The sequence below is a fragment of the Sporosarcina sp. P13 genome, from assembly GCF_002743055.1.
Lineage (GTDB): Bacteria > Bacillota > Bacilli > Bacillales_A > Planococcaceae > Sporosarcina.
In genome coordinates, this window is sequence record NZ_PDYM01000019.1 from 1 (window position 1) to 54,636 (window position 54,636).

Here is a 54,636-nt window from a genome sequence, read left to right on the forward strand (position 1 = left end):
GGTCTCAACACGGGTTGGCGCGGTTCTAACTCAGTTTGGCGCGGTCTCAACACGGGTTGGCGCGGTTCTAACTCAGTTTGGCGCGGTCCCAACACGGGTTCGCGCGGTTCTAACTCAGTTTGGCGCGGTCTCAACACGGGTTGGCGCGGTTCTAACTCAGTTTGGCGCGGTCCCAACACGGGTTCGCGCGGTTCTAACTCAGTTTGGCGCGGTTCTAACTCGGGTTGGCGCGGTCCCAACACGGGTTCGCGCGGTTCTAACTCAGTTTGGCGCGGTTCCAACACGGGTTCGCGCGGTTCTAACTCGGTTTGGCGCACCCCCCCCCCCTAAAATAAAGCAAAAAACACTTCCACGACTGATTCAGTCTGTAGAAGTGTCTTTTTCTATTTCACAATTCAAAAATACATAGCCATCTTTTTCAACCGTTTCGCCCATTCTCACAGCAATTCGTTCCTTAAATATAGGACCATCAACAACTACGGTATGGAACTCACCGGATTCCCCACAACTATCGATGCCAAGGGCTTCAAGCTCGTCCATCAGCTCAATGGTGAAACGCCTTCCGATAAATTCGGCTGGCATCATCTTTGTATTAACAACGACGATATACGCTTCGAATCCTTCATTGATGAATTCCTCTAACAATGTACGCCTCGGTTCTTCCCATAGGGGGTGAACAGCTTCCATACCGACTTTCGCACACATTGACTGTACCCACAGAAGATGATCTTCCAAATCAATATCACCGAAAACTGCTTGCGGAATTCCGTGCGCTTTACAAACACGCATCGCATCTAGGAATTGCATCTCATAGCCTGCCCAATCTGCTTTTCGAATCATTAATGGCGCGCCAATTTGCTTAGCTTGCGCTTGAATGATCTCGAGCGGCAATGCATGTGATTTGGAATGGGACTGGTCTTGTTCGAACATCGTCCACAACATCGCTGGTGTATCGCCCGCTTTTATCGCCCGGTAAGTAGCAAGTGCAGAGTCTTTGCCGCCACTCCACGAAGCAACAAACTTCGCGCCGGTCATTGTCCGTCCGCCCATGCAATTCGTGCATCTACTGTACGTGCCATTCGGATTATATAGGAACGGAAACCAAGCTTCGGCCAGAAGTAGGAAGCGAGATGATTCGCGGTATACCAGTCTGTCATGATATATTCATGTCCGGCATTTTTCATTTGTGTGAAACTATGGTTAGCAATCGATTTTCCGATGCCTTGCCCGCGCAGTTCAACATTCGTAGCTGCTTGCACAAGTATCGCTGCTTGATCGGGCGTCGTCATCGCATGTCTTGCATCAGCTGGCGTATATAAATGAAACGCAACGGGCACGCCATCCTGTTCAGCGACAAAGCTACGCGTACCTTCTTTTCCTTCATAGGCGCTTAACATATCACGTTCCGCATCCAAAGCTTCTTGTGTAATCGGCTTCCAAGCAGGTGCTTTCGCTTGGTGTAAACTATTCCAAGGCGCCATCTTTTGCAAAGCCGCTTGCTCATCCGACGGCAATTCATTTACTTTCACGAGGCTATTCTCCCCAGGTTGCGCGCGGTAAAGCCCTAAAGGTAAGGCCGCAAAGCGCTGTTCGAAATGGAATGATTGCTCCAACAATTCAAGAATTAATTCATCATTGCCAACAGGTACATCCATCACATGCTCAAAATACCCATTACGGATCCACTCTGCCCCGGCTTCGGTATACATTAAACGTGCCAGTCGCGGATGCTCGTCCTCATGAATCACAAATGACGGATAGCCAACATACACCGTACGGCCACGCGTAGAATCATGACGATATTCGTATAATAAATAGCCGATGACATCATCATCACGTAACGTAACCAATCCACCCACATACGCTTTATTCATTTCCTCACGCAAGCGCTCTTCCGCTTGCTCTACTTCTTCAAAACGTTGCTGCAAAAACGGAAATCGTTGACGCTCCTCTTGATGTCTAGTTGCCAGTAACGAGGCCATCTGCGGTATATATTGCTCTTCAAATTCAACAAATCGTATCATCTGAATCCCCTCCTGCCCAATTTAACTAAATTATACCATACCCTTATAACTTTCCAATGAAACGAATGAACCTAATCACTTTAACATGTGAAGATCAGAAATTCTTTCGGAACTTATAACTTTTCGCGAAACTCACACTCGGCAACCCGCGAATTTCAGCACAATAAAACCCCTTTCCAATTCAGAAAGGGGTTCTAATCAATAAATCAAGCCGGCATCGGGGTATCCGTTGGCTTGGCATAGTTTCCATTACCATACTCCGCATCTATTGCATCACGGATTTCTTTCATGGACTTGCCGTCTTGCTTCATTTGCACTGACTTCACTGCGATTTCCAAACAAACTAGGCAACGTGTGCCGTGATCATCCCAGACGACCGAGCCGTCTTCGCGTACTTCGTCAAGGAAGCAGTTCATATTACTTTTATGACCTGCGCTATCGCCACATCCGCAGTAGCAAGGCATATATTCCAAAATATCCGTAGCTTTGCCCGCTACTTGATAAACCATCCGCATGTCTTCTGGCTTGTCGTCTAAGAATGAAGGCAAAATATCCGCAGAAGCCGTGACTTCTTGTAAGTCTCCATTTGGCATATGTACTGCATGGTCATGCCCTGCTTCCGCTTGTACATCCTGATCAACTTCAGCCGGTTTTTCAGTCGCACCGTTTCCACAAGCCGCTAGCGCCAAAGTCAGCGCAGCCAATCCTGCAAGTAACTTCTTTTTCATATCTAGTTGTAACTCCTTCATGTAAACGTAATGTCTTCATTATACAAGGTTCACTACGAAAACGCGCGTACAAACTAGTGACAATTACTGACTTCCTGTCATCTTGCTAGGATCAACATATTCGTCAAACTGTTCTTCCGTTAATAAACCTGTAGAAAGTGCCGCTTCTTTTAGCGTCGTACCTTCTTTATGCGCCTTCTTCGCAATCTTCGCCGCATTTTCATAGCCGATATACGGATTCAATGCCGTCACTAACATTAAGGAATTCTTCACTTTATTATCAATCTCTTCACGATTTGGTTCGATACCGACTGCGCAATTATCGTTGAAGCTAATCATGCCGTCAGCTAATAATTTCGCTGATTGCAGGAAATTGTAAATGATCACAGGCTTAAAGACGTTCAATTCAAAGTTCCCCTGGCTTGCTGCGAAACCAATTGTCGCGTCGTTCCCCATGACTTGCGCAACGACCATCGTCAATGCTTCACTTTGTGTCGGGTTCACTTTACCCGGCATAATCGAGCTACCTGGTTCGTTTTCCGGAATCGTAATTTCACCAATTCCTGAACGTGGCCCACTCGCTAGCCAACGTACGTCATTGGCTACCTTCATCAAATCTGCTGCCAATGCTTTTAACGCGCCATGCGTATAAACTACTTCATCATAGCTTGTTAACGCGTGGAATTTATTTTTAGCCGATGTGAATTCAATCCCAACAGACTTTGAAATTTCTTCTGCTACTTTATCACCGAAGCCAGCCGGTGCGTTCAATCCAGTTCCGACTGCCGTACCACCGATTGCGAGTTCCTTCATAGACTCCACACTGATTTCTAGCATACTATGTGTTTTCTCTAACATTCGATGCCAGCCGCTAATTTCCTGACCTAATGTTAATGGAGTCGCGTCTTGCAAGTGCGTCCGTCCGATTTTGATGATGTCCATGAAGTCTTCCGATTTCTGTTGCAACGTCTCTTTTAATTTATCAATTGCCGGTAGCACTTCACGTTCCACCGCAATGACGCCCGCCACATGCAGCGCTGTCGGGAATGTATCGTTCGAGCTTTGAGATTTATTGACGTCGTCGTTCGGATGCAAGCGCTCTTCCTCGCCCCACTCCTCTAACAGCTGGTTGCCGCGATTCGCGAGCACTTCGTTCATGTTCATGTTGGACTGCGTACCGCTTCCTGTTTGCCAAACGACTAAAGGGAAATGCTCGTCCCACTTACCTTCAATCACTTCTTCAGCTGCTGTCTTAATCGCTTTCATTTTCATTTCAGATAAATTGCCAAATGAATGACTGGCGATTGCTGTTGATTTCTTTAAATGAGCAAATGCTTGGATGACGCCAAGCGGAATACGTTCTCCACCAATCTTGAAGTTCTGCTTACTACGTTGTGTTTGTGCACCCCATAGCTTGTCTGCGGGTACTTGTATTTCACCAAATGTGTCGTGCTCAATACGATATTCCATTTTCCATCCACCTCTCGAAGTTATAATCAGACTCTCTCTCTATCATGCCTTATTTATTGGAAAATTTGAATTAAAAAGCGTTAGACGCCTTCCTAACGACCGCGAAAAACAACAGAACGGCACAACTGCTACATATCAAAACGATGATTGCTAACGGCCAAGCTGATTGATCGCCAGCCAGTCCTACTAATGGTGATACGATTGCACCACCTACGAATGGCAACAGTCCAAGAAATGCCGCAGCGCTTCCTGCTGAGTTGCCTTGACTTTGCATCGCCAACGAAAAGGAAGCTGTACCAACCATTCCGACGCTTGAGACGATAAGGAATAGCGCGATGGCTATCACCGTAAGTGGCCATTGATTCCAGACGACTAGTAATAACAGAATACTTCCCGTAAAGGAGATAAGTACACCGGTTCTTAGAAATTTCACTTCGTCTATTCTGCCTGCAAGACGCCCCGTTAGTTGGGCTGCGATAATGATACCGACACCATTTAACGCAAAGAATAAGGAGAATTGCTGTGCGTTGACGCCATAAATATTTTGCAAGACGAATGGGGAACCTGCGATATACGCAAACATACTTGACATAATCAAGCCCGAAGTTAAGGCGATGCTCATGAACCACTTATCTTTCAACAAGCCTCCAAACGTCTTGACGACCGCAAGTATGCCCCCTTTTGTACGTCGTTCGACTGGCAAGGTGTCTGGTAAAAAGAAAGCAGTAGACAAAAACATCAACAAGCCAATGCCTCCGAGAATGAAGAACACCACTTGCCACGATGCGAAGCTCAACACAACGCCACCCGCAATCGGTGCAAGTATCGGTGCAGCACCGCTAACGATAGATAAAAGCGCCATGAACTTCGTCAATTCTTTCCCTACATATAAGTCACGCGCACAGGCCCTTGCAATGACGATTCCTGCAGCACCCGTCATACCTTGGATGAAACGCAAGAAGACAAAAACCCAAATATTTGGGCTAAATGCGCATAGTACTGAAGCTACCGCGTAGACAATTAATGTGAACACAAGCGGCTTTCTTCTACCATACATATCACTCATCGGACCAAAAACGAGTTGTCCTGCGCCTAAACCGACCAAACATGCAGTCAAACTTAATTGGACTAATGAAGTTGAAGCTTGTAAATCATCCGCTACGATTGGCAGTCCGGGTAAATACATATCCATCGACAAGGGACCAAATGCAGTCAATGAACCGAGTAATAAAACGAGCCAAACTGTCGGTAATGGTATTCTCTGTTGCAATCGATTTTCCATATGTACAAAACCCTTTTCTAAGTATAATTCATTCATTCTAACATGAATTAAATTCCGCATCCAAAAAACCTCTTTTGGGAAACCTACTCGCCGCAATCGTTGCAACAATCGTTTTTAAAGCGCTTGCATATTTCTTGTAAGTTAACTTTTAACTTGCAATGTTTAACATTACTTGCTATGATAAAGAAGAATTATTTTTGTTCGACGCAAGGTCTACGATATTATCTCGACCATTTTCAGGAATTGAGCAAGGATAGTAATACAATGTGTACACACGTGTGCACGAGGAGGAAACAAACATGGAACAAGGTAAAGTAAAATGGTTTAACGCAGAAAAAGGTTATGGCTTCATCGAACGTGAAGATGGCGACGATGTATTCGTACACTTCTCAGCTATCCAAGGCGACGGGTTCAAAACTCTTGAAGAAGGCCAAGACGTATCTTTCGAAATCGAACAAGGTCAGCGCGGACTTCAAGCTACTAACGTTACTAAAAACTAATTTAACCTCACAAACCACTTCCATTTAGGAAGTGGTTTTTTCGTGCGTTCTTTTATGTAATTCAGCAAGACTTCCCACTATTTTTTCGTTATGATGAGCGTAGAACATCTATTACATACATGTATTGACTATAAATTTTTAGAAACAGAACGGAGGAATCACCTTGACACACTTTGCAAAGTTCGTAACGAAGTCCTATAAATGGATTCTCGCCTTTTGGATTATACTGTTTGGTATCATGACCTACTTCGCGATTCAACTTCCCAGCTTACTTGCAGGAGACGGATTCAGGGTCGATGGTGAACATGAAAAAGTCATGAAGATTGTATCGGAAGACTTCGGTTTACCAGCAGAATCGTTATTTATTGTATTTGACGGAAAATCGGATAAAGAAATTAAATCTACTCTAGCCGATCTAGATACACTCGGTGTCGTGTCAGAAATCGTTTCTCCAATAACAGAACAAGACCAATACACAGACGACCTTTCCTATGCAATACTCCAATTCAACAAAGGGCCGGACAATATGCCACAAGTAGTCGAAGACATTCGCGCTACTTTTGAAGGGGCAGAAGGTATCGTACTGACTGGTGGAGGTGCCTTTGAGCACGATATCAATCAAGCGAGTCAACGTGATTTAATGACAGCAGAAGCAATTGGTTTGCCGATTGCGATCATCGTCTTGCTGTTTGCTTTCGGTACGCTTGTTGCTTCTTTCGTTCCTTTAATTGTCGGGATTGGCACCGTCGTCTCTACGCTCGGTGTAATGGCATTGCTTGGTAATCAAGTGGATTTATCTATTTTCGTACTAAACATCGTACCTATGCTCGGACTCGCACTAAGTATCGACTTCGCGTTGCTTTTTATCAGCCGTTATAGAGAAGAACTTCAAAAACAACATGTGGTAGATTCTATCATTCTAACGATTCGAACAGCGGGGCGTTCAATTATTTTCTCCGCTGTTTGTGTGTTTATTGGACTCGGTGCGATGTTGCTCATCAAAGTTGATATCTTCATGAATATTGCACTTGGCGGCATGATCGTCGTCGGCATGGCAGTTATTTCATCGCTTACTTTACTGCCTGCTGTTCTGATGGTGCTTGGTGAACGAATTCATAAAGGACGGTTGCTTAAAGAACGCGGGGAAGATGCAAATGGTTGGCGTAAGTTTGCCAATGGTGTCATTAAGCGCCCTGTGAGGATTGCGCTTGTCGCTATTGTGCTGCTAGCAATTGCAGTCATTCCTGTACGCAATATGGAACTAACCATTCCTCAAATCGATTCCTTACCGGAGTCATTTGATACACGAACAGCATTTGAACAAATGCAAGACACATTCGGTTTGGATAATAAAAGCACCGCCTTCCTACTAGCCGAGCGTAACGGTGGGTGGAAAACGACAGAAGGCCTCGCTGAGATGAAAATGCTTCAAGATCAGTTATTGGATGATTCATTAGTACAGGATGTCTCCACGATTTTCACGTTAAGCGGTATCGAAACGCCTACTCAATGGGAAAACAGACTGAAGATCCCACAAATGTACGATCAGCTAAATCCTATCTTGAAAGACTTAACCGACGACAACCGATTGCTCATCCCTGTCACACTAGGCGCAGCCGGCAACTCCAATGAAGCGCAAGACTGGGTTCGTGACTGGTCCGCTAAACAAACAGACTGGAATTTATTAATCGGCGGCGAACCGCGTTTCAACCAAGAAATCTTCGATGAAATCGCGGATCACATCGTCTATGTATTACTAATTATCGTCATCTCTACATTTTTCATATTAATGTTCGCGTTCCGATCCTTAATCATCCCGATCAAAGCGATTTTGATGAATATTCTCGGATTATCCGCAACGTTCGGGATCTTAGTGTACATTTTCCAATACAGCCATTTCGGTTTGCATCCAGGAACTGTAGCACTTATCATCCCAGTCATCGTCTTCAGCTTAGTCTTCGGACTCAGCATGGACTATGAAGTATTCTTAATCTCACGGATGCAGGAGGAGTTCTCGTATTCGTTCGATAATGATAAGTCTACTGTAGAGGGGCTCGCAACAACGAGCAAAGTTATTACGTCCGCAGCTCTAATCATGATTGTCCTAACCGGCGCATTTGCCTTCACTGACGTCATGCCCGTCAAACAAATCGGCGTAGGTATTGCCGTCGCAGTTGCAATTGACGCAACAATCATCCGGCTACTGCTCGTCCCTAGCCTAATGAAGCTATTCGGCAAGTGGAACTGGTGGCTGCCTTTTGGCAAGGGATTGTATCGGTCTACTAGTCTGTTTTCTAAGGATAGGCCTAGGGATTAGAAGTGGGAAGGCTACCGTTTCGCTGCGCTCCAGGCGGACGCGTTCCCGAGGGCCCGCGGTGAGCCAACCGGTCGCAAGCTCCCCTGGTCGTCTCACCTGTCGGGCTGATCCTCCGGGAGTCGCCGCCTTGCGCTACGCTTCACTAGTGTCTTCTCCTGAAGATAGCAAGTGAATATTCAGCTTTGTACTAAGTCTTTTCAGTTGAATTTAAAAAAGCAAAGGGTAGGCACTAAGTCACTTTATAACAACAGTGAAGTCTCAAATTATTTGTTGTATCGGTATAGGATTGAAGCGAAGGAAGCGACTCCCCAGAGGATCAGCGAGCGCCTTGAGATCCTAGACAGAGCGAAAGCCGTTGCGAAGGACGGCTTTTGCGAGTAAAAGCGTAGCGTTAGGAGCACGTCTTTGCTTTAAATCCCGGACCACTATCAAAAGTAAAAGCAGTTACTCAGATATAAACGAGTAACTGCTTTTCTTTATTGCCAGCCAAATGTGCCTAGCTCACTATACGACTGGTCTTCGATTGACTGGTGATTCTTTTGTGTAGGATTGTTCTTAAAGGTAGCCTGTACCATAAAATAGATCGCTGCCACCGCGACAATGACGCAAATGACTAAGCCGATTGCGACTGTTTTGCCCTTCATTCGAGTTCACCCCTATTGCCTTTATTTCGTCTTAACTGAAAATCCTTCTTCTTTCAAATAACTTGCTGCTTCGCTGTAATCCCCGAAGCCCTCTTCAAGATTCGGACCGTGGTAGACGTTAAAGAAACCATCTTCCTCAAGAAGCGTCACCATTGAACCTTCGGGGTGCTGCCATGTTTCACTAACCGTTTCTTCTTCGGTTGCTTCTGTTGCAAGTGCTTCGACGGCTGCGCGGATCACTTTACGTAATTCATCGGCCGAAAATTCACGTACGTTAACTAGACCGCGCTCATCCGGCTCGTAGCCATCGACATTCGCCACATAAACAAACGCGTTACCGTTTGGATGCAAATGCTGTACGACGACTGTCTTTTCGAACAAGGACTCTTCATAATGATAGTTCAAGCGTTTCATAGACACTTCTTTTTTCACAAGCTCCGGGAATTCTTCTATAATCTGTTGTTTCTCTTCAAATGTTAACATGATCTTCCTTCTTTCTAATGAAATTATACTATTATCTCGTTTTCCACTCTATAAACAAGACAAGCAATATGATAACTGCAATTGCGACGATATAGAACCAGGAAGGTACACTGCTCACACCACCGAACATGCCATCCACTCCCTCCAGACTTTCCATTCTTTTTTTAGTATACCCTTTTTCCTTCATCTAAGGACGATAATTTTCAACAATTCGGTAGCTTCCACTGTATTGATACGATAGAAAAAGAGTATAATACGGTAGAGGAGTGGGTGTCACATGATAAAACGCCTTTTTCAGTTGCTCTTTCTCGTTGTGATTATATACGCTGCCAAACCTTGGTGGGAAGGTCCGGTGTCCGAATATGTGGATTTATCGTTCCTAGACCCGCTCGATGCACGTGTAGAATCCGTACTTGATGAGGAAATGATTGAATCTGCGCTTGATTATACAAAACAAACGATTTCGACTATCGTTTCATTCATTTCAGATAAAACCGCAGCCTCGCGCGTGCCAGATCCAGTGGAACAACCTGCGCTCGACGCACCAACGCGAGGTATCATTTCGATTCACAATATCGAAATCGGTATGCCTGAAGCAGAAGTACAAGCGGAACTCGGTGTACCTGTTCGTAAAACAACTAATGAATACGGTACGGAATGGCTGACGTTTCATCAAAACTATCAAAACTTCGTCATGCTTTCGTATGATATAAAACGTAACGTCAATGCAATCTATACGAATGATCGGCTGATTTCTTCATCTATTGGCATTGAGTATGGTATACCAAGAGACGATATTCGTGGAGTCATGGGAGAGCCGATTACAGAAATTCGCAAAGGGACAAATATTTATAAACTACAAGACGATGAAGGAATGGATCTTTTTTATTCGGATGGCATGTATATGTATGTTTTTTATGACTTGCATAAAGATCATACAGTCACTGCTGTTCAATTGATTTCAGATACATTGGAACAAAAGAAAACCGCTCTTTACGCTCCGAAGAATGATGCGATGCGCAAAGGTTTCGAAATTCAGCTATTCGATTTGACCAATGCAGCACGCGTTCGTCACGGACGTTCCATTTTAACATGGGACGAAAAAGCCTCTAGTACCGCGCGCAAGCATAGTCTAGATATGGCGGCACATGATTATTTCAGTCATGAGAATTTACAAGGTGAGTCCCCTTTTGATCGCATGAAAAAAGAAGGCCTGAAATTCGTCAGCGCAGGAGAAAACCTGGCATACGGACAATCTAGTAGCATTTTCGCTCATGAAGGACTGATGAATTCAAAAGGACACCGAGAGAATATTCTAATACGTGATTATCAATTCCTAGGAATCGGTGTAGACTTCAACGAAAAAGAACAGCCATTTTACACAGAAAACTTCTTCTCTAAATAAGGGTTTTTTCTTTCATTACGCAGTGCTATCTAGTAAAATAGATGTAAGGCCTTTCAACAGTAAGGTACCTTCATTACAGCCTCAAAGGAGAATACCAATTGAAAAAACTAGCTGCATTTTTCCTAGCTGCGACGTTAATTTTGTCGCCCATCGGAAACATCATCTTTCAAGATGAAATCACTGCCGAAGCAAAAGGCTATAAGTCTGGTAAAAAGAGCTTCAGTACGCCAAACAAGGTACAACCGAACAAAATTGAGAACAAGCAGGATAATACGAAACAAGATAACGCAAAACAAAACAATGACAAAACGGCTGCCGGCAACACAGCGAAAAAGCCTGGTATGGGTGGCGGCTTGATGAAAGGCTTACTAGTAGGTGGACTTGCGGGTCTATTATTCGGTAGCCTTTTCGCGAACATGGGTATGCTCGGATCAATCCTCGGGTTGATGATCAACGTACTTGCGATTGTCTTCATCATTTTCATGATCCGGAAAATTTTCATGATCTTCAAAGAGAAACAACGTAAAAAAGAAGAGGATATGAATTCATGGAACAACAGATAATTTACGAACAAGATGTAGCGAACGCTGTGTGTGTGTTGATCGCCAAAGAATCGCGCGCCATGCCTGATGATGTGGAAGTTGAGCTAGGTTACGACGACGAGACTGGTTTTTCTGCTGAGGCGGAACTAAACGGCAAGATGCATTATTTAGATACCACTCGTCTAGTAGAAGCTCTTCGCCTGTGGATTGACCAATATCTTGAACTCGATCCGATGGCGGCTGGCATTCAGCTGAAGTTGGATGACGAAGAAGGTATTATAGCGATTGTACGTTAATCATTCGGACGCTCTTTAAATGGAGCGTCTTTTTGTATGTAAAAACGGTCTCTCCTTAGAGAAACCGTTTATTTTTATTTACTACTATTACTAGAAGTGATTTCAGCACATGCAAATGGCGCGCCTGAATTACCTGCTGGGTCAGTTTTGTAGTCATCTGGACCTTCATGGATAATCAACGCCGTACCGTTTTGGTCAAGCAATGAATTATCCTTTCCCATCTCAAGCGTTACAGCGTCTGTTGTAATTTCCACTTTAGCATTTCCGTCCTCATCTGCTACGAGGTTCTCCAAATCACCTGCGTGATGTCCCTTCGGATTATCTAGACCATGCTCTTTACCTGTCGGGTTAAAGTGTCCGCCTGCAGATGCTTTGAAATCCGGTGCTGTACATACACCCGTTTCATGGAAATGCATCCCATGCTCGCCAGGCGTCAAGCCCGTTACATCCACTTTCAACGTTACGCCACTAGGCCCTTGCGTCAAAGTCGCTGTCCCAATACTATCTCCATCTGTGTTATGGACTGGCGCTACTACTTCCGTCGCAGCTACGTCTTGATTGACTCCCGTCTCTTCACCGCCACTGACTGGCAACTTTTCCTTTGCCCCACCACACGCTGCCATTAATAAAACTGATCCTAATACGACACCTGGTAATTTCCACATACTATTTCCTCCTTGTTTTATGCTATGTACATTCTTTCCAACTCACTGCACATTATACAATGAATCCATAGTTTGGCTATACCCACTTTTGTGGATTGTCTAACATATCCGAGTTTTGAATGGTGTACGCGGGAACCAGATTCGTACCGCGCTATTCCTACTCCGAACCGCGCCATTCCTACCCCGAACCGAGCCATTCACACTACAGACCGCGCCATTCACACTACAAACCGCGCCATTCACACTCCAAATCGCGCCATTCACACCCCGAACCGCGCCATTCCTACTCCGAACCGCGCCATTCCTACTCCAAACCGCGCCATTCCTACTCCGAACCGCGCCATTCCTACTCCAAACCGCGCCATTCCTACTCCGAACCGCGCCATTCACACTACAAACCGCGCCATTCACACCCCGAACCGCGCTATTCCTACCCCGAACCGCGCCATTCCTACCCCGAACCGCGCCATTCACACCCCGAACCGCGCCATTCACACTCGAAACCGCGCTATTCCTACTCCAAACCGCGCCATTCCTACTCCGAACCGCGCCAAACCACAAGCCATCAGCGCAAATTACATAAAAAGACTCCAAAGCCTAGGCTTTGGAGCTTCCCTTATTAATCAATTAATCTTCAAGTAACGGATAAACCCCGTTCTCATCATGTGTTTCCGTTCCAACGAGTGGTGGATTAAAGACACAAATCAATCGCATATCTTCTCTGCCCCCACGTAAATAATGCTCATCATGTTCATTCAACGCATACATCGTACCATCTGTAATTGGGTACACTTTACCGTCCGCGATTGTTTCAATTTCCCCGTCTCCTGCCACACAGTATACAGCTTCTAGGTGGTTCTGGTAATGGATATGCGTTTCAGTTCCTGCATAAATAATAGTTTCGTGGAATGAAAAACCCATATTATCTTTCTTCAGCAAAAATCGGCGACTAGCCCATGTTTCCGCTTTTGTTTCATTTTCACTGCCAATAATTTCATCTACTGTACGTACAATCACTTTTTATCTCTCCCCTTAATCCTGAACGACTTCTTCAATCGCTTCTTCTAAAATATCGAAACCTTTTTCAATTCCTTTTTCATCAATGATCAATGAACCAAGGAATTTTACAACTTCCCCTTCAGGTCCTGACGTTTCGATGATTAAGCCCTTTTCAAATGCTTTGGCACAAATTTTATCTGCATAATCTTCCTTACCTTCACCACAGACGATTCCTTGCATAAAGCCTCGACCTCTCGTGGTAGCTTTTAATTGCGGATAGTCCTCGACAATTGTTTCCATGCGTTCTGTAATAAGCTTGGATTTTTCTTGTACCGATTTAGCGAATTCATCTGTTTCCCAATACGATAAGGCTTCTGTCGCTGTCAAGATTGCCATATTGTTACCCCGGAATGTACCGTTATGTTCAGCAGGGCCAAACTTGTCGTATTCCGGTTTGATGAGCGTCAATGCTAGTGGCAGACCATAGCCACCGATTGATTTGGACAGACAAACGATATCCGGCTTGATGCCCGCAGGTTCGAAACTAAAGAATGTACCCGTTCGACCACAACCTGCTTGCACATCGTCAACAATCAATAATATATCGTACTTGCGGCAGAGATGTTCAATTTCACGCAACCACTTAAAGCTCGCAGGATTAATGCCACCTTCGCCTTGAACTGTTTCCAAGATCATCGCAGCAGGTAGATCTAATCCACTGCTTGCGTTGGCTAAATACTTTTTGAGGAAATTTAATGATTGACCTTCCTCCAAAAACGTATCATACGGCATAGATGTCGTGTGATTTAGCGGTACCCCGGCGCCAGCGCGGTTATATGAATTACCCGTTACAGATAATGCACCTAACGTCATACCGTGGAATCCGTTCGTAAAACTAATAATGTTCTGACGTCCCGTTACTTTGCGGGCGATTTTCAGTGCACTTTCAACTGTATTCGTCCCAGTGGGTCCAGGAAACATCAATTTATAGTTCATGTTCCTCGGTTGCAAGATCACTTCGTTAAAACGTTCAAGAAACTCTTTTCGTACAGTCGTACCCATATCCAAGCTATGTGCAATGCCATCGTCTTGAATATATTCAATTAATTTTTCTTTCATTTTGTCATTGTTATGGCCGTAGTTTAAAGCACCTGCTCCGGCAAAGAAATCGATATATTCCTTACCTTCAGTGTCCCACATCTTATAGCCTTTTGCTTTTTTGAATACTGTTGGGAAACTTCTGCTGTAACTTCTCACTTGCGACTCATGATTTTCGAATACTTCCATTACCTGCTGACTTTTTGTCAGTACCATGGTTAATTAATTCCTCCGTTAGATTTCTGTATTTTCCGTGTCGAATAGCAACGATCGACTGTTAGTTCAGAATGGTCCTATGCGGAATAATTCTTCAGCTTCGTGACCGCCACTTGGGAATAAATCTTCGGTATAGCCGTCCGTAATCGTACATTCCGTCTTTAAATCACGAGCCAATCCCTTAAATAATTTAATAGACGGCATATTAGACGGTGTAACAGTCGCTTCTAGGTACTGAATATTCCGACACACTTCACTCTGCTCTATCGCTAGGATCATACGCGATGCAAGGCGCTTACCGCGTGTAGATTCATCGACCGCCACTTGCCAAATAAACAAAGTATCTTGTGCTTTTGGCTGAATAAAACCTGAGACAAAGCCGACAATCTTCGTGCCTTCCACTACAACAATACTCGTCTCACTGAATTGATCGGCCCACAGCAAATAGCTGTACGATGAATTCAAATCGAGTACTTGAGTATCTTTAATAAGCTGCCAGATTGCTTTCCCATCTTTTACAGTCGGTGTGCGAAAGGTATACGGATCTATAAAATCCACCCCTGCAATCGAAAGTTTATGGTGTTTTTGCAAACAAGTTTCCTCCAAGTCTTATCATGTACGTCTAGACATACATGTTCATTCTCTGTAAGTTTCTGAGATGTACAGTTACTTCTCTACCTGAGAACGTGGTTACGTCAAAAAATAATGAATAGTCAATATCGTGAGGTTTTTTAAGGATTGAGCAAGATTACTCGACAGGCTTCGCGTTAGAAGTCTAACGGAACCTAGCAAAGGATACGTACGTAGAAAAGCCAAATGGAGATTATTACTGGCTACTAGGGTGCTTTGCGGTGCAAATACCCATAAGAGCGCCTATACAAAAGCGGGGAGCTTTTGTTCATGAAAAAACAGCTAATATTTACAAATTCGCTGATATGAAAGACACTTTCATCATCTTAAATTCACTGCCATACGCATTCATCCAACCAACGTCCAACCACTGGTGAAGAAGCAAACGATGTGTCTCCTCTGACACTGATTGCAAGTATAAGAAACTATGAAAACGTTGTCAACAGTAAATATATCATTTTCTATATTTGATTAAAAAGTAAAGTGCCGTCAAGTCAATGAGCGTATAGCCTCAGCACGAATATAAAAAACCGGAAACTTTTTTTAGTTTCCGGTCCCTTTTTATGAAAATAACAACTTTTCTAAATCCATCGGTGCAATATATGTGTCGCCTTCATAAACGCGCATATTACCGCCTGAAACTTCATCAATCAACATAATATTCCCTTCAGAATCACGGCCGAACTCTAACTTAATATCGTATAAATCTAAGCCTTTTTTCGCCATTTCTGCTTTCACTACTTCAGCAATTTCTTGCGTCTGTTGCTTTAACATCGCGTATTCTTCATGTGTCAAAATACCAAGCTGTGCAAGCGCGTCTTCTGAAATTGGTGGATCTTTACGATCGTCGTCTTTCAATGTCACTTCTACAAACGCATTCAATGCTTGTCCTTCTTCACAATACGCTCCGTATCTGCGTAAGAAACTACCCACTGCACGGAAGCGACAAATAACTTCTAGCCCACTACCGAACATCGTAGCTTGCTTCACTGTCATCGTCACTTCATCAAGATCAGCAGCAACATAATGTGTAGGAATCTTTTCTTCTGCTAATTTCTCAAAAAAGTACTGCGTCATACGAAGACCTGATTTTCCTGCGCCTTCTATCGTCAATCCAACCGTATTAGCTCCTGGATCAAATACGCCGTCTTCCCCTGTTACATCATCTTTAAATTTCAATAGCACATGTCCATCCTCTAATTGATAGACGTCTTTCGTTTTACCAGAATAGGTTAATTTCATCCGAACGATTCTCCTCTATTCGTAAATGTCGTACTACCTTCTTAGTATAATGCAATTAAGCAAGAAGAAAAAGTCCTGAATTGCGAAACTTGACTCACATCAAGGTTATTTGTATAAATTCTCCTTATAATTAGTTTAACAAATACAATCAAAAGGATGAGATCAATGAAAAAAGTCGTACTTTTGATGGAACCATTTAGCTGCCCATCATGTGTTAAAAAATTGAAGGTGCTTTGGGACGCGCAAAAGGGGTGCAACAAGTAAAAGTATTATTTCATTCAAATAAAATTCGGGTTCAATTTGACGAATCCATCGTAGTAGACGATGAATTACAACGGCTAGTTGAAAAATTCGGCTACCCTGTACTCAATCAAAAAGTTTCATAACGAGGAGGAAAACGAAGATAAATGCAAAACAAACCGTACGCATTACAGCGACTGCGTTTATACTTTTAACTCTCGCAATCGTTCAGCATTTTCCAGGCTGGCATGACGCACGTCAATTCACGCTGATCACCTCGAAGTTCATTGCCGGAACGCCATTATATCAAGTGCCACTTGATGTTTTTATTGGATGTTAATTCGCTTAAAAAAATCCCGCAGAAGACAATGCTATCTCCTGCAGGATTTCTTAAAACTTAAGCTTCTACTGTTTGTTTTTCAAGTGATTCATTATACATATCCGTATCAAGTTCACCAGTTACGCGGGCTGTTGTGACACCCGCTGTCATCGAACCACTGACGTTTACAGCAGTACGGCCCATATCAATCAGCGGTTCAACAGAAATCAATAACCCTGCGAGTGCGACAGGAAGATTTAGTGCCGACAGGACAAGAATTGCGGCAAATGTCGCACCTCCCCCAACACCAGCTACACCAAATGAGCTAACCGCAACAATCGCAATTACTGTTACTAAAAATGTTGGGTCAAGTGGATTTTGACCCACTGATGGGGCAATCATGATAGCGAGCATCGCTGGGTAAATACCTGCACAGCCATTTTGCCCGATGGATAAACCAAATGAACCAGAAAAGTTTGCGATCCCTTCAGGTACACCTAAGCGGTTTGTTTGCGCATGAATCGTTAACGGTAAAGTGCCTGCACTTGAGCGTGATGTGAACGCAAATATCAACGCTTCTCCCGCTTTTTTCACATACGTCACTGGATTTAATCCCGATAATGTAATAATGAGTAAGTGAATACCGAACATCACCATCAATGCAACATAAGAAGCCAGGACAAACTTCCCGAGACTGTAAATTGCCGCAAAGTCAGACGTCGCTACAGTTCGCGCGATAATCGCTAAAATACCATATGGCGTCAAACGCAGAACGATTCGTACAACACCCATAATCAATGCGTAAATCGCGTCAATTCCTTTTTTCACCGTGACCGCATTTTCTTCATCTCTTCTCGTAATCGCTAAGTAGGCAAATCCAAGGAATGCCGCAAAAATAACGACCCCAATTGTTGAAGTTGGACGTGCCCCCGTGAAATCTAAGAAAGGATTAGCAGGTACTAAATCAATGAGCTTTTCAGGTAACGAAAGATTAGCAACAGTTTCGTAGTTTGCTTCTATAGAAATCCCACGTGCCGCTTCTGCTTCCCCTTGTACAATTTCAGAAGCATCTAATCCAAATAGAAGCGTAACAGAAATCCCTATAATTGCAGCAATCGCGGTTGTACCGACTAGCATACCTAAAATCGTACCCGCCATCCTCCCGAAGTTTTTCCCGATAGTCACTTTCGTAAAAGCCGCTAAGATAGAAATAAATACAAGTGGCATCACAATCATTTGTAGTAATTTAACATAGCCGACCCCGATTAGGTTAAACCACGGTATCGACTGCTTGAGGATCTCAGACTCTGTTCCATATGCAAAATGTAAAATAAGTCCATAGCCAATCCCAAGCCCCAGTCCCGTAAAAACGCGTTTTGAAAATGAAACGTTTTTACGATTCATTCTATATAAGAGACCGACGAGCAACAACAGACCTGCAATGTTAACAATAAGTAAAAAAGTATTCATCATTCTGTCCCCCCTATTTTTATAGTATTGTAGATTATACACTATCCCTTCAATTCCTATTCGTCAAGTATGTTTTTTAATAATGTTACTTTAGTCCGTCTGCTACCTACTCACTTGCAACGTCTTTCTCAACAGTCATCGCAACTAAGCAAAGCGGTTAAAATTATTTGCAAGATGCAATGAAAGCCCTAATAAAAAAAGGGGATACCGACTATGCCAAACAAAGTCGGTATCCCCTTGGAAACTTATATACTTGTTATAAATATCTTTCTACTACGAATACTGAATCATATCCACTACTATCGAGATAGTACCCTTTTCATTTTCCCCAATACATGCTATGCTAGCCTGTGAAAACAAAATATTTTGACCATTAGGGGAATCCTTTACAAGGACTGAGAAAAGAGTGTGGCTCTGAAACCCTTATTACCTGATCAGGTTCGTACCTGCGGAGGGAAGTGGCAAGTCGCTCTGTAGCTATGTATACTTATCGACACATCCACCACTTTCCAATTCAGGGAAGTGGTTTTTTCATTGGAGATGAGTAGTGGAATGAAATTAATCGGTGTTACGGATGATTGTCATTCGGTGGATGAATTGCTACTAAAATTACAGCAAACAGCACCCTTTTTCGATGCGTTCATCTTGCGCGAAAAGTCCAAGACGGATGAACAATTGGTGGATTTAGTGTTACGTCTTATGGATTCTCAATTTCCGCTAGATAAGCTAATCATTCATGCTCGACCAGACGTGGCGAACAAACTGTCTATTAAAAAGGCTCAGCTCACAGGCTACGGCATGTCCGTTACAGACGCACAAACTTCCTTCCCATCATTAAAGTTTGGGTGTTCGGTACATTCATTGAAAGAAGCGCTACAAGCGGAAGAAGACGGCGCAAGTTGGCTACTCTATGGACATGTTTATGCGACCCAGTCGAAGGAAGGATTGACTCCGCGCGGCACGGGTGAACTGTTTGAAATTGCTTCAGCTTGTAAGATTCCCGTCTATGCGATCGGCGGAATACAGCCCGAACATTTAGCTACGCTTGAAGAACATGATGTTGCGGGTGTGGCGATTTTATCCCCGTTAAGTCATCCGAATGCAGTAGATGAAGTGAAAAAGTATAGTAGAAATGGAGAGGTGTTCATTGGAAAAGACAATTGACTTGAATGGGAAATCCTATGCAGTCATTCCTGAAGTAGAAACGGTACAGCAATTGCTTGAACATTTGGAGCTTGGCGATCGAATTTTGATTGTAGAAAAGAATAAAGAAATTTTACAAAAAGAACACTACGATGCACCGATAATGGACAGAGACCAAATTGAAATCATACATTTTGTTGGAGGCGGATGAATATGTTACAAATTGCAGATAAGAAATTCTCATCACGATTATTATTAGGTACGGGTAAATACCCTTCATTTGAAGCGCAAAAGAAAGCAGTTGCTGTGTCTGAAGCTGAAATTCTAACATTCGCAGTACGACGAATGAATATTTTCGAAGCATCGCAACCGAATTTCTTGGAGCAACTGGACTTAGATCGCTATACATTATTACCAAATACAGCAGGTGCGAGCACAGCAGAGGAAGCAGTGCATATTGCAAAGTTAGCAAAAGCTTCGGGATTATGCGACATGGTAAAGGTTGAAATTATTGGCTGCAGCCGTTCGTTGTTGCCCGATCCAGTAGAGACTTTACGCGCTTCCGAAATGTTGCTAGAAGAAGGTTTCATCGTCCTACCTTATACGTCAGATGATGTCGTACTCGCAAGAAAGCTATGTGAATTAGGGGTTCACGCAATCATGCCAGGTGCCGCTCCTATTGGTTCGGGTAAAGGAATTTTGAATCCATTAAATTTATCATTAATTATTGAACAGTCGAAAGTGCCTGTCATTGTTGATGCGGGAATCGGTTCACCAAAAGATGCATCATACGCAATGGAGCTTGGAGCAGATGGCGTTCTACTGAATACAGCCGTATCCGAAGCAGCGAATCCGGTAATGATGGCTGAAGCGATGAAATTAGCAATTGAAGCAGGACGACTCGGTTATAAAGCAGGACGCATGCCTGTTAGAGACTACGCGGTTGCAAGCAGTCCGTTAGAAGGGCTTGTACCAAATTGATAAAAAAATATTCGCGGCAGGAGTTATTTTCGCCAATCGGATTAACCGGGCAGCAACGGATTCGTGACGCTAAAGTCTTCGTACTTGGCGCGGGTGCTCTTGGTTCATCTGGGGCTGAAATGCTTGTTCGTGCAGGTGTCGGTGAATTAACTATTGTCGATCGCGATATTTTGGAGTGGACGAATTTACACAGACAACAACTATATAGTGAGCAAGACGTGGTCGATCAATTACCGAAAGCAATCGCTGCTGAAAAACGTTTGCGGGCAATCAATAGTGATGTGAAAATTCGAGGAATCGTAGCGGATGTGACACCCGAAAATGTCTTGGAATTATTTGAAGGCCATCAGTTTGTGTTGGATGGAACGGATAATATTGAGACGCGACTACTGGCAAATGACGCGGCTCTTCAACTACACATTCCATTTTTCATGGGGGCGTGTGTTGGGAGCTACGGCTTGACGTTCCCTATCGGAGTCGCCGAGGGGCAGCCTTGCCTTCATTGCCTTCTTGAAGTATTACCTCCACAATCGCTTACTTGCGATACGGTCGGTGTCATTAGCCCGATTGTAGTGACTACTGCTGCCCGTCAAGTGGCGGAGTTACTGAAACATATTACAGGCGCGGAGATGCAGCCACGCTTAGAGTCTGTGGATTTGTGGTCGGGCGAACGTGCCGCGATTGATGTGCACAGTATGAAAAAATCAAGCTGCCCAAGTTGTTCCGAAAAGCCGACGTACCCATTTTTATCAGCTAGCGAAGTCGTTCGAACAGCCGTGTTATGTGGACGTGATACTGTACAACTAACATGGCCGAAAAACCGTCAAGTCGAGCTAGCACCATTTGCCGATTCAATCCGGGGTACCGTTACGAACTTAGTACACAATCCATATTTGGTGTCCTGCGAATATCACGATCACCGATTAGTGTTGTTCCGGGATGGCCGAATGCTCGTGCACGGAACGAAAGATGTTTCGCAAGCCCGGAAAATTGTGGCTGGCTTGCTTGGATGATTGATGTTGTATGAGCGTGGGGAGTAAGTCTATGAGCGCAAGGATGCTTTCTATGAGCGCGGCGACGCTTTCTATGAGCGCGGAGACACTTTCTATGAGCGCGAGACTGCTTTCTATGAGCGCGGAGACACTTTCTATGAGCGCGGAGACGCTTTCTATGAGCGCGAAACTGCTTTCTATGAGCGCGGGGACGCTTTCTATGAGCGCGAAACTGCTTTCTATGAGCGCGGGGACACTTTCTATGAGCGCGAGACTGCTTTCTATGAGCGCGGGGACTCTTTCTATGAGCGCGAGACTCCTTTCTATGAGCGCGAGACTCCTTTCTATGAGCGCGAAACTGCTTTCTATGAGCGCGGGGACTCTTTCTATGAGCGCGAAACTGCTTTCTATGAGCGCGAAACTGCTTTCTATGAGCGCGGGGACGCTTTCTATGAGCGCGAGACTGCTTTCTATGAGCGCGAGACTGCTTTCTATGAGCGCACACACCCAAATTTATGAGTACAAAAAGAACGATCCGGAGAGACATGATTCACACCTCTCTAGATCGTTCTTTGTTATTCGTAAATCGTTGTATCGAGTGTCAATACACCATCCGTCATTTTATACACTTTATCAAAATACTTTATCAATCGAGTATCATGCGTCACGACAATCGTTGCTGTCTGCTTCGATTTGGTTTCGTGTTGCAACAACTCCATAACTTCAAACGCACGATCCGAGTCGAGTGAAGCAGTTGGTTCATCAGCTAAGATGATGGAAGGATTACTGAAGAGCGCTTTAGCAATTGCCACACGTTGACGCTCACCTCCCGACAAATCGGACGGATATTTCTTATGCAACTTCGTAATCCCGAGATCCTCGTAAAGTTGCTTCTTTTCAACTCGTGATATATTGTTTTTCTTTACTTTATTGAGCAATTCTAGTTGCTGATCGACTGACAAGAACGGCACGAGGTTCGATGCCTGCAAAATGAAGCCAATTTCCTGCAAACGAATTTTTGAACGTTGCTTTTCATTGAGTTGCGACAATTCATTGCCATTGATAATAACTTGACCTTCACTCGGTGACTGCAAACCGCCTGCGACTGTCAAGAACGTACTTTTTCCTGAGCCAGAAGGTCCGATGACTGCAACCAATTCGCCTCGTTCAACTAAAAAGTTCGTCTCTTTCAACGCTTCAACTAATGTATTGCCTTCTCCGAAAGTCTTTTTCGCATTGCGTAGTTCCAGTACCATCGTTTACCCTCCTATCGCTTTTAGCGGATCGATACGAATGATTGTCCAGACCGAAATAACTGCACCGGCAATTGACACCGCGATTAACACAAGCCCATAACTAAGCATAGCCGGCAAATCAAATTGTACAGGTACTGCACTTGGCAAGAAGCTACCTGCAAGCAACGTCAATCCAAAACCTAGCACTACACCAATCAACGCCAGGATAAATGTTTGCGCTACAACCGATTTAGCTAAGTAACTGCTAGAAATCCCTTGCGCTTTCATTAATCCGAACATGCTGATTTTCTGTACAGTCAAAACGTAAAGGAAAATCGCTACAATTGCAGCAGAAATTACGAACAGGAAATAGATCATATACGTGACCGTTAAATTCTGCTCAGTATAGCCCGGCAAGTTTTCGATGAATGTTTCTGATTTGATGATTTCTGTATCTTTAGGTATATCTAGATTGATCCACTTAGAATCCTTAATGATAATGGCATTGACCATGTTTTTATTCATTTCATATGATTCCCCGAACTTAATCTTCTGCAAATCATTTAGCTTCATATACAAAACTGGCGCTGCATTAAAACGAGCCTTCTCTGTAAAACCGACAATCGTCAGTTCCGTATCGCTAGAGGATAATTCCAACGTATCGCCAATCTTAAAGCCATCATCTTTTAGCGCATCCGATGCGACAACACCGTTTTGCACATAAAACGTCGGATCCCCTTCACTTAATTTAGGAGTGATAAACTCATCCTTATTGATACCAAACAATAAGACGTTCTTCTTAGCATCACCATTATTGACAATGGAACCCATCTGGCTAACTACCGCGGTTTCTTTCGCCCCTAGTTCATCCGCCAGGTCTTTATCCAATGACGATTGATAGAGACTTTTATCCGATTCTTCCGTCAGTACAATTGCATCTGCATCCCAATTGTCTACAGCTTCCCTGTTCATACTTGCCAATCCATTTGCAAGACCTGATAAGAAAAACACTAAAAATGAGACAAGCAATAGGATCGATGTAATTAATAAAAATCGTAGTTTATTTCGTTTAATTTCGCTCCATGCTAAAAACATCTAAAACTCACTTCCTTTTATAAGACATCGATTGTTTTTTCCAATACTTATGACGCCGATGAGGTAAATAAGGTACCGCTGTGACACTAGCAAACTGCAATGCCTCCTTGTACAGACCTTGTATAACATTATTTCTTACTAAGAATACAGCAACTATGAAGTAGATACTAAAAGTGTCTATAATTTTAGCACTGTGTCCCTTTACTTAGCCATTTCTTTAACAATATACCCACTAGCAACCCATACAATGCATGCCCTACAATCCACCAAAACAACGATACTGCGTCTGTAAAGCTAGGTGTACGATTTGAAAATAATGTAGTTGGATACAATAAAAGACCGATTGCTATGTTAATGAGAAAAGAAAAGTACATGACACGATTCCTTATGAAAGCAGTACTTTTATCCAGTAGTAACACGAGGACTATACATAGGATCACGGAGATAATTAAATGAAAAGATACTTCGATTACTTCTGGGAATTGATAGTTTTTAACGATGGGGATATAATCCACGTTTAACAGCAGTGTATATACTTTGTTACCCATAACCGCCTGTACAAGTTTTAAAAATAAAGCTAGGAAAATTCCTGTTATAAGACCAATCCAAACACCTTGCATAATCTTTTTATTGTTCATTTTGACACCTTCCTACACTACAAAAATAGTAGGTTTGATACTTCTCCGTGCCTGTCTCCCCTATGAATCACATGTAATACCGATCCATATCATCTTGCTATTTTACAACATATCCAGATGCTAGCTTCCATTGATGAGATTTAACCTTTTTTACATGTATCGTATGCTGCCAGTGCACGTTCGCGGGCAGCTCTGTGGTCAACAATCGGCGCTGGATAGGTAGTTCCAATCTTTACACCTGCAGACTGCAATACACTTGCTGGCGCTTCTGCTGGCTGGAAAATATATTTTTCCGGTAGCTCTCTTAACTCTGGCACCCATTTCTTTACGTAGATTGCTGCTCCATCGAATTTCTCTCCTTGTACAATCGGGTTGAAAATCCTGAAATAAGGAGACGCATCAAATCCACTTCCCGCTATCCATTGCCAACCCATCGCATTGTTCGCAATATCCCAATCTACTAACGTTTCTTCAAACCACTTCATTCCTTCTCGCCAATCCGTCAATAAATGCTTGATCAAAAACGAAGCGGCGATCATCCGTACGCGATTATGCATATAGCCCGTTTTCCATAATTCCCTCATACCCGCATCAACTAACGGATAGCCAGTTTGCCTTGTTTTCCATGCCTGTACATTTTCTGTTGACGATTGCCATGGAAATTTTTCGAATTCTGGACGCACAGGTTTTTCTAGCATGTGGGGGAAGTACAGCAACTGATAATGCGCAAAATCCCGCCATGCCAACTGCCGCAAAAAGGCTTCAATCTGCTCATCATCAATCCAATCGGTTGCAAGCGCACTATACCAAAGCGAACGCACGCTTATATTACCTGCCGCTACATACGGGGATAACCGCGAAACATTTGGCTGCGCAGGAATATCCCGGCCTTCTTTATAGTCAGAGAATCCTTCGGCACGGAACGTTTGCCAACACTCAATTGCAGCTGTTTCGCCTGGCTTCCATTGAAACTTTTCTTCCCAAGAAAGGCGTGGTAATAAACCCCATTCATCTGCTGGCAATGAGGCTAGACGTGCGGAAGATGGAGGCAGCTTTTCTGGTGCAAGAAGCGATTGTGCAATGGGTTCTTGTCGAAGTTGCTTCCAAAAAGGGGTGAACACTTTATACGGTTGCCCACTTTTATTGAAAATCGCATCAGGAGGTACGAGTAAAGTACCTTGAAATGAGCGAACTTGCACATTCATTTTTTCTAAGGAGACTGTCAGTTCCTTCTCGTGCTGCCGGCTTTCTGGATCATACAATTCATTGAATACGAGTTGATCAGCACCGCTTTCCTGCTGGATTTTCAGAAGTTGTTCAACCGGCGGACCTTTCCTAACGACCAATTGAATTTGTTGCTGTTCAAACTTTTTTTGTAATTCTACCAAGCTATGATGCACCCACCAATCTGATGCCTCGTGAACGGTTTCAGGCAAAATGAAAACCGGCAGCACTTCTCCATGTGCTGCCGCTTCGACTAAGGCAGGATGATCATGCATGCGTAAATCTTTTCGAAACCAAACAATTGTAATTCCCATGATTTCCTCCTTTGAAAGGATGCATTAAAAGGCACCAGATCCTCCGCCGCCGCCACCCGTTCCGCCACCGCTACTGCTACTGCTATCGTCACTTGGCGTGTTAGCGGATACGTTAGATGATGCTTGACTGAATGAACCTGTTAGGAAGACGGGGTTATAGACCATACCTCCATGGTAAGTGCCCTCATAATAACTACTATGATGTTCGTTTGGATTGGTGCGGTTTTCCTTGAGTTGCTGTTGAGCATCGGCGAACGCTTTGTAGTAAGAATCGAGTTCAGGATGTTTGACTCCTACTCCGTAAATCAGAACGCGGAATCGATCATCAATGGATAATGACTGCCATTTCTTCGTATCCAATTCCTTCATCCATTTCTCTACCTGATGCCACTCTTGAGATAATAGCGTACCGAAATAGTTATGCGCACGATAAAACAACGCATACGCTAAGGCAACTAACGTCAGCATGATTGCCATGAACATGTGTAAATACAATTCGTAGACTAAAAAGTAGATAACAATTCCTATTCCTATCAAACCTATTACACTTAAAACCACACGCTCTGTAGTAGTTTTTTCATGAAGTTCATACTGATCTAATTCTTCTTTAAGAAGCTTTTGCCACATCGTAAATTTTAGATTAAATGACTCATAATTCTTCTTTGCTTTCGTATAGCTTTTTAATTGTCCAAGTGTAAACTTTTTGTCCTCGCCAACTTGGTAGAATAGTAGTTGTATCAATTGTTTTTCATGTTCTAATTTGACGTTCGCATCTACTAACTCAAACTCTTCATCAGATAATTGCTTTACATGACCTTTACGAACTAAGTCTAATAAGGCAGCAGACATCAGCTCAATAGTGGCTGTACCTCTTCGAAAAAGTAAGAGTGCAGGCATACTCATATCACTCTGCGGAACATAAAAACCGTTTGAATCAATTTGATACCGTGCTTCTTTACTATGTCTTTTCCTTCTGCCGTTAGCAAACATTCCAATTAGCACAACCGCTAAAAATCCTGTCGCGACACTGACCCCACCTATAGTTGCTGCACGTTTTTGGTCAGCTAGGAAATGCGCTTTCTCCATCGCTAACCGTTGCTGTTCTTCCATTACAACGGGACGAATTTCTCCGTCACGCGCATTCATATCAGGAAATAATGACGGTTCATAAACGACTCGTATATCTCCGTTTTCACCAGAATACACTGTGCCCATAGCAAATACGACGCTACCATCTTCTTTCACTTTACCCGTCTTCTCGGCGCTATCGTACCCTAGAAATAGAACGTCCGAAGCTGTGCTTGGCGGCACTACCGTAATTGTCATATTCCCATAATCTGTTTCATTGCGCTGATCAAAAAACGGCCAATAAAACTGCGCACCATCTTCGTATTTTTCCATCCCATGTACAATGTTGTACTGTAAATCTACTGTGATGACTTCACTATCGCCTTTTCGATAGGCACGGTATTCATAATTCTTTTTTTCGACCTTTAACTCTTTATCTTTTTCATAGGCTGTAAACTCTTCAATTAATGCACCTTTTTTAGGCTTGATCTCGCGAATGATGCCATTAAACTCACTATCAAAATCATACGTATGCCGTTCATGTACTTGAACTGTACCATCTGGTTGTAATTGTGCGTTAATCTGAACATCTGTAATGCTAAAATCTACCGCTCGCACCGTCGTTGGTAGAACAAGAAAAGCTAGCAAGACTAGACTCAACAGTTTCCATCGCATAAAAATCACCCCTTATCATGAGTATACGATAAGGGGTGAAAATTAGATTCAATTACTTACAGAATTTTTAAAAGTTACTGTAACTATATAAGTAGAGCTTTCTATAACTTCATCACCCGATAAAAATAGTAGCCAATCGAAGCAAACAATAGCACCAAAATACCAATAAATATCGGCATATTTAGTGATTCCGCCCGCCCAAGCGCAATCGCATTCATTTGCCACATGATGTAGATGATTAACAATGTGGATATGTTTTTCGTGACGTTCATAAATATAACACCATAGCGGTATTGGGTTTCGATGTTGTCCGGTCGCAAATTGAAGTAATTATACGTATGCGGATATTTCTCCAAAATAAATAGACCAATCCATAGAATAATACCAATAATCGGTAGCAACAAAAGTTCAAATTTAGATCCATAACGATCCACTTCACCATTTGCACCGAAGTGGGCCGGAATTTGATCTGGCAACTGATTCCACTGCAAGACCAAGTACATCAGAGACGCTGCGAATAAAGCGATAACCAACACATCGAAAGCTTTTTCAACACTTGATCTCGGTATGTCGAGCTTCGGTTTTTCCACCTGCATGACTGTACCTCCTGTTTCACAGGTTACTTCAGTTTCTCAACGATAACGACCTTCAAATAATTAAATTCAGGATAGTCACGTGGCGTACGGAAATCTTTCGGCAAAGTAGATTCTTCAAGCACTTTATAACGAATTCCCGTCTCTTTAAACGCTTGTTCAATGAATCCTTTAAACTTTTTCATACTGAAGCTCGCATTGTTTGTGGATGCCACAATAATACCGTTCTTTTCCGTTACCGCAATTGCTTCTTTCATCAGCATCGGATAATCTTTTGCCGTGCTGAACGTATATTTCTTCGAACGCGCAAAGCTTGGTGGATCGAGTACGACCAAACCAAACTTCATGTCGTGACGCTTCGCATAACGGAAGTAATCAAAAACATCCATCACTTTGATGTCCTGCTGTTCGTAATCGATACCGTTCACGCTAAACTGCTCAATCGTTTTCGCCACACTACGTTTCGCCAAATCTACACTCGTCGTCTTCGTCGCGCCACCTAAAGCAGCCGCCACTGAAAATGCCCCTGTGTAAGAGAATGTGTTCAACACCTCGCGACCTTCCGAATACTTTTCGCGAATCATCTCACGCACATCGCGCTGATCAAGGAAAATACCCGTCATCGCCCCATCATTCAAATCAATAGCAAAGTTCATGCCATTTTCTTTAACGATGATCGGGAAATCACCTTCAGTTCCCTTCACGAAGTCATCTTGTTCCACATACTGCCCCTGCGTATCAAAGCGTTTCTTCTCATAGATGCCTTTATATTCCGCACGCTTATCAAGTACGTTATAGACATGGTGGCGGAACTTATAAATTCCTTCACTATACCAGCTAACTAAATAATAGCCATCGAAATAATCGATTGTTAGTCCACCAATACCATCGCCTTCTCCATTGAATAAACGGAAAGCCGTCGTATCTGGATCTTCCATATACGAATCACGACGTTCAAATGCCGTAGCCATCTTCTGATCAAAGAAATCAAAATCAATCGCTTCTGTTTCATTCACCGTCAATACCCAACCGATTCCTTTATTCTGCTTACCATAATAGCCCTTCGCCAAAAACTTATGATAACGATCCGTCAAACGAAGCAAATCGCCTTCCTCCGCCCGAATCTCACTCGTCATTACGGCATCTTTCAAAATTAACGGATAGCCCTTCTTCAAAGCCACGGTCCCTTGTGCATTCAACTGTATTTCAACTAATTTACTCATATCGTCATCCTCAAAGTGTATTTTTCTTATTATCTCATGCTTACACGTAAGATGAAAGCGTCATATGCACCTAAATATCTAGTCTACTCATTGCTTTCCAAATACTACACAAGCTACACTAGTAAAAACAGCGAACCGAATAGGAGGAAATCCCATGAACATTACCACACTTGGCATCTGGGGCGGCTACCCTAAAGCTAACAGCGCAACATCATCATTCCTCATCGAGCATGATGGATTCCATTGCCTAATCGACTGCGGCAGTGGCGTACTCGCTTCCTTACAAAACCATATTGCACTCGACCAACTCGATGCAATCGTCATCAGCCATTATCACGCCGATCACATCGCAGACATCGGCAGCTTGCAGTACAGCCGATTAATACAGTATTACCTCGGACAACCGTCACCTACACTACCGATTTACGGGCACACCCAGGATGAAGAACAATTTACCAAGTTATCATATAAAGGGCAGACAGAAGGTGTGGAAATAACGGCAGAACAATCCGTCAAAATCGGACCATTCACCGTATCGTTTTGTCCAACCGTTCACCCCGTCTACTGCCTGGCGATAAAGTTCACCGTCGAAGGCAAATCCGCAGTCTTTACCGCAGATACCGAATGGACTGACGCCCTCATTCCGTTTGCACAGCACGCAGATATCTTAATCAGCGAAGCCAACCTTTACGAAGAACACATCGGCATCTCCCCCGGTCACCTTGCCGGTAGCCAAGCAGGAACACTCGCACAGCAAGCCGAAGTGGGGCAACTCGTCCTCACTCACTTGCCGCATCACGGAAACATCCAAGATATTTTGAACGAAGCGAAAAAAACCTTCACTGGTTCGGTAGAGCTTGCAGAAGCCGGGAAAGTTTATACTTTGTAAGGGCGGATATGTGGGCTATGAGCGCGAGACCGGGTTCTATGAGCGCGGCACCAGGTTCTATGAGCGCGAGGACACAATCTATGAGCGCGGCACCAGGTTCTATGAGCGCGAGGACACAATCTATGAGCGCAGGACCAGTTCTATGAGCGCGGCACCACGTTCTATGAGCGCAGCACCACGTTCTATGAGCGCCCAACCACAATCTACAGCACACAAAAAGACCTCTGCATAATTCGCAAAGGTCTCTTTCATCATTATAAAAACACAATAACAGCCAAAATTCCAGCTAGGACAATACGATAAATCGCAAACGGCACTAATTTCACCTTGGAAATCAATTTCAGGAAGAAACGGATCGAAATCAGCGAGAACACGAACGCGCTCAGGAAGCCGACGACGTAAAACGAAATATAATCCATCGACATATACTCCCAGTTCTTCAGCACAGACACCAAACTAGCACCTATCATAATCGGCACCGCCATGATAAACGTAAAATCTGCTGCCGTCCGGTGATTCATCCCGAACAACACACCACCCGAAATCGTTGCCCCTGAACGGGAAAACCCTGGCCAAAGCGACAAACACTGCACCAGTCCGACAGTGAACGCCTGTCTGTATGTAATTTGATCAAGCGTCTCTACCCACGGTTGCTTCGGCCCAAATTTATCCGCCGCAATCATCAACAACGCACCCGCAACTAATGCAATAATGACCGTTTCCACACCGAATAAATAATCATCGATCAAATCCTTGAATGCAAAACCAAAAATAACCGCTGGCAACATGCCGACGATGACGTGTAATAAATTAAACTGCTCACTCATCTTGGTATCGCTCTTACCTTTATACAAACCGACTAGACTGAATAATCGTTTCCAAAAAACGACGACGACAGCTAAAATTGAGCCTAACTGAATGACGATTTTAAATGTGATTGCGGGATATTTCCCTAAGAACTCTTCCGTCTTCAACCACATATCATCGACAATGATCAAGTGTCCTGTTGAAGAAACAGGCGCAAATTCCGTCATTCCTTCTACAAATCCTAATATTAATGCTTTAATTAAATCAAATAATTCCATAGGTCTCTCTTTCCGCGAAGGCTATGCTCCACCTATTCTATTTTCTACTAACTATAGCATTACTATGACGGTAGCAACAGTGGATAAGTTTCAAGCGTAGCATTATCCACATGTGTACACTTTTTATTTCCGCATAAATACAAGTGGTTATGCACAAAACGAGTGGATAGTTTGTGGAGAAGTGTATATTTTCTGGCAATTCATGTCGAATGAATTTGTTATCCACACTGCATGTCACTAGTTATTCCTATGCTAGATTGTATTTTAATATGCCGGTTACTTCGCCAACTTCTTCTGAAATGCATAAATAACCGCTTGGGTGCGGTCTTGTACTTCGAGTTTTGATAGAATATTACTAACATGCGTCTTCACTGTTTTCAACGCAATAAACAATTCATCCGCGATTTCTTGATTGGATTTACCTTGTGCCAACAACAATAATACTTCGAGTTCGCGCTCCGTTAAATCTTCGTACAATTCATGCGCTTGGCCGCCACGCATTTTGGTCATCATTTTAGATGTCACTTCAGGCTCCAATACGGTCTGTCCTTGCATCGTTTCCCTGATCGCATCCGCCACGCGCTTGGCATTCGACGTCTTTAAAATATAGCTGACGGCTCCAGCTTCAAGCGCAGGATACAGTTTATCGTCATCCAAGAAGCTCGTAACAATGATTACTTTCGCTTCAGGCCACTGCGCGATAATTGCCGCTGTTGCCTCCGCACCGTTCATAATCGGCATCACCATATCCATCAAGATAATATCCGGTCGTAGTACAAGTGCCTTATCGACTGCTACTTGACCATTTTCCGCTTCCCCAATTACTTCAATATCCGGTTGCATCTGTAAATAAGTCGATACACCAATTCGCACCATTTCATGATCATCGACTAACAACACTCGAATCATTCGCTAGCTCTCCTTTTTCAATAGGCAATTTCACTTCTATAATCGTCCCTTGCGATGGTACCGAGACAATCTTACAGCTACCACCGATTTCTATCGCACGTTCCCGAACATTTTGTAAACCGTAGCTTCCACCTTTTCCATCATCTTGTTTAAATCCAACACCATTATCTTGCACACGCAAAATAGCCAGTCCATCCCGCTGGATCAATAAAATCTCTACTTCGGTCGCATTTGCATGACGCAGCGTATTCGATAACGTCTCCTGCGCAATACGGAATAAATGATCTTCCGCACCTTTAGATAACTCAATGTCCTCTAAACGATGGCGAATATCAAATGTCACTTTTTCCTGTAACTCATGCAATAACTCTTCCAGCCCTTGAGCAAGTGTCTTGTTATGCAACGCTGCGGGGCGTAAATGTAAAAGTAAAGCCCGCATCTCAAGCTGAGCTTGCTGCACCATTTTTTCCACTTGCAGTAACGGCTTTTCGATCGGTGAACTATCTTCTTGCTGCTCAACAAGTGCCGACAATAACATCGATGCTGCAAATAATTGCTGAGAAACGGAATCATGCAATTCCCTAGCTAATCGTTGACGTTCCTGAACAATTCTCTCTTGAATAATTTTATCTTGCGTTTCAACGCGTTTATCTGTAATCCTTCGCAAACTACTGCGCTGCGCTTCAAGCACTTCATATAATTGCTCAATCGAACGGTTTGTCTGTTTTTTCATCTTATTGGATTTGATAAATTCCTGTTTTGAATATAGATCTTCCAATTTTTCGTTAATGACATTTTCTCTTGTTCTACTGTTTAAACTAATCCAACTAGCGATCACTAAACTCGTAACAAAGATTGTAGAAAATAACCAAGCCAAAAAAGGCATATCCGCTGCTTCCGTCTCTAAAAGTAACGTACTATATTGCGCGAAAGACAAATCCATGAATAGATAGAAAAAAAAGGCTACTAGCACACTAAACATGAAGGTTAAGAGTAAGGTGCGTCCGATAATTGCTTTCATTTTCTGCGCACCTCCACGTCACCAATCCATGTAAATATTGTAATGATCAACTCTGGGTCATTTGGTTGCTTCGTTTCATAGCCGTCATGTTCCTGCACCGTTTCATTAAATAATTGCTGTGAGTCCTTTGCCAATAAATTCGCCTTACCATACAAAGTCGCATAGTGAATCCGGACCGGAATGTCATATGGCAACTCAATTATAATTTTACCGAAGATTTGACGAATCGAAATGAAAGAAGCCCCTTTAGGCAAGACCGTATCTGTCACATCGACCTGCACATCACCGAAAAACCCTTGTATATGAACATCTTCCCACTCATACGTTGAAAACGGCGTGGATTGTACGGAGAATAAGCGGTTCCTCCATAGACCTTGCGACCGTCTCGCTCTTGGCTTTTGCAAATCTCCAAAAACTTCGCTAGGCGGTGCGCCTTTCCATAGCTTTACTATAATGTAGAGAATGATTGCCAAAACTAGCAGTCGTACACTCCACAACGTCAGAAGTGCAATAACAACGAAGACTGCACCCGTGATTACGGTCCATTTCTCCCGCTTTCGGTAGCCATAATCGAGGAATCCCCAACCGAGAAGGAGGAAAATAAAGTTACCGTTTGAAAATACAATAGATTCGACGAACGCAATCGTCAGTAAAGCGAGCACATAAACCGAAATTTTTGTAGAATCCTTTGTAGCCATTTCATTCTCTCCCTTCTCGATGGAGGAAGCGCAATACTTCCTCCTCTAGTTTACACAATTTCTTAAGACTTTGCGTGCGTTTTCTCTAATGAATCCAAACGTTGCTCCATGGAAGAATGACTTTGCGTAGTTCTTGTCCCGCCACCTAAGTTTTCGATATACGAATGTAAATCGTCAAGCGTCGAAAACGTGCTGTCCGGCGTAACAAAACGATCCATCTTTTCCTGCGCCCGGGTGACGTTTTCCTTACCCATCAACTGCAACTGACGAACACGCATATCCCTCACGCGATGCTTCATCTCTTCGAATTTCCGTTCCAATGAAAGCAATTCATGTGTTGCGTCCTGGATGCTCACAGACAATCGAGCCACACGCCCTTCATACGCTTCCACTTCTTCTTTCGCGAAGGCGATCAATTCTCCTTCACCTGTTGCTTCCGCTAATTCTAGCTGATTACGACGTTTCATCGCCATCAAGTCTGCATCTTGCCGTTCGCTTTCAAGTTCATCTTTCAAACGACCTTGTCGCTCCAACAACTTACCGATTTCTGCTGTTTGTTTCTGTGCGTCCAAAAAGTATTGATTGAGCAACGCAAGCGGATTTTCTTTCTTCTGCGGTTTGTCCATCAAACTTTTGAAATCTTCCTGTATTGTATATTTCAATCGATGCCAAAATGCGTTCATAATCCATCTCTCCTTTATTTTGTAAGTTCACTCCACTGACGTTCAAAATTTGTAAATGGGTCATCCGATTTCGTAATGTTCGGGTTCACAGTACGCTCATTCCACTTGTGCCACACATAATACATCCCGATCAATGCGATGATTCCGATGAATGCCCCAATATTTGATACCGATCCAATCAAGCTAATAATCAACACCGCCATCCAAAAGACTTTAGCAAGCTTCGAAATACTCTTTCTCCAATAATGGAAACTAGTTAGCGCAATCGCTCCTGTGATAGCGAGTACAATAATCGATCCTAAGTTCAATACCAACGTCAGACCTGCAACAATTCCAAGTAAAAGTAATCCAAGTTTTTTCATGTTGTTGTCCTCCCTTCATTTGTAACTTTAGTATATAATGCATTTTTGCTTTCTCCGACAGCCCCATAGCGGATTTCCATCTCAGACTTAAGGCTGAGACAAGCGCAGGAACTAATTTTGGAAAAAAAAAACAGCCAGAACGATTCTGACTGCCTTTCATTATTTGATGACTCTCGCTAATCCATTGATCAGTCCCGAATGAATGCCTTCATGCCAAGCGAGAAATTGAAGAACATCATCGACCGTTTCTAACGTGATAAACTTACCGATGGAAAGAGGTGATTCTAACGCTTGAACAGGTGAACTTTCCATCACTTGCGAAAGCTGTTTACCTTGTTCTACCAATGCCCCGACTAATTCTTCAGTCGTCGGCGGTGCGCTTTGCCATGAAGTTGGACTACTACCTGGTGCAAAAAACTCCGGCCAGTCCGAATGACTTTTTTCATACGTCTGAATCGCTTGGCTTAACAAGCTTTCTACCGTCACATAAATATGACCCACATTCCAGCGAATCGTGTTCGAGAATCCCTCGGGTTGTGCATCCCAAGCATCCTCGCTCACTCCTTTAATGCGACCTAAAGTGTAACCTCTTGCCGCAGATAGTTGCTGAATAGCTCCCATTAATTCATTCCCCTCTCTTCCCCAATCTAAAAACAGCCACGCTCAGTTGCGGGCTGGTTTCACGAAAGATCTGTCGGTTTTTCAATGTTTTTATGCTCATTCCACTGATCGTGCGCTTCGTGATTGTACTTGCGATTATATTCATCTCGATCACCATACGGAAATTCTTCGCCTGGTTTCAAGTCATGATAGTTTTGGCTTGGTGATTTGTTTTGACTATAAGCGGAAGGCTGATGCTTTCCTGTTTCATCCTTCGCATTTTCTCTGAATGTTGCTGTAGAATCTGAATCGGCAGGATCCGCTAATGGCAATTCATCCGGCACGACCGCTCTCTCATTGTCAATTCCTACTTTTGGAGTTAAATCTCTTTTGTTTGGATATTTACCGTCAACAGTTGTCATCTTTCCATTCCTCCCTTAAATCTTCTCTATAAAACAGATTGCACTCTGTATACTTACCCTATTTCAATTCAAGCTAAACCAATTCCTTCTTTTAGCAATAAAATAAAAGCAAGACAGGAATTTCCACCTGTCTTGCCCTATATCCATTTACCCAGCGACGACATCGATTGTTACTTTGAATAAATCTCCATCAACTTCGACTTTCATCTTGCCGCCATGCAACTCAACAATCGACTGTGCAATCGCGAGTCCAAGACCGGAGCCTTCCGTCTGTCTCGATTCGTCACCGCGCTTAAAACGTTCGAATAATTCATCTGTATTATCCCCGATTTCATATTTTGCAACGTTTTTTATAGTGATACGCGCATTTGATCCGAATTTTTGAAGACTTACGTACACTCTCGTACCCGTCAATGAATATTTCAGTGTATTAACGAGCAAATTATCTACTACACGCCACCATTTCTGTCCGTCCACCATTGCGTAGACTGGTGTTTCCGGTAACGTACTGCGAATATATAAATCCTGCTTTAAAAATTCTTCTGCATGTTCTGCTAACGCTTGCTGCATTAGTTGATTTAAGTCCACGCGCTGTCTTACTAGCTCCATATTGCCGCTAGCCATTTTGGACACTTCAAATAAATCCTCTATTAACGTTTTCAAACGTTGTGATTTTGAATCAAGTATCGCAACGTATTTGCCGCGCTCTTCAGCAGACAAGTTTTCGTTTTTTAATAAATCGGTATAGGTGATGATTGAAGTTAGCGGCGTTCGCAAATCATGACTAACATTCGTAATAAGTTCACTTTTTAACCGTTCACTTTTCGCCTGTTCATTGATGGACACTCGTACACCTTCACGCAAGTTGTTCAAATTCGTTGCGTGTTTTGCGAGCGATGATTTTCCTTTGACAGGAATCGCCTGTGTTAAGTGACCAGCAGCCATGTCGTTTGTGGCGGCTAAGATGCGATTGAGATATGCGCCTTTACTAGCGAACAGATATAGGGCAGGTAATCCAAGGAACAACACACACGCTAAATAAATCAGCACGCCAAATCCGCCCACAACCATGATCGCTAGACCGAGACCCGCTAAAAAGAAACCGATTAGTAAGATGAATAATTGTATGCCTATTGTTCGATTGCTGAACATGCCGATGACATTTTGCATAAATTGTGCGGTATAGCTTTCATACCATTCCTTTTCCAACTGTTTAAGATCGCGGTACTGCGCTACCAAATTCACTAGTTGAAAAGCTAACCAGGCAACGAGTACCATGCCTACTACAAAGCCGATGATCATCTCGACTATCCTTCCAAGTGAAACATACGTTAATTGATTAAGGATATTGAAAATTTCTGATTCAATATAGACAGCAAAAGCTAGAACAGTCACCAATAGAACAGCGGCTTTGACATCGATCTTCCAACGTGAATAAGTGGAAGCAAATCGCGAATGAAGCACCCACCCTTTACGAAACTTCACTTTAGTCAACAAAGCAATAAGTGCAACGATACCAACAATCCAAAATACATACATCATGTATTTTCCACGTTTGAAATCTTTGTATTCATTCTTCAATACTCCGGACAGTACAACCTCTTCTGGAATAATGATCGTTCCTTCAAAGTACTGTGGCGGATTGCTGATAATCGTCGCTTCGTCAGTAGAGTAGTCCATTTTATGGGCATCCATATATTCGGAGTAGCCCATATGATGGAAGTCGGAATTTGCCTTAAAATAGCCCTTCGCATCATTGAACTCTTCCCTGAACATGGATGGTATATCTACAGTTCCTCTTGTCAATCGTTCACCCGTTTCTGTATTGACTAAGTCATAAGAAATCGGTAATTGATCTTGACGATTATTTTCGTTTTCTTTTATAGTGTTGGCCAACTCTTTCGCTTTATCACTACGAATTTTATCGGCAACATATTCATCACTACTGAAATTCTGTTCGATATCTTCTAGCTTCGTATTACGTTCTTTCACAAGAGCTAGTAGAAGTGTTTCGTTTTCCTCCTCCTTCGCTTCCATGATTCGGTCTGCGTATTGTCGGCGGATACTACTCAATTGATCGGTCAGTGATCCGTACCTACCCCGATACTCTTCGATTTCCCCCGGCCAAACTGGTATTGCCTTCGTAGCCTTTTCAAGATCAATCGGATTAAGTACGCTGACCGCTAAGTTTTCATATGTCTGCTCTATCCGATACTCAAAGTCTCTTTGTTCAGTAAACGTCTTGCCAACCAGTTGTGGTGCATAGTGAATGATCGACGGCAACGCAATCAACACGATGGTTACGAGTGCGGACCAGATGGCTAATTGAATTTTTTTATTCATCACGCCGTTCCTCCTCTAATAATTCGTCCAAAATACTCGGCAACGATATTCAAGCGTTCCCACCCAGTTGCAAATAGATCTAGCGCAAATGACGCGCAGTAGATGAGGCTGCCCATCGCAACAACAATCGCAAGTAGCGACCAAACCAATCCACTACTATTTCTCGATTTTGTAACCAACGCCCCACACCACCTTTACATAACGAGGATTCTTTGGATCCGTTTCAATTTTCTCACGGATTTTCCGAATATGTACCGCCACGATGTTTTCTGCGTTGTACGCAGGCTCATTCCAAACTCGTTCATAAATTTCGTTGATAGAAAATACACGGCCTGGATTTTTCATCAGCAATTCTGTAATTTTGTATTCGATTGGTGTCAGCCGAACCGGTGTCCCATCCACCGTTAGCTCCTTCGCTTCTTCACTCAGCACAAGTCCATCGACTTCAATAACTTTTTGTCCTTCATATGTTCCGAGCTGCACATACCGTCGAAGCTGCGATTTCACTCGCGCCATCAGTTCCAGTGGATGAAACGGCTTCGTCACATAATCGTCGGCACCTACTGATAACCCATGAATCTTATCCGTGTCCTCTACTTTGGCGCTTAGCATGATGATTGGGATATTTTTCATTTCTCGTATTTTAAATGTTGCGGTGATGCCATCCATATTCGGCATCATAATATCCAAAATGAGTAAATGAACTTCATTAGAAGCAAGTAATTCAAGCGCTTCTTGTCCATCTTCTGCCTTCAGCACAGCATAACCTTCATTTTTTAAATAAATTTCAATTCCTTCACGGATTTCCTTATCATCATCCGCCACCAATATCGTAAATTCCGTCATATCGTCACCCCGTCTCACTACTAACTTCATTTTATCACCCAACTCTTAACAAACATCTAGGAAAAGTATGAAGAAAGTCTGAAGTTTTGTATGCATCGCATTCATAACTAGAGCAATATCTGCATAATTCCAATAAAAAAAGCCAGACTCTATAAATGGAGGTGACGACGATGTCTAAGAAGAAAAACAATAAGAAGAATGAAAAGATGCGTGAGGAGTATGGCTTTGGATATGATCTAAGCCCAGATGATTTTGACGTCATCGGACAAAACGATGCAGCTAAGAAGAACAACGCAAATTCTCAAAAGGATAAAAAAAGCGTACAGACTGGCGACGACCACACCGTAAATCCATCCTAAACACAAACAAGCACCCCTTCTATTTGAAAGGGTGCTTTTGCTTGTTCATAAAAATTGAGAGAATCGGTTATATAACAAACGTCATCCCATCATCCGCTATATAAAAACCATTTTTCTCAATAAATTTTCGTTCTTCACTAGTAGTTCGTAATGCAGGATTACTGTGATTGAAATGGGTAAAGTAAATTTCGCAAGTGTCTGTTATACCCTTCAAGCGTTCAATTGTGTCCGTGATAAAAGGATGAGGGATCTCGCTCAAGTCCCTGTCACTGCTGCCGCTACCCGCTAAATCGTTGCCAGAGAAAAATGTTGCATCTAATAGACAAATATCCGCTTGTGCGCATGCTTCTGCAACATCCAGCTCCCACTCCTCCCAACTGTCTATGTCAGGAATATATAATACTTTCTTCTTTGTACCATTTATCCAAAAGCCAAACGTCTCGGAGAATTCGTTCCGGTGAGGTACTCTTACTGGAACAACTTCCACACTCTCATTAAGTCTAGTTGGAATTCCATCATCAATTGCCTGCACTTGAATATTACCGAGATTTGTTAATTGACGCCAAGGTACATGTGTTTCTAGCACGTTCTTCATCAACTGGCCAGCATATACTTGCACATTCTGTGTATTCATAGCTTCTTTCCCTAGATAGATCAGACCCGGATAATGTCCGATGTGGGCATGCGTTAGGAAGATACTTTCCATAACATGACCTTCCAATCCATGTGCGCGTTGAAGCATAGTAATTTGCTCTTTAAAATCAGGTGATGCATCAATTAAATGCCATTCATGTTTATCCGGAAATACAATACCTAGCGATGCTGCTCGTCGTTTGAATGACGGATCATCCATCGCTTTTGTACAATTTTCGCAATAACAATTGGGTTGCGGCAATCCTGCATCCTGCGCTGTTCCCAACACTTGTAAAATTACTTCACCCATATTGGTGCATCTCCTTTATCAGTTTCAACTTCTCGCTGTATACTGTACGTTTTTTTCGTAATAGTCCAACCTGTAAAGCCGAACAGGACGTTAATAAGTGGTACGAGGAACACAAAGAATGCGTAAGGAATAAATTCCCCTGGGCTAATCCCAAAAATTCCGGCTGCAAAAACGGCCGGCACACCCCATGGCACAAGATTAATACCGACTGTTCCCGCCGACTCCACGCATCGTGATAAATTTTTCGTATCAATATTCATCTCTTTATACTTCGAGACAAATGTTCTTGAAGGTAGTACGATTGCCAAAAACTGTGCTCCACTCGCAAATGCAACAACGAACGTTGAAAAAATTGTTGTTAGTATCAAACTGCCTGTCGAACGGACACGCGCCATCATTTTTCTCGTTAAAATTTCAAAGGAACCGGACTCTTCAAGTATGCCACCGAGTGCTGTTGCAATTACTAATAGTGCGACCGTGCTTAGCATAGAAGTCATTCCGCCACGATTTAATAAAGAGTCAATAGCAGCGATGTCAGAATCCACTGCAAATCCACTCGTCATCACTTGAATGATTTGCGAAACCGTAGTATCCTGCACCAAAACAGCTACTACTCCGCCGAGCACTCCCACCCCAGCAAGTGCAGGTATTGCCGGCACACGTAACATCATCAGCACAATTGTCAAAACTGGTAAAAGCAATAGAAGTGGATGAATAAGAAACAAATCCGAAAGGCCTGCTTTAATCCCATCAATTACATCTGAATTTGCTGCACCAACACCAGCATAGGTGTTCCCGACAAACCAATACATAATAATCGCAATCAGAAAAGCCGGAATTGTATCCCAAAGCATATGTTTAATATGCGCAAATACATCTGTTTCCACCATCGCTGGAGCAATGTTGGTTGTATCGGATAATGGAGATAGCTTATCACCAAAAAACGCACCCGAAATCACGGCTCCGCCCACAAGGCCCGCCGGGAAACCAAGACCTTCCCCAATCGCCATAAATGCTAAACCTACTGTCGCGATGGATGTAAACGAACTGCCAAGAGTGATCGACACAATGCCGGTAACTACAGCGACAACGGGGATGAAAAGCGATGGATGAATGAGTGAAAGACCGTAAAATATGATTGTTGGAATAACCCCGCTTGCCATCCATGAACCAACAATAATACCAATTAATAATAAAATAAATACTGCAGGCAACGCTCTGCTTACACCGTTGACCATCATTTTTTGAATAGCATCCCAATCAAAACCAGCTGCTCGGGCAACAAGGGCTGCTGCAAATACACCAATTAGTAACGGCATGAGCATTCCGGCTTTCCAAACAAATACAGACATCGATGCTGCCCCAATTAACGTTAAAATCGGAATAATCGCCAACCATCCAGACATTTCTTTTTTCATATGCGCATCTCCTTGAATCTATTGTTAATATGTATATCAATCTTCAAATTTCCGACAAAAATAAAAAAGCCTCCTCCCATCAAAACTGAAGGGACGGAAGCTCCGTGGTACCACCCAAATTAGCAGAAAGATCCTGCTCACTCATTTTAGATAACGGCCAAAACCGGACACAAACAGCGTCTGCTCCCTGTTTGTAATTCGTTATTGCACCTTGCTTGGTTCGCACCAACCACCAAGTCTCTTATGCCAAGTTTGCAAAACTACTTCGAACAGTTCATCACATTTTTCAATATCATAAATTGTTTTGACAGAATTGTCAATCTGTATATTATATATATATAAGTTTCGAATTGGTAAAGTACAATTCCGAAAATGAATTCACAATAGATTACTCGTTCAACCATCATAAATGATTGGAACAGATTAGTAGTACATTTAAACAAACACCTTCCCTACAGCTCTGAATCATTTTGGAAATTGAGGACAAAGTGATGGGCATCGTTATAGACAGCAAATTCGTATCCTTGATCCTTGAAGAACTTAAGGATCTCAGGGAGCACCTCCAAAGTTTGTTTCTTTTCGTGCATCAATACAATTTCTCTGTCAGAAGTAGTACCCTGTTTGATGTTTTTCACTATTTGAGAAGGGTTACCCGCAAGTTTCCAATCGTACGAATCGATAGTCCAATCCCAAACTTTGATATGTGCATCAGCTAGTTGTTTTCGCATCTGTTCATTTTTCAATCCTGGCGCTGATCCATAAGGAGGTCGAACTAAGCGAGGAGTTGTTCCTGTTATTTCATGGATAAGATCTAGTGTTTCAATCATCTCGGGCACAAATTGCTGATCTGTGTAAAGCGTTTTATAATTATGAGTCACACTATGACCACCGATGTAATGGCCTTCTTGTACTGCACGTCTTACACTTTTCTGCAGGTATTCTTTCTTTAAATTGCTTCCTTGCATAAAGAACGTAGCCTTCACCCTATGCGCTTGCAAGACATCTAAAAATTGTTCAGTCAATTTGCTAGGGCCATCATCGAACGTCAAATAGACTACTTTTTTTGGTATATTTTCTTCAGTAACTAGTGCTGTTTTATCGGATTCTACTTCAGTGGGGGGTTCAGGTTTAGGGCCCGATTCTTCTGGTATAGCAATTGGTTCTGGTGTATCGATTGGTTTTGGTGTAGCAATTGGTTCTGGTGTATCGGTTAGTTCTAGTGTAGTTGAAGGTTCATCCGGTGTGCTAGGTAGTTCACGGAAAGAATAGGATTTCCCAACAAAAAAAACAGTACCAAATAAAACGAGAAGAAGAATAAGGAAATACTGTTTTTTTAACCTTCTCCTTTTGCATCCCGCTTGTTGACCTAGTGTACTCATATAAATTATATCCTCCTGTCATTTGGTGCTGAATAGGTCGTTTTTCAATCTTATGTATGTATTAGAAGTTAGTCTATTAAAGGAAGAACAGCAGACGAAATAAATCATCTGCTGCAGTTACAAAAAACTTACTGAATATACGTGTCCCCTACAAGGACATCACTCAAAATATCTGAAGGGATTTCAAATGTGACCACTCCCATATAACCAGCCGCTATTTCGTACTTATCAAAAGAGATTACGAGTTTATGATCCGCAGTAATATAGAAGTTTTGATTTGCTTGAATCGAGTGGAACTCTGGATCCGCTCCTTCGCTAGTGAGATACGCAGCATTTTTGTCATCTTTCATTTGCTGCTTTATGTCGTCTTTAATATAGGCACTAATTATTTCAACATAGGAATCATCCTTAAAAAGACTCGGTAATGTAATTAAAATATTGTTTTGTTTATCAATCGTATCGTATTGCATCGTAGTGGAAGATGATCCGACCATATTCACTTCAAAACGAGCTATAGATAATAATTGCTCTGTATCGGTTTTCACTTCATATCCAGAATCGATGCCCATGTGCCCTGCACCGACCTTTTCCATGTCTGCAACGTCTGCCTTAAATTGCTTAAAAAGCTCTTTGTTTTCTTCGATGTATTTCTCATTCAATGCGGTTTGCAATCCTTCACTATCCAACCCACTGATTGCTGGTGTTTTCAAATTTGCTTGGTACGTTTCTTTGTCCATCGTTAAGGTCTGGACAGTGAAGACTTCTACAATGGAGCCAAGAACAGGAATATTCACTAACGAATTTGCGAAGGCTGGACTGACATTAATGCTACCAACGAACATAGCAACCGCTACAGCCACGCCAAGGGACCATCGCTTTACAGGTGAGCGCCTCTTTTTTGTTATTGTCGCTCTTTGAATCGTTTGTTTCACTACTTCGTCCAATTCAGAAGGGATTTCAATATCATTATATTGCTTCTTAAGTTTGTTGATTTGTTTCATCCTAATTCTCCTCTCCAATTTCTATACGTAATTTCCTTAATGTTCGGTAAAGCTTAGTTTTTATCGTATTAACATTCTCGTCTAAAACAGCTGCTACCTCTTCAATCTTCAAGTCTTCAAAAAAACGTAAGATAATTAATGACTTTTCATAAGCACTGAGCGCATCCAGTGCGTCTAGTAAATCTAGATCTATCTGTCGGTCTTCTGTTTGTGGTAAATATCCATCCAAAACCTCATCATCCATCACTAGTACACGCTGATGTTTCCGAATAAAATCGATGGAGGTGTTTACCAGTATCCGATAAAACCAAGTCTTTAAATAGTTGATTTCATCTAGACGATCAATGGATTGTAGTGCTTTAAAAATCGAATCTTGCACAATATCAAGTGCATTCTCTTTGTTTCTTACATAGCTGTAGGCAAGCCGGTAATGGGATTCTTGATTTTCTATTATAAATTTCTCTATAAGCTTGAATTTTTCTGTTTTTGTCATGACAAAGCATTCACCTTCTTCACTTTTCAACATGTCGCGTTCATGTTCTAGTTATTTGACGGTCTAGACTTTAAAAAAGTTTGGATTGGACTCAAATAGTCGCTATTCACCACAAATTCCACCCGGGAAGTCGACTACACCACTGACCAAGCTCAAATGCGTTAAGATTTTTAAAAGAGCTGTCTATATGGTAGAATGAGACTTTGTGTTTGGCGCTTTCACCATCAAAAATCTACTATCTTTTTCATAGAAAGCAGGAACAAAATGGGACGTTTTATTATAAAGCGAATCGTTGAATCACTTTTTGTTTTAATTATTGGTAGCATGCTTTGCTTTGCATTTATCCGCACCCTTCCTGGTGATCCGGCCGCGGCTATGTATGGAGATCAGTTACAAAAATTAAGTGACGCTGATCGGCTTCGTATTATAGAAAATTTAGGGCTCGATGAATCCCTTCCAATGCAGTATGTAAAGTGGCTAGGACAAGTTTTTCAAGGTGAATGGGGACAATCTACCATTTCAGGAGTGGATGCCGCAACAGTAGTCGCAGGATCATTACAGCCAACATTTTTATTATTACTATCATCTCAGTTCCTCATACTTTTACTGGCCGTGGTTTTCGGTGTGTCCACCGGCTTAAAGCACCGTTCGCTGTATGATCACGTGGTAACGATTATCAGTTTCATCTTCTTGTCCATCCCTCCTTTTTGGTTCGCTTTGATGCTCATGATATTTTTCTCCGTTTACTTGGGCATTCTGCCAACATCTGGAATGGGCAACGGACAAATCCGCTATATTTTACTGCCTTCGCTCGTCCTAGCTTTAGCACATGCCGGTTACTTTCTCCGGCTTATACGAAATCACATTATTATTACTAAAAACAGTGGATTTATATTTGCTTTAAAAGCACGCGGTTTTTCAGAATGGTCCATATTAAAAAAACATCTCCTGCCTAATGCCTCTATACCTTTGTTGTCCTATACTGGTATTTCCCTTGCTGTTTCTTTGGCAAGCTCGGTTGTAGTGGAAACGATTTTTTCCTGGCCAGGCCTTGGTCGTCTGGCATTGAAGTCAGCACTGGCGCATGATTATCCGGTCTTATTGGCTATAATCATGCTAAGTATGGTATTTGTCATACTTGTTAATTTACTTGTAGATCTTCTTTGCGCCTGGATTGATCCACGGCTACGCAATCAAGTGCTCGAAGAGGGGAAATGATGAACATAAAACGTCGTTGGTTTATTACACTTACTATTGCTTCATTTAGTTTGCTTCTCACTCTCATTCTGTTTGCTCCATTGCTTGCGGTCCATGACCCACTAGCAGTTCAAATGAACAGTGTCCTGCAGCCTCCAAGTTCCGCTCATTTGCTCGGCACAGATGAACTTGGTCGGGATGTGTTTTCTCGCCTTTTATATGGCGGTCGGGTTTCTATTGTTGTCGGGGCGGCTGCGATGCTCGTTTCTGTTGCAGCTGGAGTCCTATACGGTGCCGTCAGTGGGTTGGTAGGGGGTGGAATTGATCGGTTAATGATGCGCCTAATCGATGCTCTCTTAAGCATCCCTTCTCTACTATTAATGATTGGGCTGCAAATGGTGTTTCCATCAAGTTTGCTGTCCATTATTTTAGTGATTAGCCTGACGAGCTGGATGCCAATTGCACGTTTAATCCGCACAGAACTCATGGCTATGAAAAAGGATGTGTTCATTCAGGCTTCCACAGTGATAGGGGCTTCACCTTTCCAATTGCTGCGACGGCATATGTTGCCCCAGTGCACACCAACCATTATTGTGCTTGCCGTCAGTGGAATCAGCCATGCGATTCTTGCAGAAGCCACACTCAGCTTTTTGGGCATCGGTATTCCTCCTCAAGAACCTTCATGGGGCAATATGCTGATGGGTGCTCAGACTCATTTGCTTTCAGGAGCCTGGTGGCTAGCCGTATTTCCTGCCGGTTGCATCATGTACACCATCCTTGCTGTCAACTTTCTTGGTGACAGACTGCAGGATCACTTAGCAGCTCCGCAGTTTAGAAAGGGGGATAAAAATGAGTGGATTTCTTCTTGAAGTCGACCGACTAACACTAGCCAAGCAACAGCAAGTAATCGTCTCAGATATCTCTTTTGCTGTTCGAAAAGATCGTGTAACGGCCATTATTGGTGAGAGTGGCTCAGGAAAAAGTTTAACTGCACGGGCCCTCATTGATTTGCTACCAGAGGATATCTCTGTTCTCGCTGGTTCTGTTACATTCTCTGGAGAACATGTTTTTTCCATGACAAACAAACAGAGAAGGCATTATCTTGGGAAAGAAATCGGCATTGTCTTTCAAGACACTTGGCAGACATTTGATCCGATCCAAACCATTGGCCGTCATTTTTTAGAGTTATTTACTACTCATTCTTCTTTATCCAAAAAAGACGCCAAAGAACAGGCGCTATATTTGCTTCGCCAGATGAAACTAGGTGATGCTGAAAAAGTTTTCAACTCGTATCCCCATGAGCTTTCAGGCGGTATGAGGCAGCGGGTTCAATTAGCTCTGGCTATTGCTATGAATCCTTCTTTATTGATCGCTGATGAGCCGACGACTGCGCTCGATTTACAAACTCAAGCTGAAATAATTCAACTAATCAAAGACTGGAAGACACAATCGGGGAGCTCAGTTTTATTCATCTCCCACGACCTTGGTGTTGTATCGGAAATTGCGGATGATGTAATTGTAATGAGCAATGGAAAAATAGCGGAGTGGTCTCCGGCTAGCCAATTATTAACCGCCCCTCGTTCGCACCAAGCTAAGCAATTACTGGCAGATTATTTATTGCTTTCTCGTCCCAATCAATTGGTAAAGCAGTCTAGCAACGACCTACTTATTAAAGTTGAGAATGTAACAAAAAACTATATAAAGAAAAATTGGTTTAAACAAGAAGTAATCCCTGCTGTGACAGATGTATCACTACATGTAGCGCAAGGAGAAATTGTTGGCTTAATCGGTGAAAGTGGTGGTGGCAAAAGTACATTATCCCGGTTAATGCTTCAATTAGAAACTTGTACAAGTGGAACGGTCCATTGGCTTGGAAAACAACCTTTTCGCAGGGGCATCCAATGGGTACATCAAGACCCACTTGCTTCATTCAATCAACGCTGGACGATCGAAAAAATTATTGGCGAAGGATTGGACTACGAGAAAGAGGAAAAAAACGGAAAAAGGGAGCGAGTACAGGCTGTGCTTCAACAAGTTGGATTGTCTTCTTCCGATGCCAAACTATACCCCCACGAATTGTCGGGTGGCATGCGGCAACGTGCGGCATTGGCCCGTGCATTGTTAATAGAACCCGAACTGATTGTGCTGGATGAACCTTTTGCAAACTTGGACATGAGCTCACAAGCTAAGTTGATTACACTGATTCAGTCAATTAATGAGAAAGAAAATCTTGCCGTTTTATTCATTACCCATGACATTCAAGTCGCCCTCGCCATCTCTCAACGAATCTACGTAATGGTAAAAGGGTCTATTACGGAAGAAAGGTATGCAAATGACATGCTTTCGACAACTAATCCCTATACGAAACTTCTTTTATCCCGAATGCCGGGGTTAGAAGCTCATAGAAACAAAAAAAAATTAATGAAGGTGGAAATTCATGAATAAAAAAATGTGGATAGTTTCTCTAGTGATCGCCTTGCTTAGTCTAGCCGGGTGCAGCCAGGAAAATAGTAATTCAGCAGCTTCAACAACAACTAAACAGCTCATTTATGGAATGAATTCAGAGATTGAGAAAATCAATCCAGTTTTGGATGAGAGCCAAGAAATAGACACCCTTCTTTTTCGTGGATTAACAAAACCTAATGCGGAAAACGAAGTGACTCCCGATTTGGCGGAAAGCTGGAAAGTTTCGGATGATCAATTAACTTATCTCTTTGCACTCCGTCAAGACGCAACATGGCAGGATGGAGAACCGGTAACAGCAAGAGATGTAAAATTTACGTTTGACCAAATCAGAAATCCTAAAACCAATACCCCCATTTCTGGTGAGTTTAACGAGATTGCGTCAGTGGAAGTCATAGGTGACTATGAAATTGAGATGACATTGCACCGACCCTTCCCTCCCCTTCTCGACAAATTGAAAGTCGGTATTGTTCCTGAACACCTGCTGCAAGGTGAAGACCTTAATACAACAGAATTCAATCAAAACCCTGTTGGTAATGGGCCTTTCAAATTGAAGAAATGGGATGCTGATCATACGATTATATTGGAGCGCAACGAAGGGTATTATGGAACCGCCCCTAAATTAGATGAAGTCGTTTTTAAATCAGTTCCAGATGCCAACACACGGATACTCCAATTGAAGACTGGTGAAATCGATTTAGCTCTCGTAGAACCTAACCAATTGGCCAGCTCGAAAAAAGGTGATCCTTACTCTGTGCATGAAATTCCTACGGCAGACTATCGTGCAGTGATGTATAACTTTGATCTTCCTTTATTCCAAGATAAACGGATCCGTCAAGCGATGAATTATGCTGTAAACCGGGATGAATTGGTGAAGGGGATATTGGCTGGCAAAGGAGAAGCCGCATATGGGCCTTTGCAAAAATCATGGGCTGGAACTTCTAAGACAGAAGGATACACTTATAACCCACAAAAAGCCGAGCAACTTTTAGCAGAAGCCGGATGGGTCAAAGATCAGCAAGGTGTACTTACAAAAGATGGACAACGGTTTGAATTTGAGCTAGTCTCTCCAATTCAAGACACCGTACGTGTTGCACTTGCTAATGTCGTCTCTGAACAACTTAAACCGTTTGGCATAGTTGCCAAACCAAAACCTGTCGACCAGCATGCCATCAAATATGATGGTGAAGAAGCGTTGATTATAGGCTGGGGCAGTGAATTTGATCCCGATGACCATACGTACCGCCTGTTTCACAGTGATGAAATAGGAGACGGACAATACAATTTCGGTTCCTACCAGAATACCAAAGTCGATGAATTGCTATTAAAAGCTAGAACAACGGTAAATCAAGATGAAAGAAAGGCTTATTATCATCAATTCCAAGATGAACTAACAACTGATCCGCCTTACAACTTTCTCGTTTATCTCCAGGCTCTATACGGTGTCAATGAAAATGTGTCAGGAATCAGCATGCGCACACTTGGACATCACGGATTCGGTGTTTTATGGAATATCGAAGAATGGGATAAAAAAGTTAAGTAAGTACTAGCAAAATAAATTCCTCTATACATGAAATGCACCCCACTCTCGACTTTATGATGAAACCTTTAGAAAAGGTACTTCAGATTGTCAGAGCCGCGATACATTGTGCGTATAGTTATTATAACTACTAGTGCATGAAGCAAAAATTGGCTGGCATGAGTCCGATAGAATACCGGACTCATACCAGCCAAAAGCTACTTCATAAAAATTAGGTACTTACTGTTTACTATCCCTTTTCCTTTACTCTGATACTTTCTCAATTTGAGAATTCACTAAACTACTTGCTGACCATTTACAGTGGCCGGACCGCCCGGGATTTTCACCTGATTCCTTTTTCATCTTTGCAGACTATGGGGTCAACCAGTATATTCCACTAAACGCATCGAGTGGTATAGCATAGAATATTGCGGAACTAACTACTATATTTAGAAATAGCAAAACAACAGACGAATCCTGTTAATCCGCCTGCTGTTTTGCTAAATAGCTTTTATAGTAGAAACGCATGAATAAGAAATCAATTATAGTTCCTGATAATCTCTCTGATATTTCCCGCCATCTTTTACTACTGAATGATACAAAGCCTTCAAGGCGAAGCTCTTTTCTAGTTCATGCTCTTTCATGATCGTTTTCAATTGTCTGTTAAGCTCTGCACTGTGCTTGACGAGCTGTAGCATTTTAGGTTGTGAATATTGCATGAAAATCTCCTCCTCATCTGTTTCGTTTCTTTAGTATAGCATGGCTACAAGTTACACGTTAAATGTTGAATGAAAAATAGTTGTTATTTACGTTTGTTGTATGTTTCAATTGGATAAGCTTAAATGTATATGCTCGCTTTTCGGTTACGCAATACATATATACAAATATATTTCACAAGGGGGATATATGAAAAAAGTTTCGATCACATTTTATATTACATTAGCGGCTGTCCTATTGGCGGTCGGATATGGTGTCATTGCACCTATTCATTTTGAAGAAATTACGTCTACTATTAAGAATTTCATCTCTGACTCTTTTGGCTGGTATTACTTACTAACTGTGTCTATGCTGTTTTTCGTTTCAGTTTTTCTGATTTTCAGTCCTATCGGCAGAATTCGTTTAGGGAAAGAGAAGGATCGTCCGCAGTTTTCGATGATTTCTTGGCTTGCGATGTTATTTTCTGCTGGAATGGGCATCGGTTTAGTCTTTTACGGAGCTGCTGAGCCTTTGTCGCATTATGCGGTAGATCCCGCCACGACAGCACCTGAGACGAAAGCATCCTACAAAGAGGCGATGCGCGAAACATTTTTCCACTGGGGCTTCCACGCCTGGTCTGTTTATGGAATGACCGCTTTAGCACTTGCCTACTTCCAGTTCCGCAAAGGACAACCAGGGTTAATCTCAGCTACCCTTCGCCCGATTTTTGGAGATCGTGTAGATGGACCACTTGGTACAATAATTGATGTCTTCGCTATTTTCGCGACCGTTTTCGGCGTAGCAACATCACTCGGATTCGGAGCCGTACAAATCAATGCCGGACTCAATTATTTATTTGATATACCGATTGGATTTTGGTCACAGTTCGTTATTATCTCAGTTGTGACCGTACTATTCCTAATTTCTGCTTGGAGTGGACTCGGAAAAGGAATCAAAATTTTATCCAATGCCAATATGTTCTTGGCACTTGCGCTATTGATCTTCATTATTGCACTTGGACCTACCTTACTGATTTTTAATATGTTTACGGATTCTATAGGAGGCTATTTGGAAAACCTCATCCGATTGAGTTTCCGTACCGCACCTTTAACACCTGAAAACCGTTCTTGGTTGAATAGTTGGACACTCTTTTATTGGGCTTGGTGGATGGCTTGGTCTCCATTTGTCGGGATGTTCATCGCCCGTGTTTCAAAAGGTCGAACCATTCGTGAGTTTATGATTGGTGTACTGGTCGTTCCTACCGTATTGAGTGCAATTTGGTTCGCCGCATTCGGTACGACCGCGATTGAGACGCAAAGAGCAGGAGTTATAGATCTCGCTTCTAGTGCGACAGAGTTGACGATTTTTGAAATGTTTAGCGGATTACCTTGGTCATTTGTCATTTCAATGATTGCTATCTTGCTAATAATTTCGTTCTTCATCACTTCAGCAGATTCAGCAACGTTCGTACTCGGTATGCAATCGTCGTACGGATCACTGACACCGCCTAATAATTTAAAAATCGTCTGGGGTGTCATTCAATCTTCTATCGCGATTATTCTGTTGTATGTCGGTGGCCTAGGCGCCTTGCAAAACGTCATTATCATAGCCGCCTTACCGTTTTCCGTCATACTCATTATGATGATTGTCTCGCTCTTTAAATCATTAAAGGAAGAGCGAAAACGGGTTAAAAGACCATAATAAAAAGGAAAACCATTGGCTGAAATCGCACAATGGTTTTCCTTTTTTATTTAATTAATGCGTAGCTTTCTCAATCGCTTGTTTCAAATCCGCGATAATATCTTCTACTGATTCTAATCCTACTGATAGACGAATCAATTCTTCACTAACGCCAGAGTTCTTCAAGTCTTCTGCGGATAACTGCTGATGTGTAGTCGATGCCGGATGAATGATAAGTGACTTTGCATCTCCAACGTTCGCCACGTGTGACCAAATTTCTACGTTGTCGATTACTTGACGTCCTGCATCACGACCGCCTTTGATGCCGAAGACGATAATCGAACCAAAGCCATTCTTCAAATGCTTTTTCGCCAAATCTGCTGTTGGGTGATCTTCAAGACCTGTGTATGTTACCCACTCTACTGCAGGATGTTGTTGTAAGAACGCTGCTACTTTTTGTGCATTTTCATTGTGACGAGGCACGCGTAAATGTAGCGTCTCTAGTCCTTGTAGTAAGTTGAATGCACTGTCCGGCGCTAGGCAAGGTCCGAAATCACGCAATAATTGTACACGAAGTTTCGTCGCAAACGCAGCACCCGCTGTGTCGATACCGTAGCGTAGCCCATGATACGATTCATCCGGTTCTGTAAATCCAGGGAATCTCCCTTGTGTCCAATCAAATGTACCCGCATCAACAGCGACTCCCCCTATTGTCGTACCGTGTCCACCAATCCATTTCGTTGCGGAATGAATGACAACATCCGCTCCAAATTCAATCGGATTGGAACCGTATGGAGATGGGAATGTGTTATCAACTAACAACGGCAGCCCGTTATCATGCGCTATTTTCGCAACAGCTTCTACGTCAAGAACTTGCAAGCTTGGATTACCGATTGTTTCGGCAAACAACGCTTTCGTTTTATCCGTAATTGCCGCTTCGAAGTTTTTCGGATCTGATGCATCAACAAACTTCACTGTGATGCCATAACGAGGCAATGTTACTACGAATAAGTTGTATGTACCGCCATATAGATTACTAGCCGCAACGATTTCATCGCCCGCGCCGGCAATGTTCATAATTGAAAAAGCAATCGCCGCCATTCCAGAAGACAATGCTACTGCAGCAGTACCGCCTTCAAGTGACGCCACGCGCTCTTCAAAAACAGCTACTGTCGGGTTTGTGATTCGTGTATAAATATTGCCTGCTTCTTTCAAGGCAAATAAGTTCTGTGCGTGTTCCGTGTTTTTAAATACATAAGAAGTTGTACGATGAATTGGCAAAGCGCGTGAACCTGTTTCAGGATCCGGCTTTTGTCCTCCGTGTAATAATATCGTTTCAGGCTGCAAGTTCGTCATAACCATTCTCCTTTTAATGTATTGATGGTACGAAGCCTCTTAGTTATACAAAAAGCCCTTCTTCCTTAATAAGAAGAGGGCTGTGCTTTCGCTTTTCCCCCTTATCTTCCAAACTGTTACCAGTCTGTAGGAAGTAGCACCTTTGCTTTCGCCGGTTGCCGGGCATCACAGGGCCTATTCCCTCCGCCGCTCTTGATAAGAGTGTGTCTATTCGTTTTCCATCTTGAAAAATAGTATAAGGGTATTTGTTGTCTAATGCAAGAAATTATTGATGGAATGTTTAGAAATCGGTGTTGTTTTCGTTGCTCGACTTTATTTACGGTACTGAAGTTAGTGCAGGTCGGCTTTCTATCAACGCTGCGGCACGTGGGGGATTGCCTCCCGCCATGAGCCAGCTAGCGAAAGTTCACGCTAGTTGTCTCATGGCTTCGGCTGACCCCGCAGTTGTGCCTTCGCTTTTGAGTACAAGGTAGGTTGGATGGGTTTCTGTACGTAGGAAAATCAGTTTGTGTTGGGGCGTTTC

58 protein-coding genes, 2 riboswitches and 1 other annotated feature are annotated in these 54,636 nt (G+C 42.8%); of the genes, 18 read left to right on the top strand and 40 right to left on the bottom strand.

Annotated features, from left to right (window positions below; genetic code table 11):
• Positions 1-360: 360 nt before the first annotated feature.
• From CSV79_RS09940 to CSV79_RS09960, 5 genes are all read right to left on the bottom strand, one after another.
• Positions 361-1,035 (bottom strand): Dph6-related ATP pyrophosphatase, encoded by a 675-nt coding sequence (locus tag CSV79_RS09940; protein ID WP_099688901.1) that lies wholly within the window; start codon positions 1,033-1,035, stop codon positions 361-363.
• Positions 1,032-2,024 (bottom strand): GNAT family N-acetyltransferase, encoded by a 993-nt coding sequence (locus CSV79_RS09945; RefSeq protein ID WP_233201413.1) that lies wholly within the window; start codon positions 2,022-2,024, stop codon positions 1,032-1,034. Before CSV79_RS09945 ends, CSV79_RS09940 begins: the two co-directional genes overlap by 4 nt.
• Positions 2,025-2,230: 206 nt before the next feature.
• The gene (locus tag CSV79_RS09950; protein ID WP_099688902.1) at positions 2,231-2,752 is read right to left on the bottom strand and encodes a PCYCGC motif-containing (lipo)protein; all 522 of its coding nucleotides are present in this window, start codon (positions 2,750-2,752) and stop codon (positions 2,231-2,233) included.
• Positions 2,753-2,836: 84 nt separating this feature from the next.
• Positions 2,837-4,222, bottom strand: coding sequence for a class II fumarate hydratase (gene fumC, locus CSV79_RS09955; RefSeq protein WP_099688903.1), 1,386 nt, complete (start codon positions 4,220-4,222; stop codon positions 2,837-2,839).
• A gap of 70 nt (positions 4,223-4,292) precedes the next feature.
• On the bottom strand, positions 4,293-5,504 hold the full coding sequence (locus tag CSV79_RS09960) for a multidrug effflux MFS transporter (RefSeq protein ID WP_099688949.1): 1,212 nt from the start codon (positions 5,502-5,504) through the stop codon (positions 4,293-4,295).
• Between the two features lie 299 nt (positions 5,505-5,803).
• Between CSV79_RS09960 and CSV79_RS09965 the strand changes: the two genes are divergently transcribed.
• Together CSV79_RS09965 and CSV79_RS09970 are read left to right on the top strand one after the other, a co-directional pair.
• A complete protein-coding gene (locus CSV79_RS09965; RefSeq protein ID WP_009766462.1) occupies positions 5,804-6,004 on the top strand; it encodes a cold-shock protein in 201 nt (66 codons plus the stop codon).
• 163 nt (positions 6,005-6,167) lie between these two features.
• Positions 6,168-8,321: an MMPL family transporter gene (locus CSV79_RS09970; protein WP_099688904.1), complete on the top strand. Its 2,154-nt coding sequence runs from the start codon at positions 6,168-6,170 to the stop codon at positions 8,319-8,321.
• A gap of 476 nt (positions 8,322-8,797) precedes the next feature.
• Here the strand turns inward: CSV79_RS09970 and CSV79_RS16815 are convergent, their stop codons facing one another.
• Positions 8,798-8,965, bottom strand: coding sequence for a hypothetical protein (locus tag CSV79_RS16815; protein ID WP_158232509.1), 168 nt, complete (start codon positions 8,963-8,965; stop codon positions 8,798-8,800).
• Positions 8,966-8,986: 21 nt separating this feature from the next.
• Positions 8,987-9,448: a hypothetical protein gene (locus CSV79_RS09975; protein ID WP_099688905.1), complete on the bottom strand. Its 462-nt coding sequence runs from the start codon at positions 9,446-9,448 to the stop codon at positions 8,987-8,989.
• Positions 9,449-9,725: 277 nt separating this feature from the next.
• On the opposite strand from CSV79_RS09975, the gene CSV79_RS09980 reads away from it, so the two are divergent.
• The 3 genes from CSV79_RS09980 to CSV79_RS09990 all read left to right on the top strand — a co-directional run bounded on the left by CSV79_RS09980 (position 9,726) and on the right by CSV79_RS09990 (position 11,691).
• Positions 9,726-10,853: a CAP domain-containing protein gene (locus CSV79_RS09980; RefSeq protein WP_233201414.1), complete on the top strand. Its 1,128-nt coding sequence runs from the start codon at positions 9,726-9,728 to the stop codon at positions 10,851-10,853.
• A gap of 98 nt (positions 10,854-10,951) precedes the next feature.
• Positions 10,952-11,416, top strand: coding sequence for a hypothetical protein (locus CSV79_RS09985; RefSeq protein ID WP_099688906.1), 465 nt, complete (start codon positions 10,952-10,954; stop codon positions 11,414-11,416).
• Positions 11,401-11,691, top strand: a complete 291-nt coding sequence (locus CSV79_RS09990; protein WP_099688907.1) for a DUF2653 family protein — start codon at positions 11,401-11,403, stop codon at positions 11,689-11,691. Before CSV79_RS09985 ends, CSV79_RS09990 begins: the two co-directional genes overlap by 16 nt.
• A gap of 74 nt (positions 11,692-11,765) precedes the next feature.
• Here CSV79_RS09990 and CSV79_RS09995 read toward each other — a convergent pair whose 3' ends face one another.
• A complete protein-coding gene (locus tag CSV79_RS09995) occupies positions 11,766-12,356 on the bottom strand; it encodes a superoxide dismutase family protein (RefSeq protein WP_099688908.1) in 591 nt (196 codons plus the stop codon).
• Between the two features lie 72 nt (positions 12,357-12,428).
• On the opposite strand from CSV79_RS09995, the gene CSV79_RS16610 reads away from it, so the two are divergent.
• The gene (locus CSV79_RS16610; protein WP_158232510.1) at positions 12,429-12,998 is read left to right on the top strand and encodes a hypothetical protein; all 570 of its coding nucleotides are present in this window, start codon (positions 12,429-12,431) and stop codon (positions 12,996-12,998) included.
• Here CSV79_RS16610 and CSV79_RS10005 read toward each other — a convergent pair.
• From CSV79_RS10005 to CSV79_RS10020, 4 genes are all read right to left on the bottom strand, one after another.
• Positions 12,984-13,373: an ectoine synthase gene (locus CSV79_RS10005; RefSeq protein ID WP_099688910.1), complete on the bottom strand. Its 390-nt coding sequence runs from the start codon at positions 13,371-13,373 to the stop codon at positions 12,984-12,986. The two genes, CSV79_RS16610 and CSV79_RS10005, sit on opposite strands and share 15 nt — an antisense overlap.
• A 15-nt stretch (positions 13,374-13,388) precedes the next feature.
• Positions 13,389-14,669 carry a diaminobutyrate--2-oxoglutarate transaminase gene (gene ectB / locus CSV79_RS10010; RefSeq protein WP_099688911.1) on the bottom strand — a complete coding sequence of 427 codons (1,281 nt, stop codon included), beginning with the start codon at positions 14,667-14,669 and terminating at the stop codon, positions 13,389-13,391.
• Positions 14,670-14,735: 66 nt separating this feature from the next.
• Entirely contained in the window at positions 14,736-15,260 is a 525-nt protein-coding gene (gene ectA, locus CSV79_RS10015) for a diaminobutyrate acetyltransferase (protein ID WP_099688912.1), read from the bottom strand.
• Positions 15,261-15,860: 600 nt separating this feature from the next.
• The gene (locus CSV79_RS10020; RefSeq protein ID WP_099688913.1) at positions 15,861-16,541 is read right to left on the bottom strand and encodes a phosphoribosylaminoimidazolesuccinocarboxamide synthase; all 681 of its coding nucleotides are present in this window, start codon (positions 16,539-16,541) and stop codon (positions 15,861-15,863) included.
• Positions 16,542-16,792: 251 nt separating this feature from the next.
• Between CSV79_RS10020 and CSV79_RS17295 the strand changes: the two genes are divergently transcribed.
• Complete coding sequence (locus CSV79_RS17295) at positions 16,793-16,927, top strand: hypothetical protein (protein ID WP_255407431.1); 135 nt, start codon at positions 16,793-16,795, stop codon at positions 16,925-16,927.
• A 251-nt stretch (positions 16,928-17,178) separates the two neighbouring features.
• On the opposite strand, the gene CSV79_RS10030 is transcribed toward CSV79_RS17295, so the two are convergent.
• The gene (locus CSV79_RS10030) at positions 17,179-18,570 is read right to left on the bottom strand and encodes an L-cystine transporter (RefSeq protein WP_099688951.1); all 1,392 of its coding nucleotides are present in this window, start codon (positions 18,568-18,570) and stop codon (positions 17,179-17,181) included.
• A gap of 365 nt (positions 18,571-18,935) precedes the next feature.
• Positions 18,936-19,044, top strand: a riboswitch (TPP riboswitch).
• 66 nt (positions 19,045-19,110) lie between these two features.
• Here CSV79_RS10030 and CSV79_RS10035 point away from each other — a divergent pair.
• From CSV79_RS10035 to CSV79_RS10050, 4 genes are read left to right on the top strand one after another with little or no spacing between them, the layout of a single operon-like run.
• On the top strand, positions 19,111-19,734 hold the full coding sequence (locus tag CSV79_RS10035) for a thiamine phosphate synthase (protein ID WP_233201417.1): 624 nt from the start codon (positions 19,111-19,113) through the stop codon (positions 19,732-19,734).
• Positions 19,703-19,924, top strand: a complete 222-nt coding sequence (thiS, locus tag CSV79_RS10040; RefSeq protein ID WP_369824945.1) for a sulfur carrier protein ThiS — start codon at positions 19,703-19,705, stop codon at positions 19,922-19,924. Before CSV79_RS10035 ends, thiS begins: the two co-directional genes overlap by 32 nt.
• Positions 19,921-20,694, top strand: a complete 774-nt coding sequence (locus CSV79_RS10045; protein ID WP_099688916.1) for a thiazole synthase — start codon at positions 19,921-19,923, stop codon at positions 20,692-20,694. The genes thiS and CSV79_RS10045 overlap by 4 nt, the downstream gene beginning before the upstream one ends.
• On the top strand, positions 20,691-21,707 hold the full coding sequence (locus CSV79_RS10050; protein WP_099688917.1) for a ThiF family adenylyltransferase: 1,017 nt from the start codon (positions 20,691-20,693) through the stop codon (positions 21,705-21,707). Before CSV79_RS10045 ends, CSV79_RS10050 begins: the two co-directional genes overlap by 4 nt.
• Here the strand turns inward: CSV79_RS10050 and CSV79_RS16615 are convergent.
• The 8 genes from CSV79_RS16615 to CSV79_RS10085 all read right to left on the bottom strand — a co-directional run bounded on the left by CSV79_RS16615 (position 21,618) and on the right by CSV79_RS10085 (position 29,751).
• Positions 21,618-22,193: a methyl-accepting chemotaxis domain-containing protein gene (locus CSV79_RS16615; protein WP_143560561.1), complete on the bottom strand. Its 576-nt coding sequence runs from the start codon at positions 22,191-22,193 to the stop codon at positions 21,618-21,620. The two genes, CSV79_RS10050 and CSV79_RS16615, sit on opposite strands and share 90 nt — an antisense overlap.
• A gap of 68 nt (positions 22,194-22,261) precedes the next feature.
• A complete protein-coding gene (locus CSV79_RS10055; protein WP_099688918.1) occupies positions 22,262-22,942 on the bottom strand; it encodes an ABC transporter ATP-binding protein in 681 nt (226 codons plus the stop codon).
• A gap of 3 nt (positions 22,943-22,945) precedes the next feature.
• Positions 22,946-24,016 carry an ABC transporter permease gene (locus tag CSV79_RS10060; RefSeq protein WP_099688919.1) on the bottom strand — a complete coding sequence of 357 codons (1,071 nt, stop codon included), beginning with the start codon at positions 24,014-24,016 and terminating at the stop codon, positions 22,946-22,948.
• Positions 24,017-24,201: 185 nt separating this feature from the next.
• Positions 24,202-24,654, bottom strand: a complete 453-nt coding sequence (locus tag CSV79_RS10065; protein WP_099688920.1) for a hypothetical protein — start codon at positions 24,652-24,654, stop codon at positions 24,202-24,204.
• Between the two features lie 140 nt (positions 24,655-24,794).
• The gene (locus tag CSV79_RS10070) at positions 24,795-26,192 is read right to left on the bottom strand and encodes a cryptochrome/photolyase family protein (protein ID WP_099688921.1); all 1,398 of its coding nucleotides are present in this window, start codon (positions 26,190-26,192) and stop codon (positions 24,795-24,797) included.
• Positions 26,193-26,216: 24 nt separating this feature from the next.
• Positions 26,217-27,935, bottom strand: coding sequence for a DUF2207 domain-containing protein (locus CSV79_RS10075; RefSeq protein ID WP_099688922.1), 1,719 nt, complete (start codon positions 27,933-27,935; stop codon positions 26,217-26,219).
• 101 nt (positions 27,936-28,036) lie between these two features.
• Positions 28,037-28,531 carry a DUF1648 domain-containing protein gene (locus CSV79_RS10080; RefSeq protein WP_099688923.1) on the bottom strand — a complete coding sequence of 165 codons (495 nt, stop codon included), beginning with the start codon at positions 28,529-28,531 and terminating at the stop codon, positions 28,037-28,039.
• Positions 28,532-28,554: 23 nt separating this feature from the next.
• Positions 28,555-29,751, bottom strand: coding sequence for a class I SAM-dependent rRNA methyltransferase (locus tag CSV79_RS10085; RefSeq protein ID WP_099688924.1), 1,197 nt, complete (start codon positions 29,749-29,751; stop codon positions 28,555-28,557).
• A 154-nt stretch (positions 29,752-29,905) separates the two neighbouring features.
• Between CSV79_RS10085 and CSV79_RS10090 the strand changes: the two genes are divergently transcribed.
• The gene (locus CSV79_RS10090) at positions 29,906-30,640 is read left to right on the top strand and encodes an MBL fold metallo-hydrolase (protein ID WP_099688925.1); all 735 of its coding nucleotides are present in this window, start codon (positions 29,906-29,908) and stop codon (positions 30,638-30,640) included.
• A 120-nt stretch (positions 30,641-30,760) separates the two neighbouring features.
• Here the strand turns inward: CSV79_RS10090 and CSV79_RS17300 are convergent, their stop codons facing one another.
• The 12 genes from CSV79_RS17300 to CSV79_RS10145 all read right to left on the bottom strand — a co-directional run bounded on the left by CSV79_RS17300 (position 30,761) and on the right by CSV79_RS10145 (position 39,609).
• Positions 30,761-30,895, bottom strand: coding sequence for a hypothetical protein (locus CSV79_RS17300; protein WP_255407433.1), 135 nt, complete (start codon positions 30,893-30,895; stop codon positions 30,761-30,763).
• Positions 30,895-31,725: an undecaprenyl-diphosphate phosphatase gene (locus tag CSV79_RS10095; protein WP_099688926.1), complete on the bottom strand. Its 831-nt coding sequence runs from the start codon at positions 31,723-31,725 to the stop codon at positions 30,895-30,897. The genes CSV79_RS17300 and CSV79_RS10095 overlap by 1 nt, the downstream gene beginning before the upstream one ends.
• 276 nt (positions 31,726-32,001) lie before the next feature.
• Positions 32,002-32,634: a response regulator transcription factor gene (locus CSV79_RS10100; RefSeq protein ID WP_099688927.1), complete on the bottom strand. Its 633-nt coding sequence runs from the start codon at positions 32,632-32,634 to the stop codon at positions 32,002-32,004.
• Entirely contained in the window at positions 32,609-33,655 is a 1,047-nt protein-coding gene (locus CSV79_RS10105; protein ID WP_099688928.1) for a sensor histidine kinase, read from the bottom strand. Before CSV79_RS10105 ends, CSV79_RS10100 begins: the two co-directional genes overlap by 26 nt.
• The gene (gene liaF / locus CSV79_RS10110; RefSeq protein ID WP_099688929.1) at positions 33,652-34,353 is read right to left on the bottom strand and encodes a cell wall-active antibiotics response protein LiaF; all 702 of its coding nucleotides are present in this window, start codon (positions 34,351-34,353) and stop codon (positions 33,652-33,654) included. Before liaF ends, CSV79_RS10105 begins: the two co-directional genes overlap by 4 nt.
• 62 nt (positions 34,354-34,415) lie before the next feature.
• Positions 34,416-35,036 carry a PspA/IM30 family protein gene (locus CSV79_RS10115; protein ID WP_099688930.1) on the bottom strand — a complete coding sequence of 207 codons (621 nt, stop codon included), beginning with the start codon at positions 35,034-35,036 and terminating at the stop codon, positions 34,416-34,418.
• A 14-nt stretch (positions 35,037-35,050) separates the two neighbouring features.
• Complete coding sequence (locus tag CSV79_RS10120) at positions 35,051-35,398, bottom strand: lmo0954 family membrane protein (RefSeq protein WP_099688931.1); 348 nt, start codon at positions 35,396-35,398, stop codon at positions 35,051-35,053.
• Positions 35,399-35,557: 159 nt separating this feature from the next.
• The gene (locus CSV79_RS10125; RefSeq protein WP_099688932.1) at positions 35,558-36,019 is read right to left on the bottom strand and encodes a DinB family protein; all 462 of its coding nucleotides are present in this window, start codon (positions 36,017-36,019) and stop codon (positions 35,558-35,560) included.
• 59 nt (positions 36,020-36,078) lie between these two features.
• Positions 36,079-36,420 (bottom strand): hypothetical protein, encoded by a 342-nt coding sequence (locus tag CSV79_RS10130; RefSeq protein ID WP_099688933.1) that lies wholly within the window; start codon positions 36,418-36,420, stop codon positions 36,079-36,081.
• Between the two features lie 147 nt (positions 36,421-36,567).
• A complete protein-coding gene (locus tag CSV79_RS10135; protein WP_099688934.1) occupies positions 36,568-38,763 on the bottom strand; it encodes a sensor histidine kinase in 2,196 nt (731 codons plus the stop codon).
• Complete coding sequence (locus CSV79_RS10140; protein ID WP_099688935.1) at positions 38,763-38,942, bottom strand: hypothetical protein; 180 nt, start codon at positions 38,940-38,942, stop codon at positions 38,763-38,765. Before CSV79_RS10140 ends, CSV79_RS10135 begins: the two co-directional genes overlap by 1 nt.
• Positions 38,920-39,609, bottom strand: a complete 690-nt coding sequence (locus tag CSV79_RS10145; RefSeq protein WP_099688952.1) for a response regulator transcription factor — start codon at positions 39,607-39,609, stop codon at positions 38,920-38,922. The genes CSV79_RS10140 and CSV79_RS10145 overlap by 23 nt, the downstream gene beginning before the upstream one ends.
• Before the next feature lie 170 nt (positions 39,610-39,779).
• Between CSV79_RS10145 and CSV79_RS10150 the strand changes: the two genes are divergently transcribed.
• Positions 39,780-39,968 (top strand): hypothetical protein, encoded by a 189-nt coding sequence (locus CSV79_RS10150; RefSeq protein ID WP_099688936.1) that lies wholly within the window; start codon positions 39,780-39,782, stop codon positions 39,966-39,968.
• 67 nt (positions 39,969-40,035) lie between these two features.
• Here CSV79_RS10150 and CSV79_RS10155 read toward each other — a convergent pair whose 3' ends face one another.
• The 5 genes from CSV79_RS10155 to CSV79_RS10175 form a co-directional block, all read right to left on the bottom strand.
• Positions 40,036-40,911, bottom strand: coding sequence for an MBL fold metallo-hydrolase (locus tag CSV79_RS10155; protein ID WP_099688937.1), 876 nt, complete (start codon positions 40,909-40,911; stop codon positions 40,036-40,038).
• The gene (gene nhaC / locus CSV79_RS10160) at positions 40,899-42,329 is read right to left on the bottom strand and encodes a Na+/H+ antiporter NhaC (RefSeq protein ID WP_099688938.1); all 1,431 of its coding nucleotides are present in this window, start codon (positions 42,327-42,329) and stop codon (positions 40,899-40,901) included. The genes CSV79_RS10155 and nhaC overlap by 13 nt, the downstream gene beginning before the upstream one ends.
• Positions 42,330-42,415: 86 nt before the next feature.
• Positions 42,416-42,616, bottom strand: a binding site (T-box leader).
• A gap of 165 nt (positions 42,617-42,781) precedes the next feature.
• A complete protein-coding gene (locus CSV79_RS10165) occupies positions 42,782-43,708 on the bottom strand; it encodes a polysaccharide deacetylase family protein (protein ID WP_099688939.1) in 927 nt (308 codons plus the stop codon).
• A gap of 128 nt (positions 43,709-43,836) precedes the next feature.
• On the bottom strand, positions 43,837-44,709 hold the full coding sequence (rsiV, locus tag CSV79_RS10170) for an anti-sigma-V factor RsiV (RefSeq protein ID WP_199171903.1): 873 nt from the start codon (positions 44,707-44,709) through the stop codon (positions 43,837-43,839).
• A 1-nt stretch (position 44,710) separates the two neighbouring features.
• On the bottom strand, positions 44,711-45,202 hold the full coding sequence (locus CSV79_RS10175; RefSeq protein ID WP_233201415.1) for an RNA polymerase sigma factor SigV: 492 nt from the start codon (positions 45,200-45,202) through the stop codon (positions 44,711-44,713).
• 264 nt (positions 45,203-45,466) lie between these two features.
• Between CSV79_RS10175 and CSV79_RS10180 the strand changes: the two genes are divergently transcribed.
• From CSV79_RS10180 to CSV79_RS10195, 4 genes are read left to right on the top strand one after another with little or no spacing between them, the layout of a single operon-like run.
• Positions 45,467-46,420 carry an ABC transporter permease gene (locus CSV79_RS10180; protein WP_099688941.1) on the top strand — a complete coding sequence of 318 codons (954 nt, stop codon included), beginning with the start codon at positions 45,467-45,469 and terminating at the stop codon, positions 46,418-46,420.
• Positions 46,417-47,268, top strand: coding sequence for an ABC transporter permease (locus tag CSV79_RS10185; protein WP_233201416.1), 852 nt, complete (start codon positions 46,417-46,419; stop codon positions 47,266-47,268). Before CSV79_RS10180 ends, CSV79_RS10185 begins: the two co-directional genes overlap by 4 nt.
• Positions 47,249-48,844, top strand: a complete 1,596-nt coding sequence (locus CSV79_RS10190; protein WP_099688943.1) for an ATP-binding cassette domain-containing protein — start codon at positions 47,249-47,251, stop codon at positions 48,842-48,844. The genes CSV79_RS10185 and CSV79_RS10190 overlap by 20 nt, the downstream gene beginning before the upstream one ends.
• Positions 48,837-50,405, top strand: a complete 1,569-nt coding sequence (locus tag CSV79_RS10195) for an ABC transporter substrate-binding protein (RefSeq protein WP_099688944.1) — start codon at positions 48,837-48,839, stop codon at positions 50,403-50,405. The genes CSV79_RS10190 and CSV79_RS10195 overlap by 8 nt, the downstream gene beginning before the upstream one ends.
• Before the next feature lie 518 nt (positions 50,406-50,923).
• Here CSV79_RS10195 and CSV79_RS17010 read toward each other — a convergent pair.
• Positions 50,924-51,100, bottom strand: a complete 177-nt coding sequence (locus CSV79_RS17010; protein WP_099688945.1) for a hypothetical protein — start codon at positions 51,098-51,100, stop codon at positions 50,924-50,926.
• 187 nt (positions 51,101-51,287) lie between these two features.
• Between CSV79_RS17010 and CSV79_RS10205 the strand changes: the two genes are divergently transcribed.
• Positions 51,288-52,778, top strand: a complete 1,491-nt coding sequence (locus CSV79_RS10205; RefSeq protein ID WP_099688946.1) for a glycine betaine uptake BCCT transporter — start codon at positions 51,288-51,290, stop codon at positions 52,776-52,778.
• A 54-nt stretch (positions 52,779-52,832) separates the two neighbouring features.
• On the opposite strand, the gene CSV79_RS10210 is transcribed toward CSV79_RS10205, so the two are convergent.
• Complete coding sequence (locus tag CSV79_RS10210) at positions 52,833-54,113, bottom strand: O-acetylhomoserine aminocarboxypropyltransferase/cysteine synthase family protein (RefSeq protein ID WP_099688947.1); 1,281 nt, start codon at positions 54,111-54,113, stop codon at positions 52,833-52,835.
• 98 nt (positions 54,114-54,211) lie between these two features.
• Positions 54,212-54,315: riboswitch (SAM riboswitch) on the bottom strand.
• Positions 54,316-54,636 lie beyond the last annotated feature (321 nt).

Coding starts and splice junctions, on each gene's coding strand:
- CSV79_RS09940 (WP_099688901.1), bottom strand. CDS start 1,035: ATGACCGGCGCGAAGTTTGTTGCTTCGTGGAGTGGCGGCAAAGACTCT.
- CSV79_RS09945 (WP_233201413.1), bottom strand. CDS start 2,024: ATGATACGATTTGTTGAATTTGAAGAGCAATATATACCGCAGATGGCC.
- CSV79_RS09950 (WP_099688902.1), bottom strand. CDS start 2,752: ATGAAAAAGAAGTTACTTGCAGGATTGGCTGCGCTGACTTTGGCGCTA.
- fumC (WP_099688903.1), bottom strand. CDS start 4,222: ATGGAATATCGTATTGAGCACGACACATTTGGTGAAATACAAGTACCC.
- CSV79_RS09960 (WP_099688949.1), bottom strand. CDS start 5,504: ATGGAAAATCGATTGCAACAGAGAATACCATTACCGACAGTTTGGCTC.
- CSV79_RS09965 (WP_009766462.1), top strand. CDS start 5,804: ATGGAACAAGGTAAAGTAAAATGGTTTAACGCAGAAAAAGGTTATGGC.
- CSV79_RS16815 (WP_158232509.1), bottom strand. CDS start 8,965: ATGAAGGGCAAAACAGTCGCAATCGGCTTAGTCATTTGCGTCATTGTC.
- CSV79_RS09975 (WP_099688905.1), bottom strand. CDS start 9,448: ATGTTAACATTTGAAGAGAAACAACAGATTATAGAAGAATTCCCGGAG.
- CSV79_RS09980 (WP_233201414.1), top strand. CDS start 9,726: ATGATAAAACGCCTTTTTCAGTTGCTCTTTCTCGTTGTGATTATATAC.
- CSV79_RS09990 (WP_099688907.1), top strand. CDS start 11,401: ATGGAACAACAGATAATTTACGAACAAGATGTAGCGAACGCTGTGTGT.
- CSV79_RS09995 (WP_099688908.1), bottom strand. CDS start 12,356: ATGTGGAAATTACCAGGTGTCGTATTAGGATCAGTTTTATTAATGGCA.
- ectB (WP_099688911.1), bottom strand. CDS start 14,669: ATGGTACTGACAAAAAGTCAGCAGGTAATGGAAGTATTCGAAAATCAT.
- CSV79_RS10020 (WP_099688913.1), bottom strand. CDS start 16,541: ATGAAATTAACCTATTCTGGTAAAACGAAAGACGTCTATCAATTAGAG.
- CSV79_RS10030 (WP_099688951.1), bottom strand. CDS start 18,570: ATGAATACTTTTTTACTTATTGTTAACATTGCAGGTCTGTTGTTGCTC.
- CSV79_RS10035 (WP_233201417.1), top strand. CDS start 19,111: ATGAGTAGTGGAATGAAATTAATCGGTGTTACGGATGATTGTCATTCG.
- thiS (WP_369824945.1), top strand. CDS start 19,703: ATGGAGAGGTGTTCATTGGAAAAGACAATTGACTTGAATGGGAAATCC.
- CSV79_RS10045 (WP_099688916.1), top strand. CDS start 19,921: ATGAATATGTTACAAATTGCAGATAAGAAATTCTCATCACGATTATTA.
- CSV79_RS10055 (WP_099688918.1), bottom strand. CDS start 22,942: ATGGTACTGGAACTACGCAATGCGAAAAAGACTTTCGGAGAAGGCAAT.
- CSV79_RS10060 (WP_099688919.1), bottom strand. CDS start 24,016: ATGTTTTTAGCATGGAGCGAAATTAAACGAAATAAACTACGATTTTTA.
- CSV79_RS10065 (WP_099688920.1), bottom strand. CDS start 24,654: ATGAACAATAAAAAGATTATGCAAGGTGTTTGGATTGGTCTTATAACA.
- CSV79_RS10070 (WP_099688921.1), bottom strand. CDS start 26,192: ATGGGAATTACAATTGTTTGGTTTCGAAAAGATTTACGCATGCATGAT.
- CSV79_RS10075 (WP_099688922.1), bottom strand. CDS start 27,935: ATGCGATGGAAACTGTTGAGTCTAGTCTTGCTAGCTTTTCTTGTTCTA.
- CSV79_RS10080 (WP_099688923.1), bottom strand. CDS start 28,531: ATGCAGGTGGAAAAACCGAAGCTCGACATACCGAGATCAAGTGTTGAA.
- CSV79_RS10085 (WP_099688924.1), bottom strand. CDS start 29,751: ATGAGTAAATTAGTTGAAATACAGTTGAATGCACAAGGGACCGTGGCT.
- CSV79_RS10090 (WP_099688925.1), top strand. CDS start 29,906: ATGAACATTACCACACTTGGCATCTGGGGCGGCTACCCTAAAGCTAAC.
- CSV79_RS17300 (WP_255407433.1), bottom strand. CDS start 30,895: ATGATGAAAGAGACCTTTGCGAATTATGCAGAGGTCTTTTTGTGTGCT.
- CSV79_RS10095 (WP_099688926.1), bottom strand. CDS start 31,725: ATGGAATTATTTGATTTAATTAAAGCATTAATATTAGGATTTGTAGAA.
- CSV79_RS10100 (WP_099688927.1), bottom strand. CDS start 32,634: ATGATTCGAGTGTTGTTAGTCGATGATCATGAAATGGTGCGAATTGGT.
- CSV79_RS10105 (WP_099688928.1), bottom strand. CDS start 33,655: ATGAAAGCAATTATCGGACGCACCTTACTCTTAACCTTCATGTTTAGT.
- liaF (WP_099688929.1), bottom strand. CDS start 34,353: ATGGCTACAAAGGATTCTACAAAAATTTCGGTTTATGTGCTCGCTTTA.
- CSV79_RS10115 (WP_099688930.1), bottom strand. CDS start 35,036: ATGAACGCATTTTGGCATCGATTGAAATATACAATACAGGAAGATTTC.
- CSV79_RS10120 (WP_099688931.1), bottom strand. CDS start 35,398: ATGAAAAAACTTGGATTACTTTTACTTGGAATTGTTGCAGGTCTGACG.
- CSV79_RS10125 (WP_099688932.1), bottom strand. CDS start 36,019: ATGGGAGCTATTCAGCAACTATCTGCGGCAAGAGGTTACACTTTAGGT.
- CSV79_RS10130 (WP_099688933.1), bottom strand. CDS start 36,420: ATGACAACTGTTGACGGTAAATATCCAAACAAAAGAGATTTAACTCCA.
- CSV79_RS10135 (WP_099688934.1), bottom strand. CDS start 38,763: ATGAATAAAAAAATTCAATTAGCCATCTGGTCCGCACTCGTAACCATC.
- CSV79_RS10145 (WP_099688952.1), bottom strand. CDS start 39,609: ATGACGGAATTTACGATATTGGTGGCGGATGATGATAAGGAAATCCGT.
- CSV79_RS10150 (WP_099688936.1), top strand. CDS start 39,780: ATGTCTAAGAAGAAAAACAATAAGAAGAATGAAAAGATGCGTGAGGAG.
- CSV79_RS10155 (WP_099688937.1), bottom strand. CDS start 40,911: ATGGGTGAAGTAATTTTACAAGTGTTGGGAACAGCGCAGGATGCAGGA.
- nhaC (WP_099688938.1), bottom strand. CDS start 42,329: ATGAAAAAAGAAATGTCTGGATGGTTGGCGATTATTCCGATTTTAACG.
- CSV79_RS10165 (WP_099688939.1), bottom strand. CDS start 43,708: ATGAGTACACTAGGTCAACAAGCGGGATGCAAAAGGAGAAGGTTAAAA.
- rsiV (WP_199171903.1), bottom strand. CDS start 44,709: ATGAAACAAATCAACAAACTTAAGAAGCAATATAATGATATTGAAATC.
- CSV79_RS10175 (WP_233201415.1), bottom strand. CDS start 45,202: ATGACAAAAACAGAAAAATTCAAGCTTATAGAGAAATTTATAATAGAA.
- CSV79_RS10180 (WP_099688941.1), top strand. CDS start 45,467: ATGGGACGTTTTATTATAAAGCGAATCGTTGAATCACTTTTTGTTTTA.
- CSV79_RS10185 (WP_233201416.1), top strand. CDS start 46,417: ATGATGAACATAAAACGTCGTTGGTTTATTACACTTACTATTGCTTCA.
- CSV79_RS10190 (WP_099688943.1), top strand. CDS start 47,249: ATGAGTGGATTTCTTCTTGAAGTCGACCGACTAACACTAGCCAAGCAA.
- CSV79_RS10195 (WP_099688944.1), top strand. CDS start 48,837: ATGAATAAAAAAATGTGGATAGTTTCTCTAGTGATCGCCTTGCTTAGT.
- CSV79_RS17010 (WP_099688945.1), bottom strand. CDS start 51,100: ATGCAATATTCACAACCTAAAATGCTACAGCTCGTCAAGCACAGTGCA.
- CSV79_RS10205 (WP_099688946.1), top strand. CDS start 51,288: ATGAAAAAAGTTTCGATCACATTTTATATTACATTAGCGGCTGTCCTA.
- CSV79_RS10210 (WP_099688947.1), bottom strand. CDS start 54,113: ATGACGAACTTGCAGCCTGAAACGATATTATTACACGGAGGACAAAAG.